This is a genomic window from Actinoplanes sp. NPDC049118, from assembly GCF_040648555.1.
Taxonomy (GTDB): domain Bacteria; phylum Actinomycetota; class Actinomycetes; order Mycobacteriales; family Micromonosporaceae; genus Actinoplanes.
On record NZ_JBEZDY010000005.1, the window covers coordinates 110,501 to 166,323 of the forward strand.

Genomic DNA, 55,823 nt, shown 5'->3' on the forward strand with positions numbered 1-55,823 from the left:
GCCAGGTGCATGACGTGCAGGTCGCGCTGGTCCTCGAGCTCGTTGACCGTCGCGCCGGACGCCTTGGCCAGCACGATGCTCTTGTTCAGGTCGGCGATCGCCGTCGCGGTCTGGTTGACCTCGGCGGAGAAGGCGGTCGCCTCGCCACGCAGGTCCTTCCACTGCGCGCCGAGCGAGTTGTAGGCGTTGTGCAGGCCGTCCACCACGGTCGCGCTCTGCTGCAGCAACGCGGAGCGGGCCGCCGGGTCGTTCGGCGAGTTCGCCACGTCGGCCCAGCCGCCCCACATGTCGTGGAACTGCGCCTGCAGCGCGGTGTCGTTCGGCTCGGCGAAGACGTCCTCGATCGAGTTGTAGATCGCGGTCTGGTTGGACAGGTACGAGGCGCTGGCGTGCTCGGTGCGGCCCCGCTCCTCCAGGAACTCGTTGCGCAGCCGCTGCACGTTTGTCACCTCGACGCCGTCGCCGAGGCCGTCGGAACGGGCGTACATGGCGGCCGCGCTACCGCCGACGACCGCCTGCATGTTCACCCGCTGCCGGGAGTATCCCTGGGTGTTAGCGTTCGCGATGTTCTGGCCCGAAACGTCCAGCCCGCGCCGGTTGGCGTACAGGCCGGTCAGGGCGGTGTTCAGGGATCCGAAGGAACTCGACATCAGATTGCCTCATCTACCAGGCTCGGACGGCGTGCGCCGCCGACGACGGTTTGGCCCTGCCGGCCGTAGGTCTCCACGTTGCCCGCGAACGCGAGCATGGTGTCGCGGGTCGCCCGCTGGCCCGCGGTGAGCAGCTCGCGGTTGGCGCCCGCCATGGCGCTGATCTCGGAGGTCAGCGTCAGGAACGCCTTGCGGTGCTGGTGCAGCAGATCCGACCAGGGTGCCGGGGCCGCGTCGGCCACCTCACCCAGCGACGCCTCCGCCGCCAGGCCCAGCTCCAGCGCGACATCCTGCGAGTAGGCGGCCCGTGCGACCTCGGTCTGCCGCATCTGCTCCAGCACCACCTCGACCTCCCGGGTGGCGTGTGGCAACCAACGGTTCCGGCCCGTGGCGAGGATCAGCTGCTCCTCCTCGAGCTTGAACAGCAACAGTTCCAACAGTTCACGCGAACGCCACAGCACGCTGGAAAGGTCGGTCAGGCTCACCCGCGGCTCCTCACTCTCGGCTCGGGCGGGATCGGCCTCACCGGCCGTTCCCCTGCACTCGGACTGGTCGGCATGTTCTTTGCGCAGCTGAGGGGTTCCGGCCGATCGGGAGGGTGTCGGGGCCTATTGCCCTGGTGCATATAAGAGGCATCCCCGCGGGCCGGACGACGACCGCGAAAAAGTTTCAAGAATTCCCGGCGCACTCCTCATCACCGCCGGGGCCCCGCCGAATAGTCATGGCGTAAGACAACGGCTCACGGATGAGTCGACTGGGACCCCACTCAAGGAGGAAATTCAAATGGGTCTTCGCATCAACCAGAACATCGCCGCTCAGAACGCCTACCGGAACCTGTCGGTCACCGACAACCAGATGGGCAAGTCGCTCGAGAAGCTGTCCTCGGGTTTCCGGATCAACCGGGCGGCCGACGACGCGGCGGGCCTCGCCATCAGCGAGGGCCTGCGCAGCCAGATCGGCGGCCTCAAGGTCGGCGCTCGTAACGCGCAGGACGGCATCAGCGTCGTGCAGACCGCTGAAGGTGCCCTCACCGAGGTGCACAGCATGCTGCAGCGCATGAACGACCTGTCCGTCCAGTACAAGAGTGGCGTGCAGGGCACCGACTCGCAGGCGGCCCTGCAGGGCGAGTTCGACGCCCTCCAGTCCGAGATCACCCGTATCGCGGACAACACGAAGTTCAACGGCGTCACGCTGTTCGCCGGCAACGACCTGGAGTTCCAGGTCGGCTTCGACACCGCCGACGTGATCACGGTCGACGGTGCCGCCGCCCTGGCTGCGATCGACACCAGCGCTGCCGTCATCACCGACAGCAGCACGGTGCAGACCGCGATCACGGCCATCTCGACCCAGCGTGCCTCGCTCGGTGCGCTGCAGAACCGCTTCGAGCACACCGTGAACTCGGTAAACGTGGCGGTCGAGAACCTGTCCGCCTCGGAGAGCCGCATCCGCGACACCGACATGGCGCAGGAGATGATGGCCTTCACCCGGTCGCAGATCCTGTCCCAGGCCGGCACCGCCATGCTCTCGCAGGCGAACCAGTCGCAGCAGGGCGTGCTTTCCCTGCTCCGCTGATCGGCGTTCATGACAACCGCATAGTGACTTTGCCGAGCTGAAAAGCTCAGTCAACTGAATAGGCAACCGAAGAGACGGGCGGTCGGCGTCATCGCCGACCGCCCGTCCCTGTCCCGCACACGGACAGCCAGCGAAGGGGGGAACCTCGCGATGTCCATGGCCATTGACGGTCTCGTCTCGGGCATGAGCACCACGGACACCATCAACCAACTGATGCAGGCCGAGGCGCTCCCGCAGACCGCGCTCAAGAACAAGGTCACCACCCAGAACAAGGTGGTCACCGCCTACCAGTACGTGAACACCAAGATGGCCGCCCTCGCGACCGCAGCCAAGGCGCTCAGCGGCACCGACGCCTGGGGCGCGATGAAGGCGACCAGCAGCTCCGACGCCGCCGTCGTGACGGCGCGGCCGGGCGCGTCCGCCGGATCGGTCAGCTTCCGGGTCGAGTCCGTCGCGACCACCCACACCATGACCTTCACCGGCATGTCTGTCGCCTCCCCGGCCGACGCCGCCGGCTCGCCGGTGCTCAGCGGCGGCACGTTCGACATCACGCTCAAGGACGGCAGCACCAAGACGCTCACGCCGGCGGACCAGTCGCTGCAGGCGGTCGTCGCCGCCATCAACGGCGAGGCCGACTCGGTGTACAAGGCGTCCGCCGTGCAGATCGGCTCGGGCCAGTACACCCTTCAGCTCACCGCGAAGACGAGCGGCACCGCCGCCTCGTTCGACGCGAGCAAGCTGCCCACCGGCCTCGACCTGGGCACCGCGACGACCACTGTGCAGGGCGCCGACGCCCGGATCCGGCTCGGCGAGGACGCGGTGGACGCCAACGGCGACCCGATCCTCGACGGGAACGGCGACCCGGTCTCGCAGTCGTACACGATCAGCTCGGCGACCAACACCTTCGCCGACGTGCTGCCCGGCCTGACCATCACGGCCACGCGCAAGCAGGCCGCCACCGACCCGCCGGTCACGGTCAGCCTCGATCCGGACGCCGAGGCCGTCGCGGCCAAGGTGCAGGCGCTTGTCGACAGCCTGAACTCGGCGCTGACCGAGATCTCGATGCAGACCAAGGGCAAGACCGGCACCGCGCCGGCCGGCGCACTGGCCGGTGACTCGACCATGCGCGCGCTGCGGCAGGACCTGCTGAGCAGCCTCTCCGGCGGCGTGGCCGACGTCGACCCGCTCAACCCCGGCAGCATCAGCAGCTTCACGGACATCGGCGTGACGCTGAGCCGCGACGGCAACGTCAGCTTCTCCAAGGAGAAGTTCCTCGCCGAGCTGGCGAAGGACCCGGCGAAGACCCAGCGGTACTTCGACTCGTACACCGAGACCGACTCCAAGAACGCCGTCACCAACCCCGGCGGCCTCGGCACCGAGGGCAAGTTCCAGCCCGACTACGACGTCGCCCGGGGACTCGGCCGCAAGCTGGAGACGGTCGCGCTGCTGGCCACCGAGGGCGTCATCCGCCCCGGCGATCCGGCAGGCACGGCCAAACAGGGCACGCTGGGCGCGCTGATCCAGCGCCGCAACGACAGCATCCGTGACCTCAACGACCAGGTCAGCAAGTGGGACGACCGGCTGGCACTGCGCCGGCTCGGCCTGGAACGCCAGTTCACCGGACTGGAGACCGCCCTCGGCAAGATGAAGCAGCAGTCCAGCTGGCTCGCCGGCCAGCTCGCCAGCCTCGGTTAAGTGTCCCGCCAGTCTCGGTTGATGAAATGAGCCGTCGATGACTTCTTCACCCGCAATGCGCGAGCGCTACCTCGCCGACTCCATCGCCACGGCATCGCCGGCGAAGCTGTTGGTGATGCTCTTCGACCGCCTCGTGCTGGACCTGTCCCGTGGGGAGCAGGCCCTGCTCGCGGGCAACCGGCCAGAGGCCCGGGGAAACCTGCTGCACGCCCAGGACATCGTCATGGAGCTGCACACCTCCCTGGACGTCAACGTCTGGGAGGGCGCCGCCGACCTGGCCCGGCTGTACGCCTTCGTGACCACCGAGCTGATCAACGCCAACGTGCAGGGCGACGCGGTCAAGGTGCGTGAATGCCTCGACCTGATCGAGCCGCTGCGCGACACCTGGCGCGAGGCGGCACTGGCCAACAGCACAGCGGGCTGATCACGATGGCCGCCTGGCGTGAGGAATGGATCGCCGCGCTCGACGCGCTGGAGGCAGACGTCGAGATGATCGAACGGCTGATCGAGGACGAGCACCGGGTGCAGGCGCTGCCCGCCGCGAATCCGTGGTCGCCGCCGACCGAACTGGGCACGCTGCCGCTGGACCTCAAGCCGCGCGCCGACCGGATCCTGGCCCGGCAGATCGCCGCGGCACAGGCGGTCAGCCAAGCTATCACCGGAAACCGGCGGCAGACGGCCTTCGCGGCCAAGATCGAGGTCGGCACCGCCGGCAAGGCGATACCCACCTACGTCGACTGCAACGCCTGACCCAGCCGCATCACCGGACACGAGAAACCCGGGACCCACAAGGTCCCGGGTTTTTCGCGTGCAACCGACAGGCAACCGTTTGTCCCTCAGCGGACCGGCGGGCGGGCCGAAGCGATAGGTACGAGCAAAGGACTGCTCACCAATACCGCCACGGACCGGCGCACCTACCCCTGGAAGGAACTGCCGTGTTCGATGACGTCTCAACGTCCTCGCTCCGCGTTGCAGTCGCGGGTCTGTCCGCTCGGCAGAACGCCATCGCCAACAACATCGCCAATATCGAGACCCCGGGCTATCAGGCTCGTAAGGTCAAGTTCGAGGAGGCACTGAGCGGCGCCGTCGCTTCCGGCCGGTCGCCCTCGACCGTCACGCCGAGCGTGCAGAACTCGCTGGAGCCGACGCGCCTGAACGGCAGCAACGTCAACCTCGACGAGGAGACGCTGTCGCACATCGACACGACGATGCGCTACCAGTTGGCCATCCGCGCCCTCGACGGCAAGTACGGCCTGATCCGCGAAGCGATCAAGGGGGCCTGACGTAGATGAGCACCTTCAACGCGATCGGCACGGCTGCCACCGGCGTCACCGTCTACCGCAAGTGGCTCGACGCGGTCTCCGACAACATCGCCAACATGGACAACGTCAGCAAGACGTCCGAGAACGCCTTCCAGGCCCGCTACGTCATCGCCCAGGAGGCGCAGGACGGCAACGGCGCGCAGGTGGGCGGCATCGCCCTCGGCAGCGCGGAGGGCATCCTCTCCTACGACCCGGACAACCCGCTGGCCGACACCGAGGGCTACGTCCGCCGGCCGGACATCGATCTCGGCAGCCAGATGGCGCAGCTCATGATGGCGCAGCGCGCCTACCAGGCGAACCTCTCGGTCGTCGACCGTGCCCGGGAGTCCTACAGCGCCGCGATCCAGCTCGGGAGGGCCTGATAATGACTTCTCCGATCGGCGCGATCAGCGCGCTCAGCGGTGTCTCCGGCGTGGGTGGCGTCTCCGGCGTCTCCGGCATCGACGGTCTGCCCGGCGCGGGCGCGACCAGCGCCGTCAGCGGCCCGAACACCGACTTCGCCGGCATGCTCTCCAAGGGTCTCGAGAGCGTGCAGGCCTCCCAGTCGAACGCCACGGACCTGTCGGTGCAGCTCGCCAACGGCACGCTGCAGGACCCGGCGCAGTACACGATGGCCTCCACCGAGGCCGCGCTCGGGCTGCAGCTCACCATGGCGATCCGCAACAAGGCGGTTGAAGCCTTCCAGGAGATCATGAGGATGCAGGCCTGATATGACGGACCGTCTCCCAGCGCCCGTACGCAAGGTAGGCGAAACCTTCAAGTCCTTCACCACGGGGCAGAAGGTGGTCACCATCGCCGCCGTGCTCGCCCTGCTCATCGGCGGCTACTTCTTCGCCACGTGGGCGTCGAAGCCGTCGTACTCCGCGCTGTTCAGCAACCTGTCGAGCAAGGACGCCAGCGCGATCGTCGAGTCGCTGCAGAAGACCGGCACGCCCTACGAGCTGTCCAACGGCGGCAGCACCATCATGGTGCCCCAGGACCAGGTCTACGACCTGCGGCTGCAGCTCAGCGGCGAGGGCCTGCCGGGCGAGTCGGACACCGGCTACGCGCTGCTGGACGAGCAGGGAATCACCACGAGCGACTTCATGCAGCACACGAACTACCAGCGGGCGCTGGAAGGCGAGATCTCGAACACCATCAAGTCGATCGACGGCGTCGAGGCGGCGACCGTGCACCTCGTGATGCCGCAGAAGGACGTCTTCTCCGACGACCAGGAGAAGACCACCGCCTCCGTGCTGGTGCAGTCGAGTCCGAACGACCCGCTCACCACCCAGCAGGTGCAGGCGATCGTGCACCTCGTGGCGTCGAGCGTCGAGGGCCTCGAGCCGGAGCAGGTCACCGTGGCCGGCGCCGACGGCAAGATCCTGTCCACCGGCGGCGGCGCCGCGGTGGCCACCGGCGGCGACAGCGGCTCGGAGTCGCAGACGGTCGCGTTCCAGAACCGCCTCAACTCCTCGCTGCAGCACATGCTCGACAGCGTCGTCGGACCCGGCCACGCCGTCGTGACGACCACCGCGGAGCTGGACTACGACCAGACCGAGACCACCACCGAGAGCTACACCTCGGACCCGTCCGTCGCCGCGCTCTCGGAGAGCATCAGCCGCGAGGCCTACAACGGCAACGGCACCGGCACGGGTGGCGTGCTCGGCCCGGACAACATCCAGGTGCCCAACGGTGCCGCCACCGGCGGCACCGGCCAGTACGAGCAGAGCGACATCGTGCGCAACAACGCGGTCAACAAGACCACCGAGGCCCGCAGGAGCGCGCCGGGCAGCATCGAGAAGCTGAACGTGGCCGTGCTGCTGGACAGCACGACCGCCGGCGCGGTCAACCAGGACGACGTGCAGGCGCTGGTGAGCGCCGCGGCCGGCATCGACCCGACCCGCGGCGACACCATCGCGGTCAGCGCGATGCCGTTCGACACGAGCGCCGCCACCGCCGCGCAGGACGCCCTGGCCCAGTCCGCGGCCGCCGAGAAGTCTGCGAAGCAGACCTCGCTGATCAAGACCGGCGCGATGGCCCTGGTGGTGCTGTTCCTGATCTTCCTGGCCTGGCGGGCCAGCCGGCGCGCCAAGAAGCGCAAGGCGCTGTCCCCCGCCGAGCTCAAGCACCTCGAGGACATGCAGGCCGCGCTCGAGCAGCAGCGCCTGGCGGAGCTGAACGCGGCGATCCCGTCGCCGGCGATCGAGGCCGCCAACGCGGACTACGAAGCCCTCGAGGAGCGGCAGCGCGAAATCGAGAAGATGGTCCAGGAGCAGCCCGACGAGATGGCCGCCCTGCTGCGTGGCTGGCTCGCCGCCCGCTGATCCGGTATTCGCACCAGCCCCCTGGTTCAGGTTCAAGGAGGATCCGCGTTGACCACACCGATGCTGACTACGACGTCGATGACGGGGCTGCGCAAAGCCGCCATCCTGCTGGTACGGATGGGCAAGGAGTCCTCCAGCCGGGTGCTCTCCAGCATGAACGAGAACGAGGTCGAGGAGCTCTCGGCCGAGATCGCCCGGCTCGGCAAGCTCGAGCCGGAGGTGGTCGTCGACGTCATCGACGAGTTCTACGCGATGGCCACCACCAAGCACGTGGGTTCGGGCGGCATGGCGTACGCACGGGAACTGCTCGAGGCGTCGCTCGGCGCCGAGCGGGCCCAGCTGATCCTGGACCGGCTCCAGGCGTCGATGACGGACATGCCGTTCAACTTCCTCAGCCACGCCGACCCGCGCCAGTTGCTCTCCTACGTCCAGCACGAGCACCCGCAGACGATCGCGCTGGTGCTGGCGCACATCCCATCCGCGCTGGCCAGCTCGATCCTCTCCGGGCTCGCACCCGAGGTGCAGTCGGACGTCGCGCACCGCATCGCCGTGATGGACCGCACCTCGCCGGACGTGATCCGCCAGGTCGAGCTCGCCCTGCAACGCAAGCTCTCCACGGTGCTGCAGCCCGACGAGCTCTCCACGGTCGGCGGCCTGGACCCGCTGGTCGACATCATCAACCGGGCCGACCGCACCACCGAGCGGCTCATCCTGGAGGCCCTCGAGGCCCGCAATCCGGAGATCGCCGAGGAGATCCGCCGGCGGATGTTCATGTTCGAGGACATCGTCAGCCTCGACGACCGCTCGGTGCAGCTGGTGCTGCGCCAGGTCGAGCCCTCCGACCTCGCCACCGCGCTCAAGGGCGTGCAGGAGGCGGTTCGCGACAAGGTCACCGGCAACCTGTCCGAGCGCGGCCGGGAGAACCTGCTCGAGGAGATGGACCTGATGGGCCCGGTCAAGGTGAAGATGGTCGAGGAGGCCCAGCAGAAGATCGTTTCGGTGATCCGCACGCTGGAGGACTCCGGCCAGATCGAGATCCAGCGTGGTGGCGAGGCCGATGAGCTCATCGCCTGACGATCCGATCCTGCGCGGGAGCGTGGCCGAGGCCGCCACCACCGCACGGTTCGGCGTCGACCTGAGGCGGGGCGTACCGGCCGACAGCGAGCCGGTCGAGCGGGCGAAGCAGCAGGCACGCACCGCGGGGTACGCCGAGGGCTGGGCGCAGGGCCAGCGGGCCGCCGCGCTCGAGGCCCAGGCGACCGCGGAGCGGGCCAAGGCCCGCGAGGAGGCGCACGACCAGCGTCGCGCGGCCGCGCTCGCCCAGGCCGTCAACGCCCTGGGCCGTGCCGTCACCGGCCTGGAGGCGCAGATGCAGCCGACGCTGCACGACCTGCAGGAGGCCGTGCTGGCGCACGCGTTCGAGCTGGCGGAGGCGATCGTCGGGCGCGCGATGGACGACCCGGAGGGCCGGGCCGTCGCGGCGCTGCGCCGGGTCATGAACGCCGCGCCCGAGACGGGTCAGGTCGTCGTGAGCCTGCATCCCGACGACTTTCACAATCTGGTCGGTACCGCAACCGACGCCGACTACAACTACGAGGGTCGGCCGGTGCACCTGCGGCCCGACCCGGCGCTGCGTCCCGGCGACGCGGTGGCCGAGACCGGCACCACGACCGTGGACGCCACCATCGCCACCGCGGTGGAGCGCGCCCGGGAGGCCCTGAGACTGTGACCGACGTCTTCCGAAACCGCATCGACGCCGCCGTGAGCGCGGCGCGGCCGCTCAGCCGGGGCAAGGTCACCGGCGCGGTCGGCCTCCGGGTGACGGTCAGCGGGCTGGAGGCGCGGGTCGGAGAGCTGTTGCAGATCGGCGAGGGCGACGATGCCGTGCTCGCGGAGGTCGCCGCGATCGACGGCGAGCGCCTGTCCTGCCTGCCGCTCGGCCCGATCGCGGGCATGAGCACCGGCAGCCCGGTGGTCTCGACCGGCGGCCCGTTGCGCGTCGCGGTCGGCCCGGACCTGCGCGGGCGCATCCTGGACGGCCTGGGCCGTCCGATGGACGGCGGCCCGCCGCTGAAGGGCGAGATGGTCGGCATCGAGGCCGCGCCGCCCTCGGCGATGGAGCGCCAACTGGTCGACGCCCCGATGCCCCTCGGCGTACGGGTGCTCGACACGCTCGTGCCGTGCGGACGCGGCCAGCGCATGGGCATCTTCGCCGGCTCCGGCGTCGGCAAGTCCACCCTGATGTCGATGATCACCAGGGGCACCACCGCGGAGCTCAACGTCGTCGCCCTGGTCGGCGAGCGCGGCCGCGAGGTGCGCGAGTTCATCGAGCACGACCTGGGCCCCGAGGGCCTGGCCCGTTCGGTGGTGGTCATCGCGACCTCTGACACCCCGCCGCTGGTCCGGCTCCGGGCCGGCTCGGTCGCCACCCGGATCGCGGAGTACTTCCGCGACCAGGGCGCCGACGTGCTGATGATGATGGACAGCGTCACCCGCGCGGCGATGGCGCAGCGCGAGGTCGGGCTGTCGGTCGGCGAGCCGCCGGCCACCCGCGGCTACCCCCCGTCGGTCTTCGCGATGCTCGCGTCGCTGCTCGAGCGGGCCGGTCCCGGCGCCCGGGGCAGCATCACCGGCCTCTACACCGTGCTGGTCGAGGGTGACGACCACAACGAGCCGATCGCCGACGCGGCCCGCTCGATCCTCGACGGGCACATCGTGCTCGACCGCAAGCTGGCCACCGCCGGCCACTTCCCGAGCATCCAGGCCCTCGACTCGATCTCCCGGGTCGCCAACAGGATCACCACCCCGGAGCAGCGGAGCGACGCCACCGAGCTGCGCCGGATGATGGCCGCGCACCGCGACGTACGCGAGCTGGTCGAGATCGGCGCCTACGTGTCCGGCACCAACCCGGACGCCGACCGCGCCACCGCGCTCTGGCCGCAGATCACCGCGTTCCTCCGCCAGGGGCTCGACGAGAAGGTCAGCGCCGACGACGCCTGGCACCACCTGCGGCAGCTCATCGCCGCCTCCTAGGAACGGCCCGCACGCCGGAACGGGTGCAGGTCGGGTGCAGGCGCTAAGTCGTTCCCCGCCGGGGCCGACCGGACTTGGTGAGGAAGCCACCCCTAGGTCCTCGGGAGGTCCTGTGAATCGCCTGTTCCGGCTCGGGCCAGTGCTGCGTGCCCGCAAGGCTCAGGAGGACGCCGCCCGCGGCGCCGTGCTCCAGTCCCGCCAGGAGATCCTCCACGCGCAGGCGCTGGTCAAGCGCCGCCAGCTGGAGCTCGCCGGCGCGGACGCGCCCACCGAGGGCACCGCGCGGGCCATGGTCGCCTCGATGGTGGCCCGGCAGTCGATGGCGGCCGTCCTCTCCGGCGCGCACCGGCTGGTGACCGACGCCGAGGAGCTGGCCCTGGAGAAGCAGGCCGTGCTCGCCGACGCGGCGAAGCGGCGCCGGGCGGTGGAGTCGATGGCCGAGCGGCACGCCGAGGCGGTCCGCTCCCACGACCTGAGGACCGAGCAGAACACCCTCGACGAGATGGCGGTGACTTCGAAGGCCCGCAACGCCGCCCGCGGCATCGACGCGGCCCGCGAGCAGCGTTCCAACGTGCTCCGGCACGGCAACGGCACCGCCCTGGACCGCGAGGACGCCGCCCGCAGGACCGCCAACTCCGTCGCGGCGCAGCGCGCGGTCGTCAACCTGGGTGACGCGCGCAAGGTGATCGACGCCTCCCGGTCCACGCTCGCGCTTGCCGCTAAGCGCGACGCCGGCCCCGCCGAACTCTCCGACGAAGGCATCGCCGACGAGGTCACCGGGAGCCGCGCATGATGGGTGTACAGGGAGTCATGTCCCGCATCGCCGAGCTCAAGACCCAGCTCGGCATCACCCCCGCCACGAACGGCACCGCCTTCGCCACCGCTCTCACCGACGCCGGCGGCAAGACCGGCACCATCGGCACCACGGGTGTCACGGGCCAGGCGGTGGTCGATGCGGCCAAGAAGTACCTCGGCACGCCGTACGTCTTCGGCGGCACCGATCCGGCCAAGGGGCTCGACTGCTCGGCGCTGGTGCAGCGGGCGTACAAGGACCTCGGCATCGACCTGCCGCGCACCTCGGCGGAGCAGGCGAAGGTCGGCACCAAGGTCGACGGCATGAAGAACGCCCGGCCGGGTGACATCCTCGCCTTCGACTCGCCCGTCGACCACGTCGCCATCTACCTGGGCGACAACAAGATGATCGCGGCGCCGAAGCCCGGCGATCACGTCAAGATCCAGTCGGTGTACGAGACGCCGACGCACATCCGCCGCGTCGTCGGCACCGAGGCCGCCGCCCCGGCCGGCGCCGCCGCGGCCGTGCGCCCCGCCAGCCTGCAGAACTCCGCCTCGCTGGCCGGCGTCCCGTACGCGGACATGTTCCTCGCGGCGGGCGCGAAGTACAACGTGTCGCCGAAGCTGCTGGCCGCCGTCGCGAAGGTCGAGTCGGGCTACAACCCGAAGGCCGTGAGCCCGGCCGGCGCGCAGGGGCTGATGCAGCTGATGCCGGGTACCGCCCGGGGTCTCGGCGTCGACAACTCGTTCGACCCGCGGCAGGCCATCAACGGAGCGGCGAAGCTGCTCTCCAGCCACCTCAAGGAGTTCAAGTCGCTCCCGCTGGCGCTGGCGGCTTACAACGCCGGCGGCGGCAGCGTGCACAAGTACGGCGGCATCCCGCCGTTCTCCGAGACCCAGGCATATGTGCCCAAGGTCCAGAAGGCGTTGGCCGCGCTCGGCTGAGCACCGCAGACACGAGGGGAACCATCGTAATGACGAGCTCCGTCACCGGGCCGGAACGCAAGCCGATCACCGACGCCGGGCGCCGCCCGGACAACCGGACGACAGAAGGCGCGAAGGCCTTCGGCTCGGCGCTGTCCGCCGAGTTGGACCGCCCGGCCGAACAGGCCAGGGAGCGTGCCGCCCAGGACCGGACGGCTCAGCAGCGTGCCGGGCAGAACCAGGCGGCGCTCGACCGTTCGCGCGCCGAGCGGGCCGCCGTGGACCGGGCCGCGCAGGAGCGCCTCACCAAGGGCCAGGCCGAGAACCGTGCCGCCGACGCACGGCTGCGGCGCACGGCCGAGAACCGGGCGGCGCGGAACGAGGCCGCACAGGACCGGGCCACGCAGAGCCAGGCCGCGCAGCGCCTTGACGACCAGCGCCCCGACGCCGCCGACGCCTCGGGCACCGGCACCGATCGCGCCGACGGCTCGCTGGCGGACACCGGGACCACCGGGACCACACGGCCGGACACCCAGCCGAGCGACGGCGGGCAGCCGGTGAGCGGCGAGCCCCACGAGACTCGACCGGAGGCGGACACCCGGCCCGTCGCCGACGGCGCCGCCACGACGGTGCCGGCGACGGAGGAGCGCGAGGAGAGCGTCGCCGCCGCGGGTGCGGCGATCCCCATGTTCCCGTTCCAGGCCGTCTTCGCCGCGACCGCAAGGATCGCGGAGGGCGGCGAGACCGCCCCGACCGCGGTGAGCGCGACGACACCCGCCACCCTCGCCACGGCAGCCACCCCGGCCACACCCGGCACCGGCACCCTGCCGGTCGCGGTGGCCCCGGCGCAGGCGCAGACGCAGACGCAGACGCAGACGCAGACGGCACCGTCCACGACGGACAACGCCGCCGCGGCGACGACACCCACCGCACCGGCCACACCCGCGACGGCAACCACACCGGCCACGCCCGCCGCCACCGCTGCCACCACCACCGGTACCGGTGTCCCGCCGGCCGCGGTGGCTCAGGCCGGCACGCAGTCGGCCGCGGGGATCCCGACGGAGACGCCGGCGATCGCCCAGACCGGTGTGGCGCCCGCGCCCGCCCCGGCCGGCGCGGCATTCGGCACGCTCACCGCGGCCGACGCCGCCGCCCGGGCCGCCGTCACGCAGGCGACCACGGCGCAGATAGCGACCTCGCAGACCGCGACCGCGCCCGCGGGCACCGCGGCGACCCCGCCGACGGACGCCCCGGCGACCCCGCCGACGGTGCAGACCGAAGCCGCGACGGTGCAGACCGGAATCGCCGAGCCCGGCGCCGACGGTGCCGCCCCGGCGACCCCTGCACCCGCCCCGGCTCCCGCAGCCGCTGCCGCACCTGCACCCGCACCCGCCGAGACCGCCGCCAAGGCGACAGCGACGGCGACCACGCCGACGGACGCCACGACCGGCGCCGCGGCCGCGGAGGCTCCGGCATCCGCACGTGCCGAGGGCGCTCAACCCACGAGCGACCGGCCTGCACCGGCGCCCGCCACCGACGACCGGGCCGCGACGACCGGCGGGGGTACCGGCGGCGAGGGCGGATCGACCGGTCAGGGATCCGGCGGGCAGGGATCCGGTGCGAACGGCACCTTCACCCCGTTCACCACCGCCGCGGCGCCCGGCACCGAGGCGCCGGCCGGCATGCCGCACGCCGGTGGCGTCTCCGCGGCCGCTCCTGCCGCTCCGGCGGCTCCGGTCGCGGCCGCCGCGCCGCCCGCACCCCCGACACCCGGCCCGCTCGCGACCCAGCTCGCCGCGCGGATCACGCCACTGCGGCTCGACGCCGACGGCGTGCACCGGCTCACCGTCAACCTGCATCCGGCGGACCTCGGACCGGTGCAGGTCGTCGCCGAGATCCGCAACGGCGAGATCAGCGTGCAGCTCTCCAGCTCGACCGATGCGGGCCACGACTCGCTGCGCAACGCGATGGACGAACTCCGGCGCGAACTCGCGCAGGCCGGATTCTCCAACACGTCCCTCGATCTGCGTCAGGGAGCTCAGCAGGATCAGGCGCGCCAGCAGTTCGCGTTCATGGGCGAGAAGAACGGAAACCACGGCGGGAACCGGGCGGAGAAGAACCCATCCGAGCCGCCCGTTCCCGCGGAACCGAGCCGTCCGGACACCACCGGCAACACCCGCCTGGATATCCAGGCCTGAGCCGAAAAATAAGTGCTAAGTGAATCCGGGGACCGGCCGAACCTGAGTGCGAGGGTCACCCACTCGAACTCAGGAGGACTAGTCAGATGACGTCACCCATCGGCGGATTCGTCAGCCGGGATTTCGATGTAGCGGGCAAGACCCCGACGTCGATGTACACGAACAAGACTGCCACGAACGCCGGCAGCAAGAAGCTCGGCGACCAGGACACCTTCCTGAAGTTGCTGGTGGCCCAGCTCAAGTACCAGGACCCCAGCAATCCCGCCGACTCGACGCAGTTCCTCGCGCAGACCGCGCAGTTCACCCAGGTCGAGAAGCTCGGCCAGATCGCTGACATGTTGAAGGGCCAGCAGTTGATCGGCGCGAGCGCGCTGGTCGGCACCACGGTCACCTTTCAGGATGGCAACGGAATGACATACCAGGGCATCGTCCGCATGACGAAGCTCAACGGAGACAGCGAACCGACGCTCGTGGTCGGGAACATGGATGTGCCGCTGTCGAGGGTCACGGAAGTCCAGCACCCCGCGGCCGGGCCGGCGACACCGCCGGCGGCTCCCGACGAGGAGGCACCACCGGCGGCACCGGAACAACTTCCGGCGTAGTCGACGCCGACGGGCGAAGACACCTGAATCGACGCACCCCACCACATCCGATGATCCCGCTTACCACGAAGGACAACTGACCTATGCTGCGTTCTCTTTTCTCCGGCATCAGCGGCCTGCGGGCTCACCAGCAGATGATGGACGTCACCGGCAACAACATCGCCAACGTGAACACCACCGGTTACAAGTCGAGCCAGACGGTGTTCCAGGACACGCTCTCGCAGATGGTCAACGCGGCCGGTGCCCCCCAGAACGGTTCGGGCGGCACGAACCCCGCCCAGGTCGGCCTGGGTGTGCGGATGGCGAGCGTCAACGCGAACTTCAGCCAGGGCGCCGCGCAGACCACCGGCAAGGCCGGCGACATGATGATCCAGGGCGACGGCTTCTTCGTCGTCAAGAGCGGCAACGAGTCCGTGTACACCCGCGCCGGCTCGTTCACCTTCGACGCCAACGGCTCCCTGACCACGCCGAACGGCCAGATCGTCCAGGGCTGGAGCGCCGACACCAACGGCATGGTCAACACCGCCGGCGCGCCCGGTGACATCAAGCTGCCGATCGGCATCAGCCTCGCACCCACGCAGACCCAGAACGTCACGCTCACCGGGAACCTCTCCTACGAGGCCCTCGCCGACGCGACCTCCGCCAAGGTGATCCCGGTGCCGGTGATCGACGCGAGCGGCGCCTCCAAGACCGTGAACGTCACCCTGCAGATGAGCGTCAAGGGCGACCCGGCCATCCCGGTCGATCCGCAGTGGACGATCACGATGCCCGACGGATCCGTCGAGACGCTCAACTTCCCCGGCGGCAAGCCGGAGCTGGCGAGCAACCCGGGCGTACCGGCCACCACGGTCTCCTTGAGCGGCTACACCATCGACGTGAGCGACCTCACCTGCTACAGCGGTGGCACCGAGGCCCGGGTGAGCGCGTCGGACGGCTCCGCGGCCGGCGTCCTGAGCTCGTACACGGTGTCGAACACCGGGCAGATCGTGGGTGTCTTCAGCAACGGCCTCAAGCAGACCCTCGGTCAGCTGGCGCTGGCGAACTTCAACAACGTCAACGGTCTCGAGAAGATCGGCGACTCGATGTTCCGCAGCACCGTGAACTCGGGCCTGGCCCAGGTCGGCTCGGCCGGCACGGCGGGCCTCGGCCTGATCACCAACGGCGCGCTGGAGATGTCGAACGTCGACCTCGCCCAGGAGTTCACCAACCTGGTCATCGCGCAGCGCGGCTTCCAGGCCAACAGCCGGATCATCACCACCTCCGACGAGATCCTCCAGGAACTCGTCAACCTCAAGCGCTAGTAGGTAACAACGCCGGTGTGAAGCCGGGACGGGCCTGACAGCCCGCCCCGGCTTCGCCATATCCGGGCCGCGTCGCACCCGTAAAGCGACCGAGTCACGCTCATCGGCAACCGGCGCCGGACCGAAATGACATAGGACAGGCCACGGACGGCTCCACCAGCCAGCCAGATGATGCCCCAAGGACGGATGTCTTGATCCTCGTAACCCGCCTCAACGGTGCCGTGTTCGCGCTGAACCCGGACCTCGTCGAGCGAGCCGACTGCACACCCGACACGGTCATCACGCTGGTGGACGGGACCAAGTACGTCATCGCCGAGTCCGTGCCCGAGTTCATCGACTCGGTGCGCCACTACCGCGCCTCGCTGATCGCCCAGGCGAGTCGCATCGAGTCCGAGCCCGCCCTGCTGGCCGGCAACGGAACCGCCGACAGCGGGACCGAAGACGACGACCAGACCGCTGCGAACGTTCTGCAGCTGCACCGGAAGGACCGCTGATGGACCTCGCCACCATCGTTGGTGTAGTCGCCGCACTGGCCATCGTTTTCACCGTCCAGATCATGGAAGGCGGTACCCCGGCCTCCATCATCCTGATCCCGTCGCTGCTGCTGGTCTTCGGCGGCACGTTCGCCGCCGGTATGGCCGGCGGCGTGCTCAAGGACGCGCTCGGCATCGGCAAGCTCATGAAGAAGGCGTTCCTCGCCAAGGTGTCGCCGCCGAACAAGCTGGTCGAGGACGTCGTCAAGCTCGCCGAGCGGGCCCGCCGCGAGGGCCTGCTGGCCCTCGAGGACGCGGTCAAGACGGTCGAGCACCCGTTCCTGAAGCGTGGCCTGCAGCTGGCCATCGACGGCACGGACCCCGAGGAGCTGCACGACATCCTGCACGCGGAGGTCGGCGCCAAGAAGAAGGCCGACAAGGCCGGCATGAAGATCTTCGAGAACATGGGCGGCTACGCACCGACCATCGGCATCATCGGCACGGTCATGGGCCTGGTGCACGTGCTCGAGAACCTCGACAAGCCGGAGACGCTCGGTCACTCCATCGCCGCCGCGTTCGTCGCGACGCTCTGGGGCGTGCTCTCCGCCAACCTGATCTGGCTGCCCCTCGCCGCCCGCCTGAACCGCCTGTCCGGCCTCGAGGCCGAGGAGATGGAGCTGGTCATCGACGGTGTGCTCGCGATCCAGGCCGGCTCGAACCCGCGTCTGGTCGCGCAGAAGCTCCGTAGCCTGCTGCCGCCGGACGCCGCCAGGGCCGCCGAGGCCGCCGCGTCGAACAAGAAGGCCGCGTAACCATGAGCTCGGGCGGCGGGGCGCGCCGGAAGAAGGTCAGACACGAGGAGCACGAGGAGCACGTCAATCACGAGCGCTGGCTCGTGTCGTACGCCGACATGCTCACGCTGCTGTTCGTCCTGTTCGTGGTGCTGTACTCGATGAGCAGCGTCGACCAGAAGAAGTTCTCCGAGCTGGCCACCAGCCTCTCGCAGGGCTTCGGCGCGCAGAGCGTGGCGATCACCGGCAACGTCTCGAACCTCGACGGCGCCAGCCAGGCCACCGACATCGTGCCGATCGACCCGGGCTCCACCAACCCGGGCAACGGCGAGAGCGGCACGGCCGGCATGACCAAGGAACAGCGCATCGCGGTGGACCGGGCGCTGAAGGCCGCCGACCGCAAGAAGGCCTCGGGGAACGCCACGGCGGCCACCAAGGAGGCGGAGAACCTCAAGGAGATCGAGCACAAGATCGCCGATGCGCTCGAACGGGCCAAGCTGCTCAACCAGGTCAAGTTCACCATCGACCAGCGCGGCCTGGTGGTCACGGTCGTCACCAACGAGGTGGTCTTCGCGGGCAACCGCGCCGAGCTGCAGTCCGGTGGTGCGGCGATCCTCGACGCCATCGCGCCGACGCTCGCCAAGCTGCCGAACAACATCGAGGTCGACGGCCACACCAACCAGCTCAAGGCGACGACCACGTTCTACCCGAGCGGCTGGGAGCTCTCCGCGGCCCGGGCGTCGACGACGGTCCGGTACCTGATCGGGCACGGCCTGGCGAAGGGCCGGATGAGCGCGGTGGCCTTCTCGGACACCAAGCCGCTGATCGACCCCAAGGACCCGCGGGCGGTGACCATGAACCGCCGGGTGGACGTCGTGGTCCTGACCATGCTCAACGCCGAGCAGGCCGCGCTGCTGCCGGCCGCCGCGGGCGACGACGCGAAGCTGCACACGGGGGTCACCTCCGCGCAGGCCGCAGCGGAGGCTAAGGCGGCGGCCGCCGCGGCCGAATCAACCGGCAAGCCCGGCACCACGCACAACTGACCACGACAGGAGGAGTTCCGATGGGCAAGGACGACAAGGACACTGCGGCGGATGCGCCGAAGAAGTCCAAGAAGATGCTGATGATCATTGTGCTCGCCGTCGTGCTGCTCGGCGCGGGTGCCGGTGCGGGCGGGTACGCCTTCTTCGCCAAGGGCGATGCGGCCGAGGCCGCGGAGCCGGCGCCGGTGCGGGGCGCGGTGGTCCCGATCGAGAACACGATGACCATCAACCTGGCCGACGCGCACTACCTGAAGCTCGGCTTCGCGCTGCAGATGACCGAGGAGGCGGGCGAGGAGGAGATCGACACCGCCGAGGCGCTCGACCTGGCCATCGACCAGTACACCGGGATGAAGATCGCGGAGCTGGAGACCGAGAAGGGCCGTGCGAAGGCCAAGGAAGAGCTGCTCGCGAAGATCGAGAAGGCCTACAACGTGGATGACAAGCACCTCGTGATGGGCATCTACTTCACCAGCTTCGTCACCCAGTGACCTCGGGGATGGGCAGGTCCGCTCCGCGCGGATCTGCCCATTTCTCGTAGACAGGGATAAAACACGCTCGCCGGCTCAGCGGTCGCGCAACCGAGCCGATGAGGACGACGTGACAACGTCTCCGACCCGTTCCCCCGGGAAGATGTCCCGGCGCGGCAACACCGGCCCCACCTCATACGACTTCCGCCGGCCGATCAAGCTGTCCCGCGAGCACATCCGCACGCTGCAGATCGCCTTCGAGACGTACGCCCGCAGCTGCGGCACCCTGTTCACCACCCGCCTGCGGGTCGTGAGCAGCGTCTCCCTGGTCTCGATCGAGCAGCTGAACTACGACGAGTACGTCGCCTCGCTCGCCAACCCGACGGTCATCGCGGTGGTATCCATCGAACCGCTGAGCGGCACGGTGCTGATGGAGCTATCCTCCCCGGCCGTAATGACCGCTATCGACCACATGCTCGGCGGCCCCGGCGGCGCACAGCCGGAGCGACCGCTCACCGACGTCGAGATGCCGTTGCTGCGCGGCCTGGTGGAGCGGATGCTCGGCGAGCTGCGGTACGGCTTCGAGACGCTTGTCGACATCAACCCGAAGCTCAAAGAGATCGAGTACAACGCCCAGTTCCTGCGCGCGCACCAGCCCGGTGACGCGGTCGTCATCGCCTCGCTCGAGGTGAAGATCGGCACCGAGGAGTGCGTGGCCAGCATCTGCCTGCCGTTCAGCACGATCCTGCCAGTGCTCGAGAAGCAGGAGACGATCGAACTGACCGCGGGCGAGCGGATGGTACGCGACACCTCGCTCCGCAACCTCACGGCCGGACTTTCCGCGGCGCCGATTGACGTAGCTGTCCGATTCCAGCCCATTCGGATGCGTACCGATGACATCGTGGGTCTACTACCCGGCGACGTGCTGCCTCTGGGGCACCCGACCAGCGTGCCGCTCGAGGTGACCGTCAACGAGACCGTTTTCGCACACGCAGTTCCCGGCAACCAGGGTGCCCGGCTCGCCTGCCTCGTCGTGCCGTCGCCTAAGGAGGAAGAGCGCCGATGACCGCGCCCACGATCACCGAGCCGCAGCTAGCGCTGGTCCGGAACGCCGCGACGGCGGCCCTGGCCGTCCTGCCGACGAGCCGGGAGCTCCTGGTCGGCGCGCCCGTCGCGGCGAGCGCCGACATGCTGACAGCCGGGCAGGCCGTCACCGCGAAGTTCAGCGGCGCGGCCACCGGCGAGGTCGTCGTCGTGGTCGGCCAGGACCTGGCGGACGCGCTGAAGGAGAGCCCGCTGGGCGAGCTCGACCTGACCGCGGCCGTACGCCCGGCGCTGGAGGCCGCGGCCCGCGCGTTCGGCCCGGTGGTCCTCGACCCGGGGCAGCTCATGGAGCCCGAGGTGGCGCTGAGCGCGATCGCGGCGAAGGAGGGATCGGTCGCCGTCCCGCTGCTCGACGGCGACGACGTCCGCGCGGTACTCGCGATAGCGCTCGCACCGTGGCCGTCCGAGGCGGCGCCCGGCGGGGTGGCCCGGCGCAGCGACGGGGCCGCACCCATCCGCGGCCTGGACATGCTGCACGACGTCATGATGGAGGTCTCCGCCGAGCTGGGCCGGACCCGGATGAGCGTGCGCGAACTGCTCTCGCTGATCCCGGGCGCCATCGTCGAGCTGGACCGGGCCGCCGGAAGCCCCGCGGACCTGCTGGTCAACGGCCGGCTGATCGCCCGCGGCGAGGTCGTCGTCATCGACGAGAACTTCGGAATCCGGATCACCGAGATCGTCTCTCCCGGCAGCGAACGGGAGTAGGCCTTGTTCGAGCTCGTCCTGCGGATCGGCTTCTCGCTGCTGGTCGTCTTCGGCCTGATGTGGGGGCTGGCCAAGGTGGCGCGGCGCGGAGGCGTGAGCAGGCGGGGATCGGGCAGTCTCGCGGTGCTCAACCGGCAGCACCTGACCCGCGGCTCCTCCGTGGCGGTCGTCCAGGTGGCGGACCGCGCGCTGATCCTGGGCGTCACCGACACCCAGGTGAGCCTGCTGGGCGAGACCGACCTGGACGCGTTCGGGGCCGAGCGGCCACCGGTGCAGCAGAAGCACGACGCGCTGCCGGTCACGCCGGTCCTGCCGGAACACGGCGGCAGGCTGGACGGGTCGATCCTGTCGCCGCGGACCTGGAGCTCGACGCTGGACTTCCTGCGCGACCGGACGACGAGGCGCTGACATGTGGCGGCGCACCCTGCTGATCCTGCTCTTCGCGCTGGCCGCGCTGGTGCCGGCCGCCGCGGCGCAGGCCGCGCCCCCGCAGCCGATTCCGCAGCCGGCGCCGGTCGCCGTTCGCTACGAACTGCCGAGGGCGCCGGGGCCGACCGCGCCGGTCGCGCCGACCGTCTCACCCACCGGCGGCAGCATCAGCGTCAACATCGACGGCACGAATCCCGACGGCAGCAAGCCGTCCACCGCGCTGGTGATCGTGCTGGGTCTCACGGTGCTCTCGGTGGCCCCGGCGGTGTTGCTGCTCTGCACGTGCTTCACCAAGATCTTCATGGTCCTCGGCATCTGCCGCAATGCGATGGGCCTGATGAGCATGCCGCCCAACCAGGTGCTGGCCGGCCTGGCGCTGTTCATCAGCCTGTTCATCATGGCCCCGGTACTGACCCAGATGAACGAGGACGGCCTGCAGCCCTACCTGGCCGGCGATAAGACCCAGTCACAGGCGTTCGAGGACGGCATGAAGCCGCTGCGCGAGTTCATGTTCAAGAACACCCGCCCGGAGGAACTGGCACTGCTGATCAAGGTGTCCGGTGAGGAGAAGCCGGCGAACCCCTCCGACGTGCCGACGACCACGCTGATCCCCGCATTCGTCCTGTCCGAGCTGCGGGCCGCCTTCATCATCGGCTTCGTCATCTTCATCCCGTTCCTCATCATCGACATGGTCGTCTCCGCGTCGCTGATGTCCCTCGGCATGATGATGTTACCACCGGTAACAGTCGCGATGCCGTTCAAGCTCCTGCTCTTCGTCCTGGTCAACGGCTGGGGGCTGATCATCACGGCGCTGGTCGGGTCGTACCAATGAGGCGCGGGTGAACTGGGACGTCCCCACTGCGCAGCTCCTGGCGCTCATGCTCGGAGCCACCCGCTGCGGCGCCTGGCTGATGCTCTGCCCGCCGTTCAACTCCCGGCTCATCCCGACACAGGTCAAGGTCCTGTTCTCGATCGGGATGACGCTGCCGATGATGCCCTATCTGACCGCCAGCGCGCCCCCGGTGGAGACCTGGGCGATCATCGGGAGCGCGGCCCTGCAGGTCTTCGTCGGCGCGGCCCTCGGCTTCATCACCTACCTCTACTTCGCCGCGGTGCAGGCGGCCGGCGACCTGCTGGACGTGTTCGGCGGCTTCGCCCTGGCCTCCGCGTACGACCCGCTGTCGCAGAACCAGAGCTCGATCTTCGGCCGCTTCTACAACCTCTTCGCGGTGACCCTGCTCTTCGCCAGCGACGGCCACCAGCTGATCCTGCGGGGATTCATGCAGTCGTACAAGACGCTGCCGCTGGACGCGACCTTCTCCTTGGAGACGTTCGCCAAGGTCCTCACCAAGGGCGTCGGCGATTTCTTCCTGGCCGCGCTGCAGATCGCCGGGCCGCTGATCGCCGTCCTGTTCCTCACCGACGTCGCGTTCGGTCTGCTGAACCGGGTGGCGCCCGCGCTGAACGCGTTCCAGCTCGGCTTCCCGGCCAAGATCTTCCTGACCCTGGCCCTGTCCGGGACGGCGATCGCGATCCTGCCCCGCGCCCTGGACGAACTCGTCGACCAGGCCGTCGTCGCGGTCGTCAAGCTGAGCGGGGGGTGATCCGTGTCCGGGGAGAAGACCGAACAGCCGACACCGCAGAAGCTGAAGAAGGCCAGGAAGGAAGGCCAGATCGGGCGCAGCCAGGACATCGGCGCCTGGGTCGGCATGCTGGCGGCCAGCATCATGCTGCCGCGGACCCTGAGTGCGGCGATGGACCACTCCCGCGAGCTGATGGCGAAGGTCCCGGACGTCATCGCCGACCCGGACCCGCAGATCGCGCTCGGCATCCTCAAGGACGGCCTGATGAGCGCCGGCTGGGCGGTGCTGCCCCTCGCGCTCACGATGATGGCGGTCGGCGTCGCCGCGGCCGCCGCACAGGGCGGCATCCGGGTCGCCACCAAGCTGTTCATCCCGAAGTTCAGCCGGCTCAACCCGCTGCCCGGCATCAAGAAGATGTTCGGCCCGCAGTCCCTCTGGGAGGGCACCAAGGCCCTGGTCAAGACCGCGGTGCTGGCCGGCGTCCTGTACGTGACGATGAAGGACATCGTGCCGGTGCTGATGACCGCGGGGCGGCTGCAGATCGGCTCGCTGCTCGGCGTGATCAACGACGCCGCGCTGTCGCTGATCCGGGCCGCGTCCATGGCCGGCATCGTCATGGCCGCGGCCGACTACTTCGTGGTCCGCCGGCGCACCAACAAGCAGCTGCGGATGAGCAAGGAGGAGGTCAAGCAGGAGAACAAGAACACCGAGGGTGACCCGCACGTCAAGGGGCAGATCCGGGCCCGGCAGATGGCCATGGCCCGCAACCGGCAGATGGCCGACGTGCCGAGCGCCGACGTGGTGCTGGTGAACCCGACACACGTCGCCGTCGCCCTGCGGTACGACGCGGAGAAGGGCGCACCCCGGGTGATCGCCAAGGGCCAGGGCGCGATCGCCCTGAAGATCCGCGAACTGGCCGCCGAGAACCGGATCCCGATGGTGCAGGACGTGGCGCTGGCCCGGGCACTGGAGCGGAGCGTCGAGGTGGGCATGGAGATCCCGGCGGACTTCTACGCCGCGGTGGCCAAGGTGCTGGCGTTCGTGATGAGCCTCAAGTCGAAGGGCTCGGCGGCCGGTCTGCACCGCAACCCGAACCCGGCACCGGCGGCCGCCTGACCCGCCAATTCGGTTGCCACTGCGGATTCGGGCGGCATGCACACAATCTGGGAGATTTCCTCACGTCATACCCCTCGCTGCGGGAGTATCAGCAGGTGGAGGGGGTGCTGTGAAGAACCGCAACCTCAGCAAGCTCGCCGTGCCCATCGGGGTCATCGGCATCATCGTCATGATGGTCGTACCCCTGCCGACCTTCCTGCTCGACCTGCTGATCGCGCTCAACATCACCGGCGCCCTGCTCATCCTGCTGATCGCCATGTTCGTTCAGCGGCCCCTCGACTTCTCCGTCTTCCCGGCCCTGCTGCTGGTCGCCACGCTGTTCCGGCTGGCGCTCAACATCAGCGCCACCCGGCTGGTGCTGCGCGACGGCGACGCCGGCAAGGTCATCCACGCGTTCGGCAGCTTCGTGGTCGGCGGCTCGCTCGTCATCGGCCTGGTGATCTTCATGATCCTGATCATCGTGCAGATCGTCGTGGTCACGAAGGGCGCCGAGCGCGTCGCCGAGGTCGGCGCGCGCTTCACCCTCGACGCCATGCCCGGCAAGCAGATGGCGATCGACGCCGACCTGAACGCCGGGCTGATCGACGAGGCGGAGGCGAAGCAGCGGCGCGCCGACGTCGCCGCCGAGGCCGACTTCTACGGCGCGATGGACGGCGGCTCCAAGTTCGTCAAGGGCGACGCGATCGCCGCGATCATCATCACCGTCATCAACCTGGTCGGCGGCTTCACGATCGGCATCCTCCAGGAGGGCATGTCGCCCGCCGAGGCGATGAACCACTACAGCCTGCTGACCGTCGGCGACGGCCTGGTCTCCCAGATCCCGGCCCTGCTCCTCTCGGTCGCCACCGGTCTGATCACCACCCGCTCGGCGACCTCGGGCGACATGGGCAGCAGCGTCACCACCCAGCTGAGCCAGAACAAGCTCGCGCTGCGCATCGCCGGCGGCGCCGCGCTCGGCATGTGCGTCATCCCGGGCCTGCCCAAGGTGCCGTTCCTGGTGATCGGCGCGATCGTGCTGCTTGTCGCGCAGCGGATCCCGGACCCGGTACCCGAGGGCGAGGGCGTGCCGGTCGCCGAGATCGAACGCCCGTCGCCGGACTCCCCCGAGCAACTGCTCGGCGAGATGCGCGTCGACCCGCTCGAACTCGCGCTCTCCCCCGACCTGGTCGATCTGGTCGACACCAACGGCGGCGACCTGCTGGACCGGGTCCGCGCGCTGCGCCGCAAGATGGCGCTCGAGCTGGGCATGGTCATGCCGCCCGTGCGTACCCGCGACGACCTCGACCTGCCGCTCTCCTCGTACGCGATCCGGATCAGCGGCGTCGACGCCGGCACCGGCCAGGCGCCGCCCGGCACGGTGCTGGCGATCGGCGACGGGCTGCAGGCGCTGCCCGGCCGCGCCGGGGTCGAGCCGGTCTTCGGCCTGGCCGGCAAGTGGGTGCCCGCGGAGCTGCATTACCAGGCGGAGCTCTCGGGCGCGACGGTCGTGGACCGGGCGTCCGTGATCATCACGCACCTTGCCGAGATCGTCCGGCAGAACGCCAGCCGTCTGCTCGGCCGCGAGGACGTGCGGTCGCTGACCGAGATGGTCAAGCGCACCCACCCGGTCGTGGTCGAGGAGCTGACCCCGACGCTGCTGAGCCTCGGCCAGATCCAGCGGGTGCTGCAGGCGCTGCTGGACGAGGGCGTACCGATCCGCGACCTGGTCCGGATCTTCGAGTCGCTGTCGCTGCGCGCCAAGGTCTCCGTCGACCACGACGGCCTCGTCGAGGCGGCCCGCGCGGCGCTGGGCCCGGCCATCGCCGCACAGTACGCGACCGGCGGCCGGCTGACCGTCATCACGCTCGACCCGATGCTCGAGCAGGGCCTGCTCGAGTCCCTGCGGCCGAGCGAGACCGGCGCGTTCATGGCGATCGACGGCATGCGCGCCGAGGCGATGGTCACCGAGGCCGGCCAGCTCGTCGAGGCCGCCGAACAGCAGGGCATCACACCGGTGCTGGCCTGCTCACCGCAGTTGCGGTTGCCACTGATGCGTCTCCTGCGCGCAGGTTCCCGCCGCGTGCAGGTGCTGTCCTATTCCGAGATCTCTGGTTCTACCGCACAGATCGAGACCATGGGGGTGGTGAACGGTGCCTACGCGGGTACTGCTTGAAGGGCCAGCGATCGAGCCATTGCTGGCGCAGGTGCGCGATGAGTACGGCTCCTCGGTCCGGATCATCTCGGCCGACAAGGTCCGTACCGGTGGCTTCGGCGGCTTCTTCGCCAAACAGCGCTACGAGCTGTCGGTCGAGGTCCCGGACCCCGATGAACGCCAGGAGCCGCCGCAGAGCCGGCCGAGGGCGGCCGAGGAGCCGCCGCAGACGCTGGAACAGCTGCTGGCCCGGGCCGAGTCCGGGGACCGGATAGCGCCGGACGAGGGCCCGGCCGCCGCCGATCGCCGGACGGGCCGCGACGCCGGCATGGGCGACGCCGCCTCCGCCGTCGGCAGGCCCGCCGCCGTCCCCGGTCGCGTCGCCGAAGGCGGAAGGGAGGTCACCGACCCGGGAGCCGCCTTCGCCGAGCTGATGGCCGGCCTCGACAAGGCGGAGAACACCGCATGGACCCGGCCCCGGCCTCACGCCGTTGAGCCGGAACAACCCGACGGCCCGACGGTGCGGCCGTTCCGCCCGGCGAAGGCGACCGGCCAGCCGGTCAACGGCGGCGGCACCGGCCCCGGGGCGCGGCCGCTCCCGCCCGTACCGTCGCTCGCCGAGCTGATGGGGGGCCTGGGCGTGGGCGGGGCTCCCGCCGGTTCCCCGACCCCCGCTCCGAGCCCGGTGCCGCCCCGCACGGCGGCCGCGGCCTACGGCATCCCGCCGGCCTCGACCGCGACGACCGCCAACGACCTGGCCGAGACGCTGGCCGGCCTCGGTCTCGGCGGGCCGGGGACCACGCCGCAGGGAAGTCTGCAAGCGACGACCATGGCCGGAGCCCAGCAGGCGAACATGATGCGGTCGATGCACCTGGACCCGGTGCAGCGCAACCTCCTGGCGGTGGGCATGCCGGAGGAGATGGTCGCGCAGATCGTCGGCGGCGACACCTACTCGGGCGTGCTCGGCGTGCTGGCCTCGCGCCCCTCCGCGCCGGGCATCCCGGACGCGCCGGGGGAGATCCTGGTGCTCTGCGGCGACCTGGACCACGCGCTGCCGCTCGGCCGGAAGCTCTGCGAGCAGGCCGGCATCGACCAGGCACACCTGCTGCTCGGCGGGCCGACCGCGGCCGGAACCGGCCTGCACTCGTCGAAGGTGCTCGGCGATCCGCCGGCCGCCGCGACCAGGGCCGAGCGGATGCAGAACGCCGACCACGCCTGGATCGTGGTGGTCGACGCGAAGGTCGGCGGTACCGACCCGATCTATGTCGGCGACATGTGCGACGCGCTCGGCGCCACCGCGGTCTGGGCGGTGGTCGACGCGACGCGCAAGACCGCGGACACGGCCCGGCACCTGCGGACGCTTGGCGACATCGAGGCGCTCGTGGTGCACAGCGTGGACCTCACCTCGGACCCGGCCACGGTGCTCGGCCTGGACCGGCCTGTGGTCGCGCTGGACGGCAAGCCCGCCACCCCGCACGTCTGGGCCGCGCTGCTGTGCGCCCGGATCGCCTCGGACGTGGTACCGATGGCCGCCCTACCGCGGCGGCCCGCCCGGGGCCGGTAGCCCGTGATCCGGCCCTCGGTCCTGCTCTTCGCGCTGCTCATGAGCGCACCCGCGCTGTACCGGTACGTCACCGACGAGCTCGACCTCAGCCAGGTGCTGATCCGTTTCCTCATCGCCGTGCCGATCGCCGCGGTCCTGCTCGCCGGGCTGCGCTTCGTCACGGCCGGGTACGGCAGGACGGAGGAGCCGGGGACCCCGACGACCCCAAGCCCGGCGGAACCGGAGGCCGGCGCCCAATCCTGAGGTTATGTCCGGTTAGCAACACGCCGTTATAGTTGGTTCATAGTTTCCGTTTCGCGCGATATGTTACCTCTGGTGAGCGACTGCCCACCGGAGGTGCACGGTGACCACTGACCGTCCGATCATCGTCGTCGGTTGCCCGCGCTCGGGCACGACGATGCTCCAGCTCATGCTGCATGCCCACCCGCGGATCGCGATCCCGCCCGAGACGCGGTTCATGCTCGCCGCGTACTGGGAACGGCGTAGCTTCGGCGATCTGTCGGTGGCCGCCAACCGGCGCGCGCTGGCCTACTGGATCATCCACCGGCGCGAGACCCGCTTCTGCGACCTGGGGCTCGACGGCGACGACATCGCCGAGCGGATCACCGCCGGCCCGGGCACGCTCGGCTCCGCGCTGGGCACCGTCTTCCAGCAGTACGCGGCCCGCTTCGGCAAGCCGCGATGGGGCGACAAGCGCCCGGCGTACCTGAACAACGTCGACATCCTGCTGCAGCTCTTCCCGGACGCACAGTTCATCAACATCGTCCGGGACGGCCGGGACTGCGTCGCCTCGCTGAAGGAGATGTCCTGGCACCGCAAGGACATCTACACGACCGTCGCCGCCTGGTCCCGCGCGGTGGACGACGCCCGCCGGGCCGCCCGGCGCCTCGGCACCGCGCAGTGGCACGAGGTGCGGTACGAGGACCTGGTCGCGGACCCGCACACGAGCCTCGCCGAGATGTGCGCCTACCTCGGCGAGGAGTACGACCCGGCCATGGCGGAGCCCTCGGCCGTCGCGGACGTCGCGGTGCCGTCGTTCAAGACCTGGCATGCGCGTACGCACACGCCGGTGACGACGCAGCGGGTGCAGAGCTGGCAGACCCGGCTGACCTCCGAGGAGATCGCGCTGTGCGAGGCGGCCCTCGGGTCCCGGCTGGTGGCCTGCGGTTACGAGCTGTCCGGCACGGTCCGCCCGGCCCCGGCGGCGCTACTGCGGTACGGCCTGACGGCGGCGCCGCAGCGGCTCATCCCGGCCCGCCGCGGCCTGAGCCGGGCGGCGAGCCGCCTGCGGCGCGGCGACGAGCTCGCCTACCTGCCGGCCGCGATCGTGCCCCAGCGCACCGGGCCCGAGCGGGCCGGCCCGGCGGAGCGGCACGAGCCGCACGGCCGGATCGACGCCGGCCGGCCCTGACCCCGCGGGGCCCGGACACCGGATGCGCCGACACGGCAACGTGCGCCCTGCCAGATCCCGGCGGGGCGCACGTTCCTACGATTCGTGTCCGGTTCTAGACCAGCGAGAGCGAGAGTTTGCCCTTGCCGTAGCGGGCGACCTCGACCGTGAGGTCGAGTCGCTTCCCGAGGGCGAGCAGATGCGCGCGCGCGTCGTTCGGCAGGTCCATGCCGGGATAGATCACCTGGTAGAGCTTGACGTGCGGCGCGCCCTCCCGGTTGAGCAGGCTGGTCAGCACGTTGCACAGCTCGAAGACGTTCTCGGCCAGGTTCGGGAAGAGCTTCCCCTCCTCGATGCTGTCCTCGGCGGCGCCGACGGGGAGCAGGCCGAGGGCCGCTCCCGCGTTGGCCGCCAGCGCGAGCTGCAGGCCGAGCACCGCATACAGCTGTTGTGAGGTGTCCGTGTAAATGGCGATCACGCCGGTCGGCAGGTCCTCCCCGGTCATCGGGTCGCCCGGCGAGACGTTGACGTCCCGGCCGAGCAGGTCCTCAAAGAGATTGCGGACGGCGATGGAGGCGGGGATAACCGAGGTGTCAGACATAGCTATATCATCCCAAAATAGGTGAGAAGACCTCGTCAAAACGTTCGGCAGTGAAGGGCTTGACGATGAAGAAGGCCGAGCCCGCGGCCTCCGCCGCCTGCTGCATCTCGGGCGTTGACTCCGACGTCACGAAGCCGAACTTCACGTTGTTGCCGGCCGCCCGCAGCTTGCGCAGCACCTCGATCCCGGTCAACTCCGGCATGTTCCAGTCGGAGATGACCAGGTCCGGTTTCTCGGCGATCGCCTTGTCGACAGCCTCCTGACCGTCGGCGGCCTCCACCAGGTCGTGATCCCCGAAGCCCGCCTGCCGCAGCGTACGGGTCACGATCTGACGCATCACCCGGCTGTCGTCAGCGATCAGGATCTTCATGCGCTCGCCTCCTGCTTCACGCTCTGCCACATCGAGATCGACACCGGCTCGCCGTCCCAGACGCCGTAGAGGCCGGTGATCCGCTCGGCCGCCGGGTAGTACGACGCCGTGTCCGGCGCCAGCACCACCGTGGGCAGGGACAGGTAGCACCCGGCCGGCAGCATCGCCTTGACGTTGCCGCCGACGATGTTCGCCAACTCGCCGAGCACGTCGGAGAGGTCATCCTGGCTGACCTCGTCGGGCTCCATGGCGAGGAACGCGGCGGCGGCCTTCTTGGCGGCGTTACGCGACGACGCGTAGACCAGGTGCCCGTGCCAGGTGCCGGTGATGGACACCGTCGAGTGCACCTCCGACAACTGCTTGGCGTCACCGTTCAGGACCAGCGGACTGATGCCTTCGGGATCGAGATAGGAGACCCAGACCTGCTCCACCATCTCGGCGAGGTCGTCCTCGCCTACCAGGATTTCTCCACTCATGAGTTCGCTCCGGTCGGGACTAGGCCCAGCAGGGCCAGCTTTTCGATCATTGCGCCCTCGGTGAAGGGCTTGATCACATACTCGTGCGCTCCCGCGGCGAGTGCCCGGACTATCTGGCTCTGTTCACTCTCCGTCGTGACCATTACCAGCGTCATCTCACGCAGCCGCGGTTCGGCGCGGACCTTGGTCACGAACTCGAGCCCGTTCATGTTGGGCATGTTCCAGTCGATGAGGGCCAGATCCGGCACCTCGGTCATCGTGGCGAGTAGATCGAGAGCCTCCTGACCGTCTCCGGCCTCGATCGCCTCGAAGTTCAGCTTGGCGACAATGCGCTTGAGAATCATGCGCATCGCGCGGGAGTCGTCGATCACCATGGCTCGCACCGCGGCTCACCCCTTCCTGGCGGCGCCGGCTGGCACCGCGCTCCGCACTCGGTAGGCAGAGGTCCGGCCGGCCGCTACCCGTTCATAGTTGTCGTCGATTCCGATGGTCGTCTCGGCCGCTCCGAGGAACAGCCAGCCGTCCGGCCGCAACAGCCGGGCGACGTTGCGCAACACCGACTTCTTCGTCGCGACGTCGAAATAGATGAGCACATTCCGGAGAAAGATCACGTCGAACGGCGGCATCGACGGCAGCGGCGCGGTCAGGTTCATCAGCTTGAACGAGACATTGCGCCGCAGCCCGGGTGTGACCCGCCAGTGCGCGCCCGCCCGCTCGAAGTACTGGACCAACTGGGTGGCCGGCAGCCCACGGTTGACCTCGACCTGGCTGTACTCCGCCGCCTCGGCTCGCTTGATCATCTCGGTGGAGATGTCACTGCCCATGATCTCGTACGCCCAGCCGGCGGGCAGGTTCTCCTGCATCGTGATCGCCAGGCTGTACGCCTCCTGGCCGCTGGAGCTCGCCGCCGACCAGATCCGTACCTTGCGGTTCGACGCCCGGCTGCGCACCAGTTCCGGCAGCACCACGTCGGTCATTGCCGTGAACGGCTCCCGGTCGCGGAACCACGAGGTCTCGTTGGTGGTCAGCGCGTCGATGATCCGCCGCTGGTCCGCCGGGTTGGGGCGGCGCTGCAGGTTCGCCAGGAAGGCGGCGACGCTCTCCGCGCCGACCTGCCGGGCCACCGGGATGAGGCGCGCCTCGACCAGGTACTCCTTGCCGGGTGCGAGCACGATCGCCGCCTCCCGCCGGACCATGGCCGAGACGAACGCGAAGTCTGCTGCGGAGAGCGTCACCGGCTCACCGCCGTCGGCCGGGAGACGCGGCCCGTCTGGACCCGCTGGATCAGCGCGGCGGCGATCCGGTCCAGGGGCAGAATCTCGTCGGCGAGGCCCGCTCCGACCACAGCGCCGGGCATGCCCCAGACCACGGAACTGGCTTCGTCCTGCGCCATGATCTCGGCACCCGCCTCACGCAGCACCTTTGCACCACCCCGTCCGTCGTATCCCATGCCGGTGAGCACCGTGGCGAACGCCGAGGCCCCGAAGAGCGACGCCACCGAGCGGAACATCACGTCGACCGCCGGACGACACGAGTTCTCCGGCGGCGCGCCGCTCAGCTGGATCACCGTCGCGGTGCTCCGGCGCTGCAGCACGAGGTGCTTGTCGCCCGGGGCGATGTAGACCGTGCCGGGAGCGAGTTCCATCCCGTCGCCGGCCTCGACCACCCGCAGTGGCGTGCTGCGGTCGAGGCGCTCGGCGAACATCTTGGTGAACACCGGCGGCATGTGCTGGGTGACCACGATCGGCACCGGCAGGTCCGACGGCATCGCCTGAAGCACCTTGGTCAGCGCGTCGGGGCCACCGGTCGAGGATCCGATCGCCAGGATGTCGACGCGACCCGGCGGACCACGCCGCACCGGGCGGGGCGGTCCGGCGACCACGGGCCTTCCGGGCCGGCCCGGAAGCAGGCCGGGACGGCCGGGCACGGGCGCGCCGGGCCGGGCTCCGGGCGGCGGGGCCAGCCCCGGTCGGCCCGGCGGCGTACCGGGCCGGGCCGGGCCGGCCGGGGACCTGCGCCGGGCCAGCGCGTGGATCTTGGGAACGAGCTGCTCGCGTACGGCGGCGATCGACTCCTGAATCGAACCGACGTTGCTGGGCTTGGTCACGTAGTCGGTGGCGCCGGCGGACAGCGCCTCCAACGTCGCGCTCGCGCCGGCGGCCGACAGCGTGCTGAACATGATCACGGGTAGGTGCTTGTGCCGCTTGCGCAGCTCGCGAACCGCGGCGATGCCGTCCATCTGCGGCATCTCGATGTCCATCGTGACCGCGTCCGGCTTGAGCTGATCGATCTTCGCCTGGGCGAGCAGGCCGTTCGCCGCGGTGCCGACCACCTCGATGTCCGGCGCGCCGGTCAGCGAGTCGACGATGAGCCGGCGCACGACGACGGAGTCGTCTACGACCAGAACCTTGATCATGGATTCACCCGGCCCTTCACCCGAGCCACGCCGGGCCGAGCGCCGCGACCACCGGCGCAAGCAACCGGTGTGCCGTGGCGGTGTCCAACAGATCCCGGACGACGAGCGCCTGCACCGCGCCGCTGAGCATGTTCCAGACGCCGCCCGCACGGTCGGCGACCGGGATCGCGGCCGTGTCCATCGCCTGCACCAGCAGCATCTGCGCCGCCGCGGCGGTGCGTACCCGGTCCGACAGGTACGCGGCCCAGGACGCCGAGTGCACGGCCGGGGACCAGCCGCCGGCGTTGCGCCGGGCATCCTCAGCGGACTGCAGCAGCCGGGTCAGGTCGTTGGCACTCAGCGACCGGAGCCGGTCCAGCAGCGCGGACACCGCGTAGTGGTGCGGGCCCAGGTCGATCGGCTTGCCGACCGGCAGCTTGCGCAGCGCCGACACCCAGCCCGCGCCGAGCATCCGCCGGGTGGTGTCGTCCAGCACCTCGCGCAGGTAGCTGGCCACCGCGGCATCGCACAGCAGCGCCGTCGCCGAGGCCGCGTCCTCGGTCTGTTTCGCGTCGCGGCCGGTGCCTTGCCAGGTCCAGGCCATCACGTCGTAGCGCAGGCAGGTCAGCAGCGCGTCCACCGAGCCGATCGGCGCCCGCTCCACCAGCGCGAGCGAGCTCGCCGGGTCGTCCGCCTTCATGCTCTTCAGGCTGGGCATCCGGCGAGCCGCGCTCTCCACCTCGACCCAGAGCGGGCCCCGTACGCCCTCGTCGGGCAGCCGTTGGGCGAGCACCGGCAGGTCCCCGACGCCCAAACGCAGGGCGCGCAGCAGCACCTCGGCGGTGGCCGACCCGCCACCCAGGCGGGTGAGGTCGAAGCCGAGGACGGGGGCACTGACGAGGCTGTACATCAGGTGGTGGCTCGATAGGTGTCGACTGCCTGGTTCACGTCGAGGGCGAGCATCAGCCGCCCGTCGAGCTTGAACGTTCCGACCACCAGCTCCCGGGTCGGGCCGCTCAGCGTGTCCGGCGGCGGCTCGAAGGCCTCGTCGTCGAGGTCGACGACCTCGCCGATCCGGTCGACCAGCAGGCTGACCGGCTCGCCGTCACCGCGCAGGATCACGTTCATCACCGGACCCTCCATGGCCTGCCGGGCCAGCCCCAGCTGCACCCGCAGGTCCACCGCGGCGATCACCTGACCACGCAGGTTGAACAGCCCGCCGACGGCCGGCGGCGCGAGCGGCACCGGGGTGTACTCGTTGTACGAGAGCACCTCCTGGACCGTGTCGACCTCGACACCGAAGAGTTGGTCCGCTACCTCGAATGTTGCGAACTGACGGCTCGCCATCTCAGGCCTCCACCAGCATCTCGTCGGTTGCCTCGGTGTAGAAGTTCGGATCCGCGGCGAGGATGGCGCGGCGAACGTCGAGCAGCTCGGTGACCCGCTGCTGGATCACCGCGGTGCCGACCAGGCCGTCCTCCTCCGCCTCGCGGCGGGCCGTCGTCGAGTTCTCGGCGATGTCGACGATCCGATCGACGACCAGGGCCACGCTGCGCTGGCCCTCGCTGTATACGACCACGGACACGGTCTCGCTCTCCTCCACCTCGCTGTACGCCCCGAGCAGGTGCGACAGGCGCACCAGCGGCAGGATCTGACCCCGGTACTGCACGACCTCGCGGGAACCGGCGTGCTCGATGCGTTCCCGCGGGAACTCCTCGAGCCGGGTGACGGCGTCCAGCGGGATCGCGACCCGGCGTTCGCCGACCGCGGTGACCAGCAGGCGTTCGCCCGTTCCGGCACCGTTGCCGGCACGCGACGCGCCGACCAGGTTCTCCCGGTCGGACTCGGCCGTCAGATGCGAGCGGCGGGCCAGCGAGGAGATGTCGAGGATGAGGCCGACCTTGCCGTCGCCGAGGATCGTGGCGCCGGCGTACAGGCCGATGTCCTTGAAGCGGCTGTTGAGGGCCTTGACCACGACCTCCTCCGTGTTGAGGACGCGGTCCACGACGAGCCCGAAGCGGCGCCCGTCGGCGTGCAGCACCATGATGTAGACGCCCTGGTCGCCGCCGACGTCCAGGCCGAGGGCCCGGTCCAGGCGGACCAGCGGCAGCAGCTTGCCGCGCAGCCGGTAGACCGGCGCGCCGGAGGCGTACTCGATCTTCGTGGACTGCCCGTCGATGAAGACCAGTTCCAGGACCGCGACCTGCGGCACCACGTAGCGCTGGTCGCCGCAGTCGACGGTCAGCGCCTGGATGATCGCCAGGGTCAGCGGGATGGTGAGGCGCCAGACCGTGCCCTCGCCCAGCGTCGAGTCGACGCTGACCGCGCCGCCGATCCGCTCGATGTTGGTCTTGACCACGTCCATGCCGACGCCGCGGCCGGACACGTTTGTCACCTTCGCGGCGGTGGAGAAGCCGGGCTGGAAGACCATGGCCATGATCTCGCGCTTGTCCATGGTGGCCACCTGCTCGGGGCGGAGCAGGCCCTTCTCGATCGCCTTCTCGGCGATCCGGTTCACGTCCATGCCCGCGCCGTCGTCGGCCACGTCGACCGCGACGTGCCCGCCCTCGTGGTACGCGCGCAGGGTGAGCGTGCCCTCCGCCGGCTTGCCGGCGGCGACCCGCTTGTCCGCCTCCTCGATGCCGTGGTCGACGGCGTTGCGCACCAGGTGGGTCAGCGGGTCCTTGACCGCCTCCAGCAGGCTGCGGTCGAGCTCGGTCTCCTTGCCCTCCATGACCAGCTCGACCTTCTTGCCGAGCGACTGGCTCAGGTCGCGGATGACCCGGGGCAGCTTCGACCAGATGTGCTCGATCGGCTGCATCCGGGTCTTCATGATGCCCTCTTGCAGCTCACTGGTGATCATGCCGAGCCGCTGGGCACTGCGGACCAGGCCGGAGTCGCCGGTCTCCATCACGCCGCGGACCAGCTGGTTACGCGCGAGGACCAGCTCGCCGACCAGGTTCATCAGGCCGTCCAGCAGGTCGACGTCGACCCGGATCGCGCTGTCGGCGACGCTGCGCTTGGGCGTCTGCGCCTGCAGGGCCTCGCTGACCGCCGCCGGGGCGGCCTTGCCCTCCTCCAGCAGGATCGCGCCGAGCTTGCGCTCGTCGCCCTCCAACTGCTGCTGCAGCGCGGAGCCGACGTCGCCGGGCGCGGCCGCACCGGACTCGACGAGGATCTCGCCGAGCGGCCGCCGCTGTTCCTCCACGGGCTCGGGCGCCGGGCGTGCGGGCATCTCCGCGAGCGGTTCCGGCGCCTCCCTGGGCGCCGCCGGCACGGCGACGGCCTCGCCGGTCGCGTTCATCTGCGCGTGCACCGCGGCGATGATGGCGTCGACGTCGACTTCGCCCTCGTTGCCGTCCTGCTCGATCGCCTCGAGCAGCGCACGGACCCCGTCGATCGTGGCGAGCAGCGTCGTGATCGTGGTCGGCGTGACCGGCTGCACGCCGTCGCGCAGCCGCGACAGCAGCGACTCGCCGGCGTGGGCGAGCGTCTCGAGCCGGGTGAAGGCCAGGAACCCGCTCGTGCCCTTGATCGTGTGGATAGCCCGGAAGATGCGTGAGATCAGGTCACGCGATCCCGGCTCCTGCTCGAGCGCGACGAGATCCCGGTCGATCTGATCCAGGTTCTCGTGGCTTTCCATGAGGAATTCGCCGACGATCTCACCAAGGTCTTCCACGGACTACCTCCTGCTCGTTTCCCACTGCCCTCATCGACCCACAGGCTCCTCATCTGAGGACACCCGGGCTGCTACCTCGCCCGATTCAGGTGTCACCCCCCGCCCGGCGGTAGCGGTAGCCGAATCCGCGCACGGATTCGATGGGTGATTCATCGGGATCCGACCAGCCGAGCTTGCGACGTAGCCGCAGGACGGCGAACTTGACCCGCTCCTGGCCGATGCCGGTCGGGTCGTCCCAGGCCTGGGTGAGTAACTGGTTCGGGCTGAGCACCGCACCCGCATGCCGGACCAGGGCGTTGAGCAGCCGAAACTCGGTGGGGGTCAGGCGCTTCTCGTCGCCCTTGACGTAGACCCTGCGCTTGGTCGGGTCGAGGTGCACCAGCCCGTCGTCGTAGATCTGGCTGGCCCAGCTGTTCTGCCCGCCGGACGAGCGGCGCAGCAGCGCCTCGACCCGGGCGAGCAGCTCGTTGTTGGCGAACGGCTTGGTGAGGTAATCGTCAGCGCCGCCGCGCAGGCCGCGCACCTTCTCGGCCTCCTGGCCGTGCGCGGTGAGAACCAACACAGGGACGTCCGACACGTCCCGGAGCCGCTCCAGGACCTGCCAGCCGTCCATCTCCGGCAGGCCGACGTCGAGGACCACCAGGTCGGGGTGTTCGGCGTACGCCTCCTTGAGGCCGGCGCGGCCGTCGCCGGCGTGCGCCACCTCGTAGCCGGCACGGCTGAACAGCAACCGCAGAGCCAGGGCGATGTCCGGGTCGTCCTCAACAACGAGCAACCTGCTCATGCCATCGCCTCCGCTGACGGCGACGCGCTGACATGAGTCTTGGACTGAGACGATGATCCGCTCGCAAGCTCGCTCATGCCATCGCCTCCGCTGACGCTCCGGCGCTGACATGAGTCTTGGACTGAGTAGATGATTCGCTCGCAAGCTCGCTCATGCCATCGCCTCCGCTGACGCTCCGGCGCTGACATGAGTCTTGGACTGAGTAGTTGATTCGCTCGCAAGCTCGCTCATTGCCCTCACCACCGTGACCCCCCAACGCTGCGTCGCCAGACGCGGCTGCCCGGCCGCCGCGGCACGGCAGCGGCATCGGTCAGCGTCTTGCCTGCGTCCCCCGCGAACGCGGAGGGCGAAAAGATGAAATGTCCAAAACCACGATAGCGTGACGTGTCCGTTCATATACGGAAAGTTATAGTTCAGCGTGCGCATCCGCCTCAGGCCCCATCGGTGAGAAATCGATGACCCCCACCCCCGGTACGCCGCCGCCGACGCACCCGGGCGGAGCCCAGCAGGCCCGGTTCCTCGCGGTCATCTCGCACGAGTTGCGGACGCCGCTGACCACCATCGCGTCGTTCACCGAGAGCCTGGACACGGACAGCCTCGCGCCGGCCGAGCGCTCGGTCGCGCTGGCGGCCGTGCGCCGCAACACCGACCGGATGCTCGCCCTGGTCGAAGACCTCATGGTGGTCAGCCGGCTACAGACCGGCGACCTCGTACTGCGGCGCACCAGCGTCGATCTCCCCGCACTGATCGCGGAGGCAGCCGAACTGCTGGCCAGCCGGGAGCCGTACACGGACGCGAGCGTGCGGGCGGGCGAGGGGCCGCCGCTCTCCGCCGACGCCCCGCTGCTGCGGGATCTCCTCTACGCGGTGATCGGCACGGTGGCGAGCGGTGCCGCCGACCGGTCCGCCACGGTCCAGGCGACGGCGGGGACGGCCGGCTGGACGGTGCGCGTGACCGCCCGGCAGTCCGAGCAGCTCACGGACGAGCACCTGATGGCCGGGATGCTGGCCATTCCGGAGCCGCCGCACCGCCGCCGCAGCACCGCGGTGTGGATGCTGCTGGCCGAGGCGATCGCCGCCGCGCACGGCGGCTCGGTGCAACTGACATATGCCCCGGACAGGGGCGCAGGGGCTGAGATCAGCCTTCCGGCCACCATCCCCACAGGCTAGCAACTTACCGGGTCGATACGTTGTAAACGGGCAAAGAAGGGACATACTGCCGAAAAGCCGATCCGATAGCCATGCCGGGCGAACAGGCGCCCGGCGTGGATCGGGAGGCAGCAAGTGTTCGGTTCCGTACGACGTCTCGCCCTTGTCGCGGCCGCGCCGGCCGCACTGTTAGGGATAGCGACGACACCCACGTACGCCGAGTTCACGGCCCCGGCCGCCGTGGCAGCCAGAGGCGAAGCCGCTCTGACCACTTACCCGGTGCTCGGCGATGAGGTGTTCGCGCTGACCAACAGGGAGCGGGCCCGCAACGGCTGCCCCGCACTCGCCCAGGACGAGGAACTGACCGTCGCGGCCGTCCGGCAGAGCCACTACATGGCCGCCACCGGGGACTTCGGGCACTTCGGCTGGCGCGGCTCGACCTTCCGGAGCCGTTCCAAGGACGCCGGCTACCACGCCGTCGCGGGCGAGAACGTCGCACACGGCTTCTCCAGCACCACCGAGGTGATGGCGGCCTGGATGGCCAGCCCGCCGCACCGGGCCAACATCCTCAACTGCGGCGTCAAGGCGCTCGGCACGGGCGTGCAGCGCGCCGCGAACGGCACCTACTACTGGACGCAGGTCTTCGGCTGGCGCTAGATCTCGCAGTTCACCAGGACCGGTTCGGGGTGCAGGACGACGCCGAACCGGTCCCGTACGCCGTCGCGGATCTCCCGGGCCAGGTCCAGCAGGGCCGTCGTCGTGCCGCCGCCGCGGTGGGTGAGCGCGAGCGTGTGCTTCGAGGAGATCGCCACGCCGCCGGCGCCGGCATAGCCCTTGCCGAATCCCGCCCTCTCGATCAGCCAGGCGGCCGGGACCTTGACCGTGCCGTTCGGCGCCGGCCAGCTCGGCGGCTCACCCGCGTCGACGAGCCGGTCCTGCACCGCGGCCCACTCCTGCGCCGACAGCACCGGGTTGGTGAAGAAGGAGCCCACCGACCGGGTGTCCGGGTCCTCGGGGTCGAGCACCATGCCCTTGCTCGCGCGCAGCTTCAGCACCGCCTCGCGGACCCGCGCCGTGCCGACGCGGTCACCGACCTCGACGCCGAGGTGACGGGCCAGCTCGGCGTACCGGATCGGCGCCGACTCCGCGGCGACCTCGAGGCGGAAGTCGACCTCGAGCACGACCCAGCGGTCGCTGTGCTTGAAAATGCTCGACCGGTAGGCGAAACCGCATTCCGGCAGCGAGAGCGCCCGCACCTCGTCCGCGTGCCGGTCGTAGACGTGCACCGCCTCTATGGTGTGCGCGACCTCCCGGCCGTAGGCGCCCACGTTCTGGATCGGGGTCGCGCCGGCCGAGCCGGGGATGCCGGACAGCGCCTCGAGGCCCGAGAGGCCTCTCTCGATCGTGTCCGCGACGAACTCGTCCCACGGCTCCCCCGCGGCGACCCGCAGGAGCACCCCGCGCGAATCCCGGTCGACCACGCGCACCCCACGCGTACGCAGCAGCAGCACCGTTCCCGGGAATCCCCCGTCCCCGATCACGACGTTGCTTCCGCCGGCAAGGACGAGCACGGGTTGCCCCGAGGCGGCGGCGGCCCGTACGGTTGCCACCACTTCGTCCGTTTCGGACAGCACGGCCAGCGCGCCTGCCGGGCCGCCGAGGCGTAGCGTCGTGTACGCCCCCAGCGAACTGGCATGCGCTGCGGGTGCGGCGGTTGGGTGGTCAGCACTAACGTCAGGCACGACGTTCACCCTAGGCCGCGGACCCTCGGGTGGAATCCGGTGGTCCTCCTCGAGTGGGAGAAGGCTGATGAACAGGCTGCACGCGACGAAGGACTTCTGGCTCGCCGCCCTGCGCGCCGACGGGCCGGCGTTCCAGGACGCCGTCGCCGAGACGGGCCCCGAGGCCGCGGTGCCCCCGTGTCCGGGATGGACGGTTGCCGATCTCGTCGAGCACGTCACCGCCACCCTGCGCTGGGTGCGCGAGCTGGCACCGCGCGGCGTGATCGACCGGCCCGCGGATCCGGTGATCCCCGAGCCGCGCCCCGACTGGCCGGCGGCACTAGACCACCTGCGCCGGGAGATGACCGGCACGATCGAGACGCTCGACGCGCTCGACCCCGATCACCCGTCGTGGACCTGGCCCGCGCAGGCCCGCAAGGCGGGCTTCTGGCAACGCCGGATGGCGCACGAGATCTCGGTGCACCGCTGGGACGCCGAGGCCGCGGCCGGTCGCGCCACCCCGATCGAGACGAAGCTCGCCGCGGACGGCGTCAACGAGGTGCTCGACACCTGGCTGCCGGCCGGTCGCCGCAAGGGCCCCACCGACCTGTACGGCGTGGTGCACCTTATCGCCACCGATGCGAGCTACGAGTGGTTCGTCCGGTTGCGCGGGGCGGGCATCTCGCTGCTGGACACCGGGACGATCCTCGATTCGGACGACCACCACCCCCGCGCGGAGGCCTCCGGCACCGCGAGCGACGTGTTGCTGGCGCTTATGGGACGCATCGATACGGACAATCTCCTCGTGACCGGCGATCCGCGCCTGATCAGCCCGCTTCGGACCGGTTGAGGCGTCCCATAATCCGGACGGGGTTCCGCAACTTTCGGATGGCTCCCGAGAAGGCGAATGGCTCTACGCTGTACCGGTTAAGGGCGGTCGTTTTCCGGCCGCCCGCCACAGTCCCGCCGCTGATCAAGCCGGTCGGCGCGGCCCGGCTCGGCAGCGGCGGATCACGCAGGGAGCGGTGAAGGATGACGGCAACCGTCTCGGTGGAGTCGAGCGACGAACCACTGGCATCGGGGGCACGGTTCCCGGACGGCTTCATCTGGGGCGCCGCGACGGCGTCGTACCAGATCGAGGGCGCGGTCCGGGAGGACGGCCGGGGGCCGTCCATCTGGGACACGTTCAGCCGCACGCAGGGCCGGGTGTACGCCGGGCACACCGGCGACGTCGCGTGCGACCACTACCACCGCTACGTCGAGGACGTCGCGATGATGGCCGGTCTCGGACTGGCCTCGTACCGCTACTCGATCGCCTGGCCGCGCGTTCAGCCCGACGGCACCGGCCCGGTCAACACGCGCGGACTGGACTTCTACGACCGGCTGACGGACGAGCTGATCGGCAAGGGCATCGACCCGGTCGTCACGCTCTACCACTGGGACCTGCCCCAGAGCCTCGAGGACCGCGGCGGCTGGACGGCCCGCGAGACCGCCGAGGCCTTCGCCGAGTACGCGCAGATCGTGCACGCCCGCCTCGGCGACCGGGTACGCACCTGGACCACGCTGAACGAGCCGTGGTGCTCGGCGTACCTGGGCTACGGCAGCGGCCGTCACGCGCCGGGCGTCAGGAACCCGGCCTCGGTCTTCAAGGCCGTGCATCATCTGCTGCTCGGCCACGGCCTCGCCGCCCGGGCCCTGCGCTCGGCCGGGGCGCAGAGCGTCAGCATCACGCTGAACCCGGCCTCCGTGCTGCCGCTGGACCCGGAGAACTCCGCCGACGTCGAGGCCGCCCGCATCGTCGACGGCCTCAACAACCGGATCTTCCTGGACCCGCTGCTGCGCGGGCGGTACCCGGACGACATGCGCGAGCACATGGCCCGCTTCGTCGACCTGTCGTTCATCCAGGACGGCGACGAGGCGATCATCAACGCCCCCATCGACGTGCTGGGGGTCAACTTCTACACGCCGACGTACGTCTCGGCGAAGCCCGGCACGCCCGCCGCGCCGGACGCGCCGGGCACCGAGGGTGTCGCCTTCCGCGAGCCGGTCGGCCCGGTCACCGACATCGGCTGGCAGATCGAGCCGGCCGCGCTGACCCGGCTGCTGGACCGGATCCACCGGGACTATCCCGGTACGCCGATGATGATCACCGAGAACGGCGCCTCGTACTCCGACGGGCCGTCCGAGGACGGCGCGGTACACGACTCCGACCGCATCGAGTATCTGGACGGGCATCTACGCGCCTGCTTGGATGCCATTTCCCACGGCGTTGACCTTCGGGGATACTTCGCGTGGTCGTTGATGGACAATTTCGAATGGGCCGAGGGGTACGCCAAGCGGTTCGGCCTGGTGCACGTGGACTACACCACGCAGCAGCGGGTGCCGAAGGACAGCGCGCGGTGGTACCAGGAGGTGATCCGGCGTAACGGTCTCACCGACCGGGGCCGGATCGGGGAGTGAGCTGATGGTGACGCGGGAGCGACCGACTCTTGAGGCCGTGGCGAGGCGCGCCGGTGTCTCGAGGGCTACCGTCTCCCGCGTCGTCAACGGGTCGACCACGGTCGCCGTCGGGATCCGTGACGCGGTGAACCAGGCCGTCGAGGAGCTGGGCTACGTGCCCAACCAGGCCGCGCGCAGCCTGGTCACGCAGCGCACGGAGTCGATCGCGCTGATCCTGCCGGAGACGGCGAACCGGGTCTTCTCCGACGACCTGTTCTTCCCCGCGGTGATCCGCGGCGTGAGCATGGAGCTCGACGCGGCGGACAAGCAGTTGGTGCTGATGATGGCGGGCTCGGCGGCCAGCCACGACCGGGTCGAGCGCTACGCGATGGCGGGCCACGTCGACGGCGTCATGTTCGCCTCGATGCACGGCGCGGACCCGCTGCCCGGCGCGCTCGCCCGGCTCGGCATCCCGGTCGTCTGCAGCGGCCGTCCGATGACCCCGGCCGAGCTGCCGGTCCCGTACGTGGACGTGGACCACGTCGGCGGCGTCGGGAAGGCCGTCCGGCACCTGCTGGGCACCGGGCGGCGCAGGATCGCCACCATCGCCGGCCCGCAGGACATGATCGCCGGGATAGACCGGCTGACCGGATACCAGGACACCCTGCGCGAGGCGGGTCTGGCCGAGCACGTCGCCGTCGGCGACTTCACCCGCGAGTCCGGCCTCCGCGCGATGCGCCAGCTGCTCGCCGACGACCCGGCGCTGGACGCGGTCTTCGTGGCCTCCGACATGATGGCCCACGGCGCGCTGCAGGCGCTCAAGGACGCGGGCCGCCGGGTCCCGGAGGACGTCGCGGTGGTCGGCTTCGACGACTTCGAGATCAGCAGGCTCAGCGACCCTCCGCTGACCACGGTCCGGCAGCCGATAGTCGATATGGGCCGGACGATGGCACGGCAGATGCTCGGCCTGGTCAACGAAAGACCGTCGGAGCCGGACGCCGTCGTCCTCCCCACCGAGCTCGTGGTCCGCGCCTCGGCCTAGGGGTGTCTCGCGGATCAGATGGACGGCACCGTCGTGATCTCGGTGGGCAGGCCGAGGGACCGGCGGGCGAGCAGGGTGCCGCCCACCACCGCGGCCGGCATCACCAGCACGGCGCCCAGCGGGATCAGGAAGCAGGCGAAGACGGCGACCCCGAAGCCCAGTGCGAGCGGACGGTGGCCGCGCAGGGCGGCCCTGCGGTGCCGCAGGCGCTGACCGCGCCGCTGGAACGGCACGCCGGTCAGCTCGACGGCGAGCAGCCAGCCGCCGACCGCGCCGCCGATCACCGGTACCACCGTCTGGCCGATCACCGGGATGAAGCCGGCCAGGAACAGCGGGACGCCGAAGAGGATGGACAGCCCGATCAGGCGCAGCGAGTCCACCAGGCTGCGGGCCAGCGAGCGGCCCAGCGACACCTCGACCTCGTCCGGCACGCCGCCGAGGCGGGCCTCGACCAGGCCGGAGATCTTCTCGTAGAACGGGTCGCCGATCAGCAGCGTGACCGCGGTGAAGGTGAGCACGCCGAACAGGCCGCCGAACCCGATCAGGGCCACGCCGGCCAGCACCCGGATGAGGTCGCGGTAGAAGGTCGACCAGTCGTCGGCGAACCAGGTGACCGTCGCGGACAGGTCGCCGACGTACGCGATCAGGGCGGCCAGCGCGGCGGCGTACAGGATGCCGGCGATCACCGCCGGGACCAGGCCGAGGCCGAGGATCCTGGGGTTGCGCAGCACCAGGATCAGGCCGCGGCCGAGCAGGCCCGCGCCGCTGGCGAACTGGCGCACGGCGCCGCCGGTCGCCGCGACGCCCTGGCCGGCGACGGACCGCAGTTGATTCGAGTTACTCCCCACGGTCGGGGAGCTTAGGACCCCTGGGCCAGTTTCGCTGCACCGAGGTCCGAGGTCTCCGGATTAGCGCTCTCGCTCGGTTCCGTCGCGGACGGGCTCGGCGGACTGATCATGGTCGGCGTCGGCACCGGCGGCTGCAGCAGCGTGAAGGTCGGCGAGGCCGACCCGGAGACCACTGTGGACGGCGGAACGGCGCTCGGCACCACGATCGCGGCCTTGGCGGTGGGCGTCAGGGCCGACTCCACGGCGATGGGCCTGGTGGTGGGCGGCGACCAGTCGACGATCGACTCGGACCTCGGCGTCGTGGCCCGGGCGGGCGCGACTCCGATTCCGCCGGCTCCACCGGGCGCGCTCACCGCCGGCAACGTGGGTGCCGGCGTGCCGAGCGTCCAGCCGACGGTGACGGCGAACGGAAGGCCGAGGGTCACCAGGCCGAAAAAGATGGATTTGGGGGAAAACCGCACGTCATGAACACCGTTTCAGTGCCCGAAAAGTTACGGCCTGAACCGATCTACCCACTTGATCGGGTACGTCGCCTCGGGGTCAGGGCGCGTTCAGGAATGCGGAGATGCGCTCGCGCAGCTCCTTGCGCTTGGTCCAGAGCACTGCCGGCCGGTCGTAGACGTGCAGTTCGGCATCGGGCAGCAGCCCGGCGAGCCGCTCGGCGACGGGCGCGGGATGCACGTCGTCACCCACACACCCGATCACCAGCGCCCGACCCGGGAACGCCGCCAGCGCCGAGGTGTCCGGCACCGCCGGCGCCCGCCACAACGTGTCGAGCTCCGGTGCGAGTCCGTCGGTCAGCAGCTGCTCGACGCGCTGCCGCAGATAGCTCCACCCCGTAGGCGTGTTCCGCACCGACGGCGGCAGTTCGGGCTCGACGGCCTCCGCGACCAGCGCGGCCTCGCCCGACTCGACCGCGGCGAGCAGCCGGGTCAGTCGCGCCGCGGCCTGCGGCGGCCGTACGCCGTCCAGCGGCGCGGGCAGATAGAGCACGATCCGTTCGAATCGCCCCGGCGTGTCCGCGAGCAACCGGCACAGCGCGCCGGCGCCCATGCTGACACCGAGGGCCCGGGTGGCGCCGGACCGGTCGGCGACGGCCTGCAGGTCGTCGGCGAGATCGGCGAAGCTCCACGGGCCGGGCGGCGCGTCCGAGCGGCCGTGCCCGACAAAGTGGAAGAAGACCCGGCGGCCGGTGACTCCGCTGCCGAGCGGGCGGGTGCCGGAGATGTCGCCAGCCAGCCCGTGCGCGAAGACCGTGACCGGCTCACCGACGCCCGTGACGAGTTGCTCGAGGCGCACGCCGGGCCGAGCCTCGATCAGCTCGGTGGGCGGCGACGGCAGGGTCGGGCGGCCGCCCCGCGGGGCACTCGGGCCGGGGCCGGGATTCCGCGGGCCGCCGTCGGGAGGCGGCGGCCAGCGGAGACCCTTCACCAGAAGCCCTTGCCGTCCGAGAGGTCGCGCAGGCCGGGCCGGACGTCGAGCAGGTAGATCAGCGCGGCTGCCACACCGATGAGGCCGAACAGGCCGGTGGCTCCACCGCCGACGCCGAGCAGCGTCAGGATGATGCAGACGGCGAGAATGGCCAGCCAGGCACCCTTGGGCAGGGTGCCGATCGCCTGAAAACCATCGCCGCGCTGGGTCACGCAGTGGATGAGCGCGACAGCCTGCACGACCAACGACAGGATCAGGACGGCGAACGCGATGAGGTTCGCGACGTCGTCGTAGAAGATGGGTGTCGCGCTGTAGGCCATGACCGCCAGTCTATGCCGCGGGCCCCGGCTGACGCCGAGGCCCGCTGATCAAAGAGTCGCTGGTGGTTACTTACTTGGCGGCCGGGCGGGTCGCGCGCTTGCGCGGCTTCGGCGCGGACGCCTCGGCGGCGGCCTCGACGGCCTTCGGCTCCACGGTGGTCACCATGTCGGCGTTGACCGCGTCGGCGGCCTCGACGACGCCGGTGCCGACCACGCGCTCGCCGTGTGCGACAAGCGCGGTGTAGACGGCGACGGCACGCTCCTGCGCGGCGTGGGCGAACGCGACGGCGCTGGCGGTGGCGGTCTCGCGCAGCTTGTCGAAGTCGGTGCTGGTGGCCGTGGTCTTGAGCGAGGCGGCGGTGGTGTTCGCCGTGTCGTTCGCGGTCTTCAGCGAGGCGGCGGCGCGGTCACTGAGGTCGGTGATGACGGCCGGCAGCTTGCGGAGCTGCTGGTAGGCCAGGTCACCGGCGCCGGCGGCGGCGTAGAGGGGCGCGGGGATACGGGTCTTGGTCTGCTCGGTCATGTACTTACTTCTCCTCGGGCTGAGTGGTCCTGGGTGCGGGGGCTGCACCGTCCTCGGCGACAGCCACGTCGCGGATGACGGTGCTGAGCGCATCGTCCGCGTCGGGTGCCTCGGCGGGCTCGGCCGCCGTGGGCTCTGTCGCCGCCGGCGCCTGCCGTGCGGTCTCGTTTCGGAACGTCTCGTAGATCTGCGACAACGACTGCTTCTGGGCGATCGTCAGGTCGGGATCGACCGCGATCGCGGCCAGCACGCCCTGCTGGCCCTCCCCGTCGAGCAGGCCGGCACGCAGGTACATCGCGGGCGTCGACACCCGCAGCGCGCTGGCCAGTTGCTGCAGTACCTCGGCGCTGGGCTTGCGCAGGCCACGCTCGATCTGGCTGAGGTACGGGTTGCTCACGCCCGCCCGGTCGGCGAGCTGCCGAAGCGAGATCTTCGCGGTCTGCCGCAGGTCACGGATGAATCCGCCGATGTCCTGAGGCAGGTCCTTGGGTGTGGCCATGCATTCGAAGGTAGCCCGGGGTGCTAACTCTTGCAAGCAGAACGCTTGCAAGAGTTAGCGTGAAACGGGTCACCAGGCGGTGCGTACCTCGCCGATCCGCACGCCACCGCCGAGTACCGGCACCGTGGCCAGGTCGTCCAGCACCGGCGCCGCGACGCCGAGCCGGCGCAGCGCGGACATCAGGACCGGCATCCGGGCCCGCATGGCGCCGTCCTCGACCTTGAGGGCGACGGCGCCCACGTCCTCGATCGCCACCGCGACCACGCCCTCGGCCCCGCCCTTGGCCAGCAGGCCGGGCACGCCCCGCATCAGCCGGGTGTCGTCCTCGCCGGTGCCCGCAACCAGCTCCGGATCGGCGCGCATCGTGTCGGCGACCAGCCGCTCGAACGACCGCGGCGGCGCCTGGACCAGCCGCTGGAACCCGCGGGCCAGGGCGGTCAGCGAGAAGCCGAACACCGGCGCCCCGCAGCCGTCGATCCCGGTAGCGGCGATCGGCTCGCCCACCAGGTCGGTCACCGCGGCGGCGATCGCCACCTCGAGCGGGTGCTTCGGGTCCCGGTAGTCGTCCAGCGGCCACCCGTTCGCCACGCAGGTGGCCAGCATCCCGGCGTGCTTGCCGGAGCAGTTCATCAGGATCCGCTCGGGGCCGCGGCCGTCGCGCAGCACGATGTCCCGCTCGTTCTCGGAGAGCGGCAGCGACTCCGGGCAGCGCAGGGCGCTCTCGTCCAGCCCCACGGCGCTCAGTATCTCGCGGACCCGGGCGACGTGGAACGGCTCGCCGAAGTGACTGCCGCTGATCAGCGCGAGATCGGCCGGGTCGGCGGTACGCAGCCCGGCCCGCAGCATGCCCACCGTCTGCAGCGGCTTGTTGGAGGACCGGGGGAACATCGGGGCGGCGACCTCGCCGGCCGCGGCGACCACCTTGCCGGCCGCGTCGAGCACCACCACCGAGCCGTGGTGCACCGACTCGACGAAGCCCGAGCGCACCACCTCCGCCAGGATCATCGGGCCGGCACCCCGAGCAGCTCGCGGGCCTGCGTCGTGGTCAGCGGGGGGCGCTGGGCGAGCTGCGCGAAGCCGAACGCCCGGGCCACCAGCTGCATGTTCGACTCGACCGGCTGGCCCTTGCCGTACGTGATCGTGTCCTCCATGCCGACCCGCAGGTGCCCGCCCGCGGCCAGCGAGGCGAGCATGACCGGGATCGTGCTGCGCCCGATGCCGGTGGCCGAGAACGTGGTGCCGGCGGGCAGGTCGCGGATCGCCTGTTCGCACGCGACCAGGGCCGCGGCGGTTCCGGGCATGCCGCCGGGCACGCCCATCACCAGGTCGACGTGCACGTGGCCGCCGTACGGGAGTCCGTGCTTGGCGAGCAGGCGCTGCAGGGTGGTCAGCTGCCCGAGGTCGAAGATCTCGTACTCCGGCACGATGCCCCGCTCCTGCATCCGGGTGTGTAGGTCGACGATGAACTCCCAGCGGTTCATGAACACGCCGTCGCCGAAGTTGACCGTGCCCATCGTGCAGGACGCCATCTCCGGGCCGGCGTCGAGCACGGCCAGCCGGGCGGCCTCGGGGTCGGTCACGGCGCCGCCCGAGGAGAGCTGCACGATCAGGTCCGTCGCCTGCTTCAGCGCGGCCACCGTGGCGCGCAGCCGGCCCTGGTCGAGGCTCGGCTCGCCCGCATCGTCGCGGATGTGGACGTGCACGATCGAGGCGCCGAGCGCCTCGCACTCCTTGGCGGTCGCCACGAGCTCGTCGATCGTCACCGGCAGCGCGGGTACGGCTGCCTTGCTGCTCTCCGCGCCGGTGGGCGCGACTGTGATGAGTGTCCCGGTCATGTCCGCGATCCTGCCATGCGGGACGGACTTACGAGACGTCGATGGCGGCGGCCGACTCCCCGACCAGCAGTGACGCGTCGTCCGCGACGTTGCGTTTGAGCACTGCCAGGGCGATCATGCCCAGCTCGTGGTGGCGTACCGCGGTGCCGACGAAGCCGACGGCACGCCCGTCGAGCGTCACCGGGGTGCCCTGCGCCGGCGGCTGGTCGGTGGCGATCCCGTCGAGGTGCAGCAGCACCAGCCGCCGCGGCGGCCGGCCCAGGTGGTGCACCCGGGCGATCGTCTCCTGCCCCCGGTAGCAGCCCTTGTCCAGGTGAACGGCGGGCGCGGCGAAGCCGGCCTCGGCCGGAATGGTCCGGTGGTCGGTCTCCCAGCCCAGCCGCGGCACCCGGTTGGCGACCCGGACGGCCTCGTACGCCCACAGCCCGGACCTCGGCACGTCGGCCAGCCGCCCCAGCACCTCGTCGAGGGACGCCCGGGGCACCAGCAGGTCGACGCCGAGCGGCACCCGGCGGGCGAGCGCGCCGTCGCCGAAGGGCCGGACGTCGTAGCGGGCGGTCGGCTCGTCCGGTATCGAGCCGGCGGCGAACTTCGGACCCGGCACCTCGAAGATCCGCGGCTCGGCCAGGTCCACGCCGAGGTGTGTCCTGGCGGCGGCGGCCGCCTGCGGCCCGACCAGCGACAACACGGCCATCTCGCCGGTGGCGTCGCGCGGCTCGACCCGGGTGAAGAAGCGCATCATCTCGAGGTACTTCAGCAGGCCGGCACCCGCGCCGGGCTCGGTGTCCAGCCAGGCGGTCGTGCCGTCCTCGGCGACCAGGGCGTGCTGCTCGACGTGGCCGTGCGGGGACAGCACCAGGAACTCGGTGCCCTGCCCGGCGCGCAGGCCGCTCAGGTGCTGGGTGGTCAGGGTGTGCAGCCAGCTCGCGCGCTCGTCGCCCGGCACGGCGACCACGTCGCGGTTGGAGCGGTCGACCAGCCCGGCGGCGGTGTCGAGGACGCGCTGCTCGCGCATCGGGTCGCCGTAGTGCGCCGGCACGCCCGCGTCGGCGGAGGCGGGCTCGAGCTCCTCGATCAGTACCGTGCTCATGTCTGGGCCTCCCGGCAGTCGCCACACTCGCCGAAGAGCGAGACATGACCGACGTCGACCCGGAAGTCCCTGTCGCGCTGGAGCTGCTCGGTCACGGGCAGCATCACCGCCGGGTCGACCTCGTCGATCGAGCCGCAGTTGCGGCAGACGAGATGGACGTGTTGATCCTCGCCGGCGGGGTGGTAGGTCGGCGAGCCGTGCGAGAGGTGGGTGTGGCTGACGAGGCTCAGGTCCTCGAGTAGCTCGAGGGTGCGGTAGACGGTGGTGATGTTGACGCCGGCGGCACGCTCCCGCACGGTGTGGTGTATCTGCTCCGGGGTCGCGTGGCCCAGCTCGTGCACGGCCTCCAGGATCAGCTGGCGCTGCGGTGTGAGGCGCAGGCCGCGCTCACGGAGCATCTCGGCAAGCGATGTGGCGGACACGTACCGAGCATAGTTCGCGCGGTGGGACCCCGGACCCCGCCGGGCTCAACCGCCGACGCGCAGCAGCCTCGCGGACAGGTGCGGTTGCAGGGTGTGCCCCATCGCCGACATCTCGTGCGCGTAGAGCAGCGCCCCCTCGACGATGCCGAAGAGCCGGTGCCCGGCGGCCACCTCCTTGGCGGACGGCGTGCGGACGACCGCGTCCGTCGCCATCTCCAGGCGCGTCCCGCTCACCCGCCCGAGGTAGAGCTCCATCACCCCGGTCGGCGTCATCATCGTGGCTTCCATCTCGTCGCCGGGCCGGTCGTCGACAAGCACCGGGCGCCACCAGCCGACCTCGCGCCCGGCCATCCGCACCGGCTTGGAGTCCGCGTCGAGCAGCCAGGCCCGCGACTCGTACGCCAGGAACGGCCGGCCGTCGTGGCTGATCCGGACCTCCTGCGCGAAGTCGAAGTCCTCGACCTCGGGGAATCCGCCCTGGCCGCGGCCGCGCCATAGTCCGATGAACGGCAGCAGGCCGAGCAGCGCGGGGTGCAGGTCGGGACCCTGCCGCAGGTCGTGCGTGTCCTCGTACGGGTACGCGTCGACGGGCGGCGCGTTCATCCAGGGCGGTGGGCCCAGCGGGTTTTCCGTCTCACTGCTCACCAGCGTCCCCTTGCAATGCGCATCGCCAGATAGCCCAAACCGCCTGCCAGCCCGCCGAACCCGGCGACCAGCAGACTCACGAACCCGACCTCGGTAACCATGACCCCGCCATCCTATGCTGACCGGCATGGCCCGTTTGCTCGTCGTCAAGGCAACCGCCGGAGCGGACGCCCCGGAGCGTTGCTCGCAGGCGTTCACCGTGGCCTCCACCGCGGCCGCGTCCGGCGTGGACGTGTCCTTCTGGCTCACCGGCGAGTCGACGTGGTTCGCGCTGCCCGGCCGGGCGGCGCAGTTCGCCCTGCCGCACGCCGCCGCCCTGCCGGACCTGCTGGAGCTGCTGCTCACCTCGGGCCGGGTCACCGCCTGCACGCAGTGCGCCGCGCGCCGGGAGATCGGCCCGGACGACGTGCTGCCGGGCATCCGGATCGCGGGCGCCGCCGTCTTCGTCGAGGAGATCATGTCCGACGGCGCCCAGGCGCTCGTCTACTGAGCCGGCACTATCCGCCACCGCTGGTTCGAAACGTTCAGGTCCGCCCACTGGGTGACCGGCGCGCCGTCCGCGGTCGACCCGCCGGACACCTCGAGCAGCTTGCCGCTGTGCCGCGCGACGATCTCGAAGACGCCGGCCGAGACCCAGGACAGCCGCCACTGCTGGTTGGCCCCGCCGACGTAGTCCCACTGGGTCACCCGCGCGCCGTCCGCGGCGGAGGCGCCGCCGACGTCCACGCACTTGCCGGTGAGGTTGCTGACGATCCGGAAGTGGCCGGCGCCCGCGTCCTCGAACCGCCATACGTGGTCGGCGGTCCCGGTCGGCGGCCACTGGGTGAGCTGGGCGCCGTTGGCCGGTGACATGTCCTGGATGGCGAGCACCTTGTCGGTGTGTGTCACCTGCAGCTTGACGGTGCCGTCGGGGATCAGCCGCCAGTTGTGGTCGGCCGTGCCGTTGTCGGCGAACTGCACGACGTTCGCGGAGTCGGCCGTGGACATGCCGGCCACGGCGAGGACCTTGCCGGAGTTGAGGTTCCGGATCCGCAGGTAGCCGGTGCCGCTGTCGAGCAGCTGCCACAGATGGTCGGCGGTGCCGTTGTCGTCGAACTGGACGACCTGCGCGGAGTCCGCGGTGGACATCCGGTCGACGCCGAGCACCTTGCCGGAGTTCACGCAGCGGATCCGCACGTGGCCGTCGCCGTTGTCGACGAGCTGCCACAGGTGGTCGGCGGTGCCGTTGTCCGCGAACTGCACGACCCGGGCGCTGTTCGCCTGCGACATCTGGTCGACGCCGAGCACCTTGCCGCTGTGCTGGTTCTGGATCCGGAACGCCACCCCGGGCGGCACCCAGGGCCGGCCGGCGCCGATGGTGGGGAACGACGTGATCCGCAGCCGCGCCGCGCCCATCGGGATCAGCGTGACGGTCTCGACGGGCTCGGCCGACGGGGTCGGGCTGTCCTGCAACGGCGTGACGATCTGGTCGGAGTCGGCGGTCCAGGCCGGGATCCGGCGGGCCGGAGTGGTGATCCGGATCGGCGCGTTGGCGGGCGTGAACGGGTCGTTCGGGTTGCCCAGGCCGGTCGTCACCGCGAACGACGTCGCGCCGTCGAGGCCGTAGTTCCAGGCCGAGCCCGGCCGCACCTCGCTGGTCGGCCAGGCGTCCGTGCCGCCCTTGCGGGTCCAGTTCTCGGTGATCGCCAGCGAGAACGTCAGGGCGCCGAAGCCCACCGAGGCGGCGTTGTGGTTGCCCGTCCAGGTCTTCACCGACGCCCGCATGGGCAGGCGGAGGACGATCCGGTCGCCGTTCGCCCAGGTCCGGCTGATCTTCGAGTACGCCGGCCCGGGCGCGACGGCCGCGGCGGCGCCGTTGACGGTGACCGCGGGCGCCGAGCACCACCCCGGTATCCGCAGGTACAGCGGGAAGGCCAGGGCCTTCGGCGTGCTCACCGTGTACGTGATGGTGTCGGAGAACGGGTAGGACGTGTCGGCGACGATCGTGACAGCCGTACCGTCGGCAACCTTGGCGGTGACCCGGGACGGGCCGTGCAGGTTCGCGACCAGGCCGGCGTCCGGGGTGGCCGCCCACATCTCCTCGACGTAGTAGGGCCAGCCCATGCCGTAGTTGTGTGGGCAGCACCGGTAGTTGTCGATGCCGAGCATGTAGGCCTGCATCGGGAACCCGTTCTGGAACTGCGCCTGCCGGCCGGTGCGGTCCAGCTGCGCGATGCTGTTCGCGCTGGTGATGTAGTGGATGCCCTTGTGCCTCTGGTCCAGCGCGGCGGGCAGCGAGTTGAACGCCAGGTCCTCGGCGCGGTCGGCCCAGACGGGGTCGCCGGTGATCCGGCTCAGCATCTCGTGGCTGGCCATGAACTCGACGATGCCGCAGGTCTCGAAGCCCTGCCGCGGGTCGCCGAAGCCGGGCCGGGCGTTCTCGTCGCCGGCGAACCCGCCGCCGGGGAACTGCCCGTACGCGTTCATGATCGTGTTGTAGTCCTGGTAGCTGGCCTGCCGGTGCGCGGCGTCGCCGGAGAGCACGGAGTAGACGGCCGGCTCGCGGAAGCCCTGCGCGAGGTTGACGTTGTGCAGCGACGGCAGGTTGTTCAGGTAGTTCGCCGAGTTGGCGTGGATCTTGCGGGCCAGGTCGAGCAGGAACGCGTCGCCGGTGCGGTTGTAGGTCCAGAACACCACCTCGAGCGTGTCCGCCCAGCGGAAGCTGCACCAGCTCTGCGAGAAGACGCTGGTGGGGCGGCCGTTGACGTACTGGAAGAAGCGGGTCAGGAACGGCACGATGCGCGTGTCGCCGGTGAACTCCTGGTAGGTGCGGACGGCATGCAGCATCGGCATGTGCGGCCAGAAGTCCGGTCCGTTGTTCAGGCTGGTCCGTAGGCTCGTCGGCCCGAAGAAGCCGTCGGACGCCTGGGTCGCCAGCACGCCGTCGATCCAGCGCCGGGTCTCGTTGATGACCCGGGTGTCGCCCGTGACGTAGCCCAGGCTGCTGAAGCCCTTGAGCCAGTACGGGAGCTCCTCCCAGCCGCCGAGGTTCGGGTGGATCCAGCCGGTGTTGTCGTACTGCAGGAAGTGCGAGATCTCGGTCATCCGCCCGTTGATGCCGGCGAGCTGGTAGCCGAGCTGGGTGGCGAGCCAGCCTGCGGCCCTCGTCTGCCCGGGCGCGAGCCGGATGAAGGCGTCGGGTCGCAGCGGCGAACGGTTGACCACATGACCCGGCGCGGCGGCCTGCGCCACAGACCCGGTGATCAGTTCTGTGACCGCCGCGACGGCGGGGACGGCAACGGTTCCGGCCAGGAAGGTACGACGGTCCACAGCAGCCTCCGGGGGCGCGCCAGGGCGTGCGCTCATGGTGGATTATGTTCGAATCCTTGCGTTACAGGATCGTAAAACACTGATTCACGCATGTAAATGGATTGGCCGTCCTCGATTTGCCAGGCTTGTTAACGACAGCCGGTGGTCGCGGAGACCCACGCCTTGGAGCCGTCGTCGCCGACCACCACGGACACCGCGCCGTCCCGGTACGCCCACAGGTGCGGATCGGCCTGCACGACGGCCGCGCCGCCGGCCACCGCCCGCAGCGCCCGGCCGAGGTCCGCGGGAGCCGCGAGCCCGTCCGCGGTGACGGTCCTCGCCGTCCCGCCGCCCGCCGGGCAGGCCACCTCGCTGCTCGTGGCGCCGGCACCGCTCGCGCCGATCGCGTTCAGCGCCGCACCGAAGGCCGCCGGCGTCACCACCGCGGCCGGAGATGCCGGCTCGAGGTCGACCCCCGGCGCGAGCGGCCGGCAGCCGGTGGAGGCCCGCAGCGTGAAGACGGTGGCGTCGGAGTAGACGGCGGCGTCCACGCCGACGAACTCGCCGGCGTCGGCCCGCAGCGCGTACCGGGTGCGGGCGGCGTTGTGCCGCACGGCAGCGGCGTACCCGTCCGGCATCGCCCGCGCGATCGCCGCCAGCGCGGCCGGCGCCTGGCCGGCGCGGACCCGGACGGTGACCTCCCGGACGGCCTCGACGCCGCCCCGCACCGGGGTGAGCGCGCAGTCCCGGTCGAACTCCACCGCACCGAGCGAGACGACCCGGTCGGGAGCGTCGGCGGCGGCGAACATGACGCCGGTGGCCCGCTCCAGCACGGGCAGCGCCGCGGCGATGTCCCGCTGCTCCGGCACGGTCGGCGGATCATGACGCACGGACCACGCCGCGAACCCGGCGAGCGCCAGCGCCCACGCTGCCACGATCGCCACGAGCCACCACCGCCGCTTGGGCCGCTCGGCGACGGCGGACGGCGGGGGGTGTTGATACCCGGGCGGCAAGTTCACGGCAGCCATGCTCGCATGCGCTGCGGAAACGCCGGGCGGCCGGTGCTCAGCCCCGGA

At 70.6% G+C, this 55,823-nt stretch carries 63 protein-coding genes (1 of these 63 cut by a window edge); 37 read left to right on the forward strand and 26 right to left on the reverse strand.

Annotated elements, in window-relative coordinates; genetic code table 11:
* Together flgK and flgN are read right to left on the reverse strand one after the other, a co-directional pair.
* Positions 1-650, reverse strand: partial view of a flagellar hook-associated protein FlgK gene (gene flgK / locus AB0B58_RS09465; RefSeq protein WP_360220245.1) — the 5' portion only. It extends 739 nt beyond the left edge of the window; only the first 650 of its 1,389 coding nucleotides appear in the window; its start codon is at positions 648-650; its stop codon lies beyond the left edge, outside the window.
* On the reverse strand, positions 650-1,135 hold the full coding sequence (gene flgN / locus AB0B58_RS09470) for a flagellar export chaperone FlgN (protein ID WP_360220248.1): 486 nt from the start codon (positions 1,133-1,135) through the stop codon (positions 650-652). Before flgN ends, flgK begins: the two co-directional genes overlap by 1 nt.
* 298 nt (positions 1,136-1,433) lie before the next feature.
* Between flgN and AB0B58_RS09475 the strand changes: the two genes are divergently transcribed.
* The 30 genes from AB0B58_RS09475 (at position 1,434) to AB0B58_RS09620 (ending at position 29,212) form a co-directional block, all read left to right on the forward strand.
* Complete coding sequence (locus tag AB0B58_RS09475; RefSeq protein WP_360220251.1) at positions 1,434-2,222, forward strand: flagellin; 789 nt, start codon at positions 1,434-1,436, stop codon at positions 2,220-2,222.
* A gap of 183 nt (positions 2,223-2,405) precedes the next feature.
* The gene (gene fliD, locus AB0B58_RS09480; RefSeq protein WP_360220254.1) at positions 2,406-3,917 is read left to right on the forward strand and encodes a flagellar filament capping protein FliD; all 1,512 of its coding nucleotides are present in this window, start codon (positions 2,406-2,408) and stop codon (positions 3,915-3,917) included.
* Positions 3,918-3,954: 37 nt separating this feature from the next.
* Entirely contained in the window at positions 3,955-4,341 is a 387-nt protein-coding gene (fliS, locus tag AB0B58_RS09485) for a flagellar export chaperone FliS (protein WP_360220257.1), read from the forward strand.
* Positions 4,342-4,346: 5 nt separating this feature from the next.
* On the forward strand, positions 4,347-4,667 hold the full coding sequence (locus AB0B58_RS09490; RefSeq protein WP_360220260.1) for a hypothetical protein: 321 nt from the start codon (positions 4,347-4,349) through the stop codon (positions 4,665-4,667).
* A gap of 185 nt (positions 4,668-4,852) precedes the next feature.
* Positions 4,853-5,200, forward strand: coding sequence for a flagellar basal body rod protein FlgB (flgB, locus tag AB0B58_RS09495; protein ID WP_360220263.1), 348 nt, complete (start codon positions 4,853-4,855; stop codon positions 5,198-5,200).
* A 5-nt stretch (positions 5,201-5,205) separates the two neighbouring features.
* On the forward strand, positions 5,206-5,601 hold the full coding sequence (locus AB0B58_RS09500; protein ID WP_354721565.1) for a flagellar basal body rod C-terminal domain-containing protein: 396 nt from the start codon (positions 5,206-5,208) through the stop codon (positions 5,599-5,601).
* Positions 5,602-5,603: 2 nt separating this feature from the next.
* Positions 5,604-5,948 (forward strand): flagellar hook-basal body complex protein FliE, encoded by a 345-nt coding sequence (locus AB0B58_RS09505; protein WP_360220267.1) that lies wholly within the window; start codon positions 5,604-5,606, stop codon positions 5,946-5,948.
* Position 5,949: 1 nt separating this feature from the next.
* Positions 5,950-7,545, forward strand: a complete 1,596-nt coding sequence (fliF, locus tag AB0B58_RS09510; protein WP_360220270.1) for a flagellar basal-body MS-ring/collar protein FliF — start codon at positions 5,950-5,952, stop codon at positions 7,543-7,545.
* A 48-nt stretch (positions 7,546-7,593) separates the two neighbouring features.
* A complete protein-coding gene (gene fliG / locus AB0B58_RS09515; protein WP_360220273.1) occupies positions 7,594-8,619 on the forward strand; it encodes a flagellar motor switch protein FliG in 1,026 nt (341 codons plus the stop codon).
* Positions 8,603-9,274 carry a FliH/SctL family protein gene (locus AB0B58_RS09520; RefSeq protein WP_360220276.1) on the forward strand — a complete coding sequence of 224 codons (672 nt, stop codon included), beginning with the start codon at positions 8,603-8,605 and terminating at the stop codon, positions 9,272-9,274. Before fliG ends, AB0B58_RS09520 begins: the two co-directional genes overlap by 17 nt.
* The gene (locus AB0B58_RS09525) at positions 9,271-10,578 is read left to right on the forward strand and encodes a FliI/YscN family ATPase (protein WP_360220279.1); all 1,308 of its coding nucleotides are present in this window, start codon (positions 9,271-9,273) and stop codon (positions 10,576-10,578) included. The genes AB0B58_RS09520 and AB0B58_RS09525 overlap by 4 nt, the downstream gene beginning before the upstream one ends.
* 112 nt (positions 10,579-10,690) lie before the next feature.
* Positions 10,691-11,371: a hypothetical protein gene (locus AB0B58_RS09530; protein ID WP_360220282.1), complete on the forward strand. Its 681-nt coding sequence runs from the start codon at positions 10,691-10,693 to the stop codon at positions 11,369-11,371.
* On the forward strand, positions 11,368-12,315 hold the full coding sequence (locus AB0B58_RS09535) for a transglycosylase SLT domain-containing protein (RefSeq protein ID WP_360220285.1): 948 nt from the start codon (positions 11,368-11,370) through the stop codon (positions 12,313-12,315). Before AB0B58_RS09530 ends, AB0B58_RS09535 begins: the two co-directional genes overlap by 4 nt.
* 29 nt (positions 12,316-12,344) lie before the next feature.
* Positions 12,345-14,492, forward strand: coding sequence for a flagellar hook-length control protein FliK (locus AB0B58_RS09540; RefSeq protein ID WP_360220288.1), 2,148 nt, complete (start codon positions 12,345-12,347; stop codon positions 14,490-14,492).
* Positions 14,493-14,578: 86 nt separating this feature from the next.
* A complete protein-coding gene (locus AB0B58_RS09545; protein WP_360220291.1) occupies positions 14,579-15,094 on the forward strand; it encodes a flagellar hook capping FlgD N-terminal domain-containing protein in 516 nt (171 codons plus the stop codon).
* Between the two features lie 83 nt (positions 15,095-15,177).
* Positions 15,178-16,395 (forward strand): flagellar hook protein FlgE, encoded by a 1,218-nt coding sequence (locus AB0B58_RS09550; protein ID WP_360220294.1) that lies wholly within the window; start codon positions 15,178-15,180, stop codon positions 16,393-16,395.
* Between the two features lie 191 nt (positions 16,396-16,586).
* Positions 16,587-16,889 (forward strand): flagellar FlbD family protein, encoded by a 303-nt coding sequence (locus tag AB0B58_RS09555; protein WP_360220297.1) that lies wholly within the window; start codon positions 16,587-16,589, stop codon positions 16,887-16,889.
* Entirely contained in the window at positions 16,889-17,680 is a 792-nt protein-coding gene (locus AB0B58_RS09560; protein WP_360220300.1) for a flagellar motor protein, read from the forward strand. The genes AB0B58_RS09555 and AB0B58_RS09560 overlap by 1 nt, the downstream gene beginning before the upstream one ends.
* Before the next feature lie 2 nt (positions 17,681-17,682).
* Entirely contained in the window at positions 17,683-18,702 is a 1,020-nt protein-coding gene (locus AB0B58_RS09565; protein ID WP_360220303.1) for a flagellar motor protein MotB, read from the forward strand.
* Positions 18,703-18,722: 20 nt separating this feature from the next.
* Positions 18,723-19,190: a flagellar basal body-associated FliL family protein gene (locus tag AB0B58_RS09570; RefSeq protein ID WP_360220306.1), complete on the forward strand. Its 468-nt coding sequence runs from the start codon at positions 18,723-18,725 to the stop codon at positions 19,188-19,190.
* A gap of 109 nt (positions 19,191-19,299) precedes the next feature.
* Positions 19,300-20,235, forward strand: coding sequence for a flagellar motor switch protein FliM (locus AB0B58_RS09575; protein WP_360220309.1), 936 nt, complete (start codon positions 19,300-19,302; stop codon positions 20,233-20,235).
* The gene (gene fliN, locus AB0B58_RS09580; RefSeq protein ID WP_360220312.1) at positions 20,232-20,978 is read left to right on the forward strand and encodes a flagellar motor switch protein FliN; all 747 of its coding nucleotides are present in this window, start codon (positions 20,232-20,234) and stop codon (positions 20,976-20,978) included. Before AB0B58_RS09575 ends, fliN begins: the two co-directional genes overlap by 4 nt.
* Positions 20,979-20,981: 3 nt before the next feature.
* Positions 20,982-21,386 carry a flagellar biosynthetic protein FliO gene (gene fliO / locus AB0B58_RS09585; RefSeq protein WP_360220315.1) on the forward strand — a complete coding sequence of 135 codons (405 nt, stop codon included), beginning with the start codon at positions 20,982-20,984 and terminating at the stop codon, positions 21,384-21,386.
* Between the two features lies 1 nt (position 21,387).
* Positions 21,388-22,239 (forward strand): flagellar type III secretion system pore protein FliP, encoded by an 852-nt coding sequence (fliP, locus tag AB0B58_RS09590; RefSeq protein WP_360220318.1) that lies wholly within the window; start codon positions 21,388-21,390, stop codon positions 22,237-22,239.
* Positions 22,240-22,246: 7 nt separating this feature from the next.
* Entirely contained in the window at positions 22,247-23,011 is a 765-nt protein-coding gene (fliR, locus tag AB0B58_RS09595) for a flagellar biosynthetic protein FliR (RefSeq protein WP_360220321.1), read from the forward strand.
* A 3-nt stretch (positions 23,012-23,014) separates the two neighbouring features.
* The gene (locus tag AB0B58_RS09600; protein WP_360220324.1) at positions 23,015-24,106 is read left to right on the forward strand and encodes an EscU/YscU/HrcU family type III secretion system export apparatus switch protein; all 1,092 of its coding nucleotides are present in this window, start codon (positions 23,015-23,017) and stop codon (positions 24,104-24,106) included.
* A 109-nt stretch (positions 24,107-24,215) separates the two neighbouring features.
* Entirely contained in the window at positions 24,216-26,258 is a 2,043-nt protein-coding gene (gene flhA / locus AB0B58_RS09605) for a flagellar biosynthesis protein FlhA (RefSeq protein ID WP_360220328.1), read from the forward strand.
* The gene (locus tag AB0B58_RS09610) at positions 26,236-27,801 is read left to right on the forward strand and encodes a hypothetical protein (protein WP_360220331.1); all 1,566 of its coding nucleotides are present in this window, start codon (positions 26,236-26,238) and stop codon (positions 27,799-27,801) included. The genes flhA and AB0B58_RS09610 overlap by 23 nt, the downstream gene beginning before the upstream one ends.
* A gap of 3 nt (positions 27,802-27,804) precedes the next feature.
* Positions 27,805-28,044: a hypothetical protein gene (locus AB0B58_RS09615; RefSeq protein WP_360220334.1), complete on the forward strand. Its 240-nt coding sequence runs from the start codon at positions 27,805-27,807 to the stop codon at positions 28,042-28,044.
* Between the two features lie 100 nt (positions 28,045-28,144).
* Positions 28,145-29,212: a sulfotransferase gene (locus AB0B58_RS09620; protein WP_360220337.1), complete on the forward strand. Its 1,068-nt coding sequence runs from the start codon at positions 28,145-28,147 to the stop codon at positions 29,210-29,212.
* Between the two features lie 94 nt (positions 29,213-29,306).
* Here AB0B58_RS09620 and AB0B58_RS09625 read toward each other — a convergent pair whose 3' ends face one another.
* From AB0B58_RS09625 to AB0B58_RS09670, 10 genes are all read right to left on the reverse strand, one after another.
* A complete protein-coding gene (locus tag AB0B58_RS09625) occupies positions 29,307-29,792 on the reverse strand; it encodes a hypothetical protein (protein WP_360220340.1) in 486 nt (161 codons plus the stop codon).
* 7 nt (positions 29,793-29,799) lie between these two features.
* Positions 29,800-30,162 (reverse strand): response regulator, encoded by a 363-nt coding sequence (locus AB0B58_RS09630; RefSeq protein ID WP_360220343.1) that lies wholly within the window; start codon positions 30,160-30,162, stop codon positions 29,800-29,802.
* Entirely contained in the window at positions 30,159-30,638 is a 480-nt protein-coding gene (locus AB0B58_RS09635) for a chemotaxis protein CheX (RefSeq protein WP_360220346.1), read from the reverse strand. The genes AB0B58_RS09630 and AB0B58_RS09635 overlap by 4 nt, the downstream gene beginning before the upstream one ends.
* Positions 30,635-31,012 (reverse strand): response regulator, encoded by a 378-nt coding sequence (locus tag AB0B58_RS09640; protein ID WP_360220349.1) that lies wholly within the window; start codon positions 31,010-31,012, stop codon positions 30,635-30,637. Before AB0B58_RS09640 ends, AB0B58_RS09635 begins: the two co-directional genes overlap by 4 nt.
* Positions 31,013-31,027: 15 nt before the next feature.
* Positions 31,028-31,873 carry a protein-glutamate O-methyltransferase CheR gene (locus tag AB0B58_RS09645; RefSeq protein ID WP_360220352.1) on the reverse strand — a complete coding sequence of 282 codons (846 nt, stop codon included), beginning with the start codon at positions 31,871-31,873 and terminating at the stop codon, positions 31,028-31,030.
* Positions 31,870-33,054, reverse strand: coding sequence for a chemotaxis response regulator protein-glutamate methylesterase (locus AB0B58_RS09650; protein ID WP_360220355.1), 1,185 nt, complete (start codon positions 33,052-33,054; stop codon positions 31,870-31,872). The genes AB0B58_RS09645 and AB0B58_RS09650 overlap by 4 nt, the downstream gene beginning before the upstream one ends.
* Positions 33,055-33,070: 16 nt before the next feature.
* Positions 33,071-33,943: a hypothetical protein gene (locus AB0B58_RS09655; RefSeq protein ID WP_360220358.1), complete on the reverse strand. Its 873-nt coding sequence runs from the start codon at positions 33,941-33,943 to the stop codon at positions 33,071-33,073.
* Positions 33,943-34,380, reverse strand: a complete 438-nt coding sequence (locus AB0B58_RS09660; protein ID WP_184988549.1) for a chemotaxis protein CheW — start codon at positions 34,378-34,380, stop codon at positions 33,943-33,945. The genes AB0B58_RS09655 and AB0B58_RS09660 overlap by 1 nt, the downstream gene beginning before the upstream one ends.
* Before the next feature lies 1 nt (position 34,381).
* The gene (locus tag AB0B58_RS09665) at positions 34,382-36,712 is read right to left on the reverse strand and encodes a chemotaxis protein CheW (RefSeq protein ID WP_360220361.1); all 2,331 of its coding nucleotides are present in this window, start codon (positions 36,710-36,712) and stop codon (positions 34,382-34,384) included.
* Between the two features lie 85 nt (positions 36,713-36,797).
* Positions 36,798-37,496, reverse strand: a complete 699-nt coding sequence (locus AB0B58_RS09670; RefSeq protein ID WP_360220364.1) for a response regulator transcription factor — start codon at positions 37,494-37,496, stop codon at positions 36,798-36,800.
* A 455-nt stretch (positions 37,497-37,951) separates the two neighbouring features.
* Here AB0B58_RS09670 and AB0B58_RS09675 point away from each other — a divergent pair, with 455 nt between their 5' ends.
* Entirely contained in the window at positions 37,952-38,665 is a 714-nt protein-coding gene (locus AB0B58_RS09675; RefSeq protein ID WP_360220367.1) for a HAMP domain-containing sensor histidine kinase, read from the forward strand.
* 114 nt (positions 38,666-38,779) lie between these two features.
* Positions 38,780-39,301, forward strand: coding sequence for a CAP domain-containing protein (locus AB0B58_RS09680; protein WP_360220370.1), 522 nt, complete (start codon positions 38,780-38,782; stop codon positions 39,299-39,301).
* Here AB0B58_RS09680 and AB0B58_RS09685 read toward each other — a convergent pair.
* Positions 39,298-40,395 (reverse strand): UDP-N-acetylmuramate dehydrogenase, encoded by a 1,098-nt coding sequence (locus tag AB0B58_RS09685; protein ID WP_360220373.1) that lies wholly within the window; start codon positions 40,393-40,395, stop codon positions 39,298-39,300. The genes AB0B58_RS09680 and AB0B58_RS09685 overlap by 4 nt on opposite strands.
* 58 nt (positions 40,396-40,453) lie before the next feature.
* Here AB0B58_RS09685 and AB0B58_RS09690 point away from each other — a divergent pair, with 58 nt between their 5' ends.
* The 3 genes from AB0B58_RS09690 (at position 40,454) to AB0B58_RS09700 (ending at position 43,846) form a co-directional block, all read left to right on the forward strand.
* Positions 40,454-41,215 carry a maleylpyruvate isomerase family mycothiol-dependent enzyme gene (locus AB0B58_RS09690; RefSeq protein WP_360220376.1) on the forward strand — a complete coding sequence of 254 codons (762 nt, stop codon included), beginning with the start codon at positions 40,454-40,456 and terminating at the stop codon, positions 41,213-41,215.
* 182 nt (positions 41,216-41,397) lie between these two features.
* On the forward strand, positions 41,398-42,825 hold the full coding sequence (locus AB0B58_RS09695) for a GH1 family beta-glucosidase (protein WP_360220379.1): 1,428 nt from the start codon (positions 41,398-41,400) through the stop codon (positions 42,823-42,825).
* 4 nt (positions 42,826-42,829) lie between these two features.
* On the forward strand, positions 42,830-43,846 hold the full coding sequence (locus AB0B58_RS09700; protein ID WP_360220382.1) for a LacI family DNA-binding transcriptional regulator: 1,017 nt from the start codon (positions 42,830-42,832) through the stop codon (positions 43,844-43,846).
* Between the two features lie 14 nt (positions 43,847-43,860).
* Here AB0B58_RS09700 and AB0B58_RS09705 read toward each other — a convergent pair whose 3' ends face one another.
* On the reverse strand, positions 43,861-44,694 hold the full coding sequence (locus AB0B58_RS09705) for an EI24 domain-containing protein (protein ID WP_360220385.1): 834 nt from the start codon (positions 44,692-44,694) through the stop codon (positions 43,861-43,863).
* 108 nt (positions 44,695-44,802) lie between these two features.
* Here AB0B58_RS09705 and AB0B58_RS09710 point away from each other — a divergent pair, with 108 nt between their 5' ends.
* Complete coding sequence (locus AB0B58_RS09710; RefSeq protein ID WP_360220388.1) at positions 44,803-45,162, forward strand: hypothetical protein; 360 nt, start codon at positions 44,803-44,805, stop codon at positions 45,160-45,162.
* Between the two features lie 72 nt (positions 45,163-45,234).
* Here the strand turns inward: AB0B58_RS09710 and AB0B58_RS09715 are convergent, their stop codons facing one another.
* The 10 genes from AB0B58_RS09715 to mtfM form a co-directional block, all read right to left on the reverse strand.
* Entirely contained in the window at positions 45,235-46,125 is an 891-nt protein-coding gene (locus AB0B58_RS09715; RefSeq protein ID WP_360220391.1) for an alpha/beta hydrolase, read from the reverse strand.
* Positions 46,122-46,445 (reverse strand): DUF2516 family protein, encoded by a 324-nt coding sequence (locus AB0B58_RS09720; protein ID WP_360220394.1) that lies wholly within the window; start codon positions 46,443-46,445, stop codon positions 46,122-46,124. Before AB0B58_RS09720 ends, AB0B58_RS09715 begins: the two co-directional genes overlap by 4 nt.
* Positions 46,446-46,515: 70 nt before the next feature.
* Positions 46,516-46,968: a hypothetical protein gene (locus tag AB0B58_RS09725; RefSeq protein ID WP_360220397.1), complete on the reverse strand. Its 453-nt coding sequence runs from the start codon at positions 46,966-46,968 to the stop codon at positions 46,516-46,518.
* Between the two features lie 4 nt (positions 46,969-46,972).
* Entirely contained in the window at positions 46,973-47,467 is a 495-nt protein-coding gene (locus tag AB0B58_RS09730) for a helix-turn-helix transcriptional regulator (RefSeq protein WP_360220400.1), read from the reverse strand.
* A gap of 69 nt (positions 47,468-47,536) precedes the next feature.
* Entirely contained in the window at positions 47,537-48,472 is a 936-nt protein-coding gene (locus tag AB0B58_RS09735) for an asparaginase (RefSeq protein WP_360220404.1), read from the reverse strand.
* Positions 48,469-49,302, reverse strand: coding sequence for a 3-keto-5-aminohexanoate cleavage protein (locus tag AB0B58_RS09740; protein WP_360220407.1), 834 nt, complete (start codon positions 49,300-49,302; stop codon positions 48,469-48,471). Before AB0B58_RS09740 ends, AB0B58_RS09735 begins: the two co-directional genes overlap by 4 nt.
* A 28-nt stretch (positions 49,303-49,330) precedes the next feature.
* A complete protein-coding gene (locus AB0B58_RS09745) occupies positions 49,331-50,392 on the reverse strand; it encodes a folate-binding protein (RefSeq protein ID WP_360220410.1) in 1,062 nt (353 codons plus the stop codon).
* A complete protein-coding gene (locus AB0B58_RS09750; protein ID WP_360220912.1) occupies positions 50,389-50,790 on the reverse strand; it encodes a Fur family transcriptional regulator in 402 nt (133 codons plus the stop codon). Before AB0B58_RS09750 ends, AB0B58_RS09745 begins: the two co-directional genes overlap by 4 nt.
* Positions 50,791-50,859: 69 nt before the next feature.
* Positions 50,860-51,417, reverse strand: a complete 558-nt coding sequence (locus AB0B58_RS09755) for an FABP family protein (protein WP_360220915.1) — start codon at positions 51,415-51,417, stop codon at positions 50,860-50,862.
* Between the two features lie 38 nt (positions 51,418-51,455).
* The gene (gene mtfM / locus AB0B58_RS09760; RefSeq protein ID WP_275410578.1) at positions 51,456-51,560 is read right to left on the reverse strand and encodes a small membrane protein MtfM; all 105 of its coding nucleotides are present in this window, start codon (positions 51,558-51,560) and stop codon (positions 51,456-51,458) included.
* Positions 51,561-51,574: 14 nt separating this feature from the next.
* Here mtfM and AB0B58_RS09765 point away from each other — a divergent pair, with 14 nt between their 5' ends.
* A complete protein-coding gene (locus AB0B58_RS09765; RefSeq protein WP_360220414.1) occupies positions 51,575-51,949 on the forward strand; it encodes a DsrE family protein in 375 nt (124 codons plus the stop codon).
* Here the strand turns inward: AB0B58_RS09765 and AB0B58_RS09770 are convergent.
* A complete protein-coding gene (locus AB0B58_RS09770; protein WP_360220417.1) occupies positions 51,943-54,768 on the reverse strand; it encodes an RICIN domain-containing protein in 2,826 nt (941 codons plus the stop codon). The genes AB0B58_RS09765 and AB0B58_RS09770 overlap by 7 nt on opposite strands.
* A gap of 128 nt (positions 54,769-54,896) precedes the next feature.
* Positions 54,897-55,766 (reverse strand): hypothetical protein, encoded by an 870-nt coding sequence (locus AB0B58_RS09775; RefSeq protein ID WP_360220420.1) that lies wholly within the window; start codon positions 55,764-55,766, stop codon positions 54,897-54,899.
* Between the last annotated feature and the right edge of the window lie 57 nt (positions 55,767-55,823).

Bases quoted from the DNA above. Each gene is read 5' to 3' on its own strand.
- AB0B58_RS09475 (WP_360220251.1), top strand. From the start codon at position 1,434: ATGGGTCTTCGCATCAACCAGAACATCGCCGCTCAGAACGCCTACCGG.
- fliD (WP_360220254.1), top strand. From the start codon at position 2,406: ATGAGCACCACGGACACCATCAACCAACTGATGCAGGCCGAGGCGCTC.
- fliS (WP_360220257.1), top strand. From the start codon at position 3,955: ATGACTTCTTCACCCGCAATGCGCGAGCGCTACCTCGCCGACTCCATC.
- AB0B58_RS09490 (WP_360220260.1), top strand. From the start codon at position 4,347: ATGGCCGCCTGGCGTGAGGAATGGATCGCCGCGCTCGACGCGCTGGAG.
- AB0B58_RS09500 (WP_354721565.1), top strand. From the start codon at position 5,206: ATGAGCACCTTCAACGCGATCGGCACGGCTGCCACCGGCGTCACCGTC.
- AB0B58_RS09505 (WP_360220267.1), top strand. From the start codon at position 5,604: ATGACTTCTCCGATCGGCGCGATCAGCGCGCTCAGCGGTGTCTCCGGC.
- fliF (WP_360220270.1), top strand. From the start codon at position 5,950: ATGACGGACCGTCTCCCAGCGCCCGTACGCAAGGTAGGCGAAACCTTC.
- AB0B58_RS09520 (WP_360220276.1), top strand. From the start codon at position 8,603: ATGAGCTCATCGCCTGACGATCCGATCCTGCGCGGGAGCGTGGCCGAG.
- AB0B58_RS09535 (WP_360220285.1), top strand. From the start codon at position 11,368: ATGATGGGTGTACAGGGAGTCATGTCCCGCATCGCCGAGCTCAAGACC.
- AB0B58_RS09540 (WP_360220288.1), top strand. From the start codon at position 12,345: ATGACGAGCTCCGTCACCGGGCCGGAACGCAAGCCGATCACCGACGCC.
- AB0B58_RS09545 (WP_360220291.1), top strand. From the start codon at position 14,579: ATGACGTCACCCATCGGCGGATTCGTCAGCCGGGATTTCGATGTAGCG.
- AB0B58_RS09550 (WP_360220294.1), top strand. From the start codon at position 15,178: ATGCTGCGTTCTCTTTTCTCCGGCATCAGCGGCCTGCGGGCTCACCAG.
- AB0B58_RS09560 (WP_360220300.1), top strand. From the start codon at position 16,889: ATGGACCTCGCCACCATCGTTGGTGTAGTCGCCGCACTGGCCATCGTT.
- AB0B58_RS09565 (WP_360220303.1), top strand. From the start codon at position 17,683: ATGAGCTCGGGCGGCGGGGCGCGCCGGAAGAAGGTCAGACACGAGGAG.
- AB0B58_RS09570 (WP_360220306.1), top strand. From the start codon at position 18,723: ATGGGCAAGGACGACAAGGACACTGCGGCGGATGCGCCGAAGAAGTCC.
- fliN (WP_360220312.1), top strand. From the start codon at position 20,232: ATGACCGCGCCCACGATCACCGAGCCGCAGCTAGCGCTGGTCCGGAAC.
- fliP (WP_360220318.1), top strand. From the start codon at position 21,388: ATGTGGCGGCGCACCCTGCTGATCCTGCTCTTCGCGCTGGCCGCGCTG.
- AB0B58_RS09625 (WP_360220340.1), bottom strand. From the start codon at position 29,792: ATGTCTGACACCTCGGTTATCCCCGCCTCCATCGCCGTCCGCAATCTC.
- AB0B58_RS09630 (WP_360220343.1), bottom strand. From the start codon at position 30,162: ATGAAGATCCTGATCGCTGACGACAGCCGGGTGATGCGTCAGATCGTG.
- AB0B58_RS09635 (WP_360220346.1), bottom strand. From the start codon at position 30,638: ATGAGTGGAGAAATCCTGGTAGGCGAGGACGACCTCGCCGAGATGGTG.
- AB0B58_RS09640 (WP_360220349.1), bottom strand. From the start codon at position 31,012: ATGGTGATCGACGACTCCCGCGCGATGCGCATGATTCTCAAGCGCATT.
- AB0B58_RS09650 (WP_360220355.1), bottom strand. From the start codon at position 33,054: ATGATCAAGGTTCTGGTCGTAGACGACTCCGTCGTCGTGCGCCGGCTC.
- AB0B58_RS09655 (WP_360220358.1), bottom strand. From the start codon at position 33,943: ATGTACAGCCTCGTCAGTGCCCCCGTCCTCGGCTTCGACCTCACCCGC.
- AB0B58_RS09660 (WP_184988549.1), bottom strand. From the start codon at position 34,380: ATGGCGAGCCGTCAGTTCGCAACATTCGAGGTAGCGGACCAACTCTTC.
- AB0B58_RS09670 (WP_360220364.1), bottom strand. From the start codon at position 37,496: ATGAGCAGGTTGCTCGTTGTTGAGGACGACCCGGACATCGCCCTGGCT.
- AB0B58_RS09675 (WP_360220367.1), top strand. From the start codon at position 37,952: ATGACCCCCACCCCCGGTACGCCGCCGCCGACGCACCCGGGCGGAGCC.
- AB0B58_RS09690 (WP_360220376.1), top strand. From the start codon at position 40,454: ATGAACAGGCTGCACGCGACGAAGGACTTCTGGCTCGCCGCCCTGCGC.
- AB0B58_RS09695 (WP_360220379.1), top strand. From the start codon at position 41,398: ATGACGGCAACCGTCTCGGTGGAGTCGAGCGACGAACCACTGGCATCG.
- AB0B58_RS09700 (WP_360220382.1), top strand. From the start codon at position 42,830: ATGGTGACGCGGGAGCGACCGACTCTTGAGGCCGTGGCGAGGCGCGCC.
- AB0B58_RS09710 (WP_360220388.1), top strand. From the start codon at position 44,803: ATGGTCGGCGTCGGCACCGGCGGCTGCAGCAGCGTGAAGGTCGGCGAG.
- AB0B58_RS09720 (WP_360220394.1), bottom strand. From the start codon at position 46,445: ATGGCCTACAGCGCGACACCCATCTTCTACGACGACGTCGCGAACCTC.
- AB0B58_RS09725 (WP_360220397.1), bottom strand. From the start codon at position 46,968: ATGACCGAGCAGACCAAGACCCGTATCCCCGCGCCCCTCTACGCCGCC.
- AB0B58_RS09730 (WP_360220400.1), bottom strand. From the start codon at position 47,467: ATGGCCACACCCAAGGACCTGCCTCAGGACATCGGCGGATTCATCCGT.
- AB0B58_RS09735 (WP_360220404.1), bottom strand. From the start codon at position 48,472: ATGATCCTGGCGGAGGTGGTGCGCTCGGGCTTCGTCGAGTCGGTGCAC.
- AB0B58_RS09740 (WP_360220407.1), bottom strand. From the start codon at position 49,302: ATGACCGGGACACTCATCACAGTCGCGCCCACCGGCGCGGAGAGCAGC.
- AB0B58_RS09745 (WP_360220410.1), bottom strand. From the start codon at position 50,392: ATGAGCACGGTACTGATCGAGGAGCTCGAGCCCGCCTCCGCCGACGCG.
- AB0B58_RS09750 (WP_360220912.1), bottom strand. From the start codon at position 50,790: ATGCTCCGTGAGCGCGGCCTGCGCCTCACACCGCAGCGCCAGCTGATC.
- AB0B58_RS09755 (WP_360220915.1), bottom strand. From the start codon at position 51,417: ATGAACGCGCCGCCCGTCGACGCGTACCCGTACGAGGACACGCACGAC.
- mtfM (WP_275410578.1), bottom strand. From the start codon at position 51,560: ATGGTTACCGAGGTCGGGTTCGTGAGTCTGCTGGTCGCCGGGTTCGGC.
- AB0B58_RS09765 (WP_360220414.1), top strand. From the start codon at position 51,575: ATGCTGACCGGCATGGCCCGTTTGCTCGTCGTCAAGGCAACCGCCGGA.